At 63.8% G+C, this 57,120-nt stretch carries 50 protein-coding genes and 1 tRNA gene (1 of these 51 only partly in view); 21 read left to right on the forward strand and 30 right to left on the reverse strand.

All coding sequences use genetic code 11. The features are described from left to right. Nucleotides 1-875: 875 nt before the first annotated feature. The 5 genes from VVR12_RS07100 to VVR12_RS07120 all read right to left on the reverse strand — a co-directional run bounded on the left by VVR12_RS07100 (nt 876) and on the right by VVR12_RS07120 (nt 5,332). Nucleotides 876-2,366, reverse strand: a complete 1,491-nt coding sequence (locus tag VVR12_RS07100) for an alanine/glycine:cation symporter family protein (RefSeq protein ID WP_368550494.1) — start codon at nt 2,364-2,366, stop codon at nt 876-878. Nucleotides 2,367-2,511: 145 nt separating this feature from the next. Further along, on the reverse strand, nt 2,512-3,021 hold the full coding sequence (locus tag VVR12_RS07105; protein ID WP_368550495.1) for a MarR family winged helix-turn-helix transcriptional regulator: 510 nt from the start codon (nt 3,019-3,021) through the stop codon (nt 2,512-2,514). A 117-nt stretch (nt 3,022-3,138) separates the two neighbouring features. Further along, a complete protein-coding gene (locus VVR12_RS07110) occupies nt 3,139-3,873 on the reverse strand; it encodes a hypothetical protein (RefSeq protein ID WP_368550496.1) in 735 nt (244 codons plus the stop codon). Next, entirely contained in the window at nt 3,870-4,625 is a 756-nt protein-coding gene (locus VVR12_RS07115) for a DeoR/GlpR family DNA-binding transcription regulator (RefSeq protein ID WP_368550497.1), read from the reverse strand. The genes VVR12_RS07110 and VVR12_RS07115 overlap by 4 nt, the downstream gene beginning before the upstream one ends. 86 nt (nt 4,626-4,711) lie before the next feature. Continuing rightward, on the reverse strand, nt 4,712-5,332 hold the full coding sequence (locus VVR12_RS07120; RefSeq protein WP_368550498.1) for a LysE/ArgO family amino acid transporter: 621 nt from the start codon (nt 5,330-5,332) through the stop codon (nt 4,712-4,714). A gap of 69 nt (nt 5,333-5,401) precedes the next feature. Here VVR12_RS07120 and VVR12_RS07125 point away from each other — a divergent pair, with 69 nt between their 5' ends. Continuing rightward, complete coding sequence (locus VVR12_RS07125; protein WP_368550499.1) at nt 5,402-6,319, forward strand: ArgP/LysG family DNA-binding transcriptional regulator; 918 nt, start codon at nt 5,402-5,404, stop codon at nt 6,317-6,319. A gap of 145 nt (nt 6,320-6,464) precedes the next feature. Beyond that, complete coding sequence (locus tag VVR12_RS07130) at nt 6,465-6,995, forward strand: YceI family protein (protein ID WP_368550500.1); 531 nt, start codon at nt 6,465-6,467, stop codon at nt 6,993-6,995. Nucleotides 6,996-7,097: 102 nt separating this feature from the next. Here VVR12_RS07130 and VVR12_RS07135 read toward each other — a convergent pair whose 3' ends face one another. After that, nucleotides 7,098-7,334: a hypothetical protein gene (locus VVR12_RS07135; protein ID WP_368550501.1), complete on the reverse strand. Its 237-nt coding sequence runs from the start codon at nt 7,332-7,334 to the stop codon at nt 7,098-7,100. A 9-nt stretch (nt 7,335-7,343) separates the two neighbouring features. Continuing rightward, nucleotides 7,344-7,628, reverse strand: a complete 285-nt coding sequence (locus VVR12_RS07140; protein ID WP_368550502.1) for a cell division protein CrgA — start codon at nt 7,626-7,628, stop codon at nt 7,344-7,346. A gap of 118 nt (nt 7,629-7,746) precedes the next feature. Here VVR12_RS07140 and VVR12_RS07145 point away from each other — a divergent pair, with 118 nt between their 5' ends. From VVR12_RS07145 to VVR12_RS07155, 3 genes are read left to right on the forward strand one after another with little or no spacing between them, the layout of a single operon-like run. Further along, the gene (locus tag VVR12_RS07145; RefSeq protein ID WP_368550504.1) at nt 7,747-8,496 is read left to right on the forward strand and encodes a class E sortase; all 750 of its coding nucleotides are present in this window, start codon (nt 7,747-7,749) and stop codon (nt 8,494-8,496) included. Between the two features lie 39 nt (nt 8,497-8,535). Next, nucleotides 8,536-8,697 carry a hypothetical protein gene (locus VVR12_RS07150; RefSeq protein ID WP_368550505.1) on the forward strand — a complete coding sequence of 54 codons (162 nt, stop codon included), beginning with the start codon at nt 8,536-8,538 and terminating at the stop codon, nt 8,695-8,697. Between the two features lie 60 nt (nt 8,698-8,757). After that, on the forward strand, nt 8,758-9,393 hold the full coding sequence (locus VVR12_RS07155) for an aminodeoxychorismate/anthranilate synthase component II (protein WP_368550506.1): 636 nt from the start codon (nt 8,758-8,760) through the stop codon (nt 9,391-9,393). An 83-nt stretch (nt 9,394-9,476) separates the two neighbouring features. Here the strand turns inward: VVR12_RS07155 and pknB are convergent, their stop codons facing one another. From pknB to VVR12_RS07190, 7 genes are read right to left on the reverse strand one after another with little or no spacing between them, the layout of a single operon-like run. Next, nucleotides 9,477-11,564 carry a Stk1 family PASTA domain-containing Ser/Thr kinase gene (gene pknB, locus VVR12_RS07160; RefSeq protein ID WP_368550507.1) on the reverse strand — a complete coding sequence of 696 codons (2,088 nt, stop codon included), beginning with the start codon at nt 11,562-11,564 and terminating at the stop codon, nt 9,477-9,479. 6 nt (nt 11,565-11,570) lie between these two features. Then, a complete protein-coding gene (locus VVR12_RS07165; RefSeq protein ID WP_368550508.1) occupies nt 11,571-13,205 on the reverse strand; it encodes a protein kinase domain-containing protein in 1,635 nt (544 codons plus the stop codon). Then, nucleotides 13,202-14,647: a peptidoglycan D,D-transpeptidase FtsI family protein gene (locus tag VVR12_RS07170; RefSeq protein ID WP_368550509.1), complete on the reverse strand. Its 1,446-nt coding sequence runs from the start codon at nt 14,645-14,647 to the stop codon at nt 13,202-13,204. Before VVR12_RS07170 ends, VVR12_RS07165 begins: the two co-directional genes overlap by 4 nt. After that, nucleotides 14,640-16,088 (reverse strand): FtsW/RodA/SpoVE family cell cycle protein, encoded by a 1,449-nt coding sequence (locus tag VVR12_RS07175; RefSeq protein ID WP_368550510.1) that lies wholly within the window; start codon nt 16,086-16,088, stop codon nt 14,640-14,642. Before VVR12_RS07175 ends, VVR12_RS07170 begins: the two co-directional genes overlap by 8 nt. Continuing rightward, the gene (locus VVR12_RS07180) at nt 16,081-17,736 is read right to left on the reverse strand and encodes a PP2C family serine/threonine-protein phosphatase (RefSeq protein WP_368550511.1); all 1,656 of its coding nucleotides are present in this window, start codon (nt 17,734-17,736) and stop codon (nt 16,081-16,083) included. Before VVR12_RS07180 ends, VVR12_RS07175 begins: the two co-directional genes overlap by 8 nt. A 3-nt stretch (nt 17,737-17,739) precedes the next feature. Then, complete coding sequence (locus tag VVR12_RS07185; RefSeq protein ID WP_368550512.1) at nt 17,740-18,231, reverse strand: FHA domain-containing protein; 492 nt, start codon at nt 18,229-18,231, stop codon at nt 17,740-17,742. After that, on the reverse strand, nt 18,231-19,175 hold the full coding sequence (locus tag VVR12_RS07190; protein WP_368550513.1) for an FhaA domain-containing protein: 945 nt from the start codon (nt 19,173-19,175) through the stop codon (nt 18,231-18,233). Before VVR12_RS07190 ends, VVR12_RS07185 begins: the two co-directional genes overlap by 1 nt. A 386-nt stretch (nt 19,176-19,561) precedes the next feature. Between VVR12_RS07190 and VVR12_RS07195 the strand changes: the two genes are divergently transcribed. Next, a tRNA-Leu gene (locus VVR12_RS07195) sits at nt 19,562-19,648 on the forward strand. Nucleotides 19,649-19,793: 145 nt separating this feature from the next. Here the strand turns inward: VVR12_RS07195 and VVR12_RS07200 are convergent. Next, nucleotides 19,794-20,375 (reverse strand): hypothetical protein, encoded by a 582-nt coding sequence (locus tag VVR12_RS07200; protein ID WP_368550514.1) that lies wholly within the window; start codon nt 20,373-20,375, stop codon nt 19,794-19,796. Nucleotides 20,376-20,836: 461 nt separating this feature from the next. Here VVR12_RS07200 and VVR12_RS07205 point away from each other — a divergent pair, with 461 nt between their 5' ends. Continuing rightward, nucleotides 20,837-21,682, forward strand: a complete 846-nt coding sequence (locus VVR12_RS07205) for a hypothetical protein (RefSeq protein ID WP_368550515.1) — start codon at nt 20,837-20,839, stop codon at nt 21,680-21,682. Between the two features lie 174 nt (nt 21,683-21,856). On the opposite strand, the gene denD is transcribed toward VVR12_RS07205, so the two are convergent. Together denD and VVR12_RS07215 are read right to left on the reverse strand one after the other, a co-directional pair. Further along, complete coding sequence (denD, locus tag VVR12_RS07210) at nt 21,857-22,825, reverse strand: D-erythronate dehydrogenase (protein WP_368550516.1); 969 nt, start codon at nt 22,823-22,825, stop codon at nt 21,857-21,859. Further along, nucleotides 22,822-23,523 (reverse strand): FadR/GntR family transcriptional regulator, encoded by a 702-nt coding sequence (locus VVR12_RS07215; protein WP_368550517.1) that lies wholly within the window; start codon nt 23,521-23,523, stop codon nt 22,822-22,824. Before VVR12_RS07215 ends, denD begins: the two co-directional genes overlap by 4 nt. Nucleotides 23,524-23,665: 142 nt before the next feature. Between VVR12_RS07215 and VVR12_RS07220 the strand changes: the two genes are divergently transcribed. From VVR12_RS07220 to VVR12_RS07230, 3 genes are read left to right on the forward strand one after another with little or no spacing between them, the layout of a single operon-like run. Further along, complete coding sequence (locus VVR12_RS07220; protein ID WP_368550518.1) at nt 23,666-25,072, forward strand: GntP family permease; 1,407 nt, start codon at nt 23,666-23,668, stop codon at nt 25,070-25,072. 53 nt (nt 25,073-25,125) lie between these two features. Next, nucleotides 25,126-26,487 (forward strand): four-carbon acid sugar kinase family protein, encoded by a 1,362-nt coding sequence (locus tag VVR12_RS07225; protein ID WP_368550520.1) that lies wholly within the window; start codon nt 25,126-25,128, stop codon nt 26,485-26,487. 53 nt (nt 26,488-26,540) lie between these two features. Continuing rightward, nucleotides 26,541-27,422, forward strand: a complete 882-nt coding sequence (locus VVR12_RS07230; RefSeq protein ID WP_368550521.1) for an NAD(P)-dependent oxidoreductase — start codon at nt 26,541-26,543, stop codon at nt 27,420-27,422. 163 nt (nt 27,423-27,585) lie between these two features. On the opposite strand, the gene VVR12_RS07235 is transcribed toward VVR12_RS07230, so the two are convergent. Beyond that, entirely contained in the window at nt 27,586-28,845 is a 1,260-nt protein-coding gene (locus VVR12_RS07235) for an amidohydrolase (protein WP_368550522.1), read from the reverse strand. Between the two features lie 269 nt (nt 28,846-29,114). On the opposite strand from VVR12_RS07235, the gene VVR12_RS07240 reads away from it, so the two are divergent. From VVR12_RS07240 to rbsK, 5 genes are all read left to right on the forward strand, one after another. Then, nucleotides 29,115-30,071 (forward strand): sugar-binding transcriptional regulator, encoded by a 957-nt coding sequence (locus tag VVR12_RS07240; RefSeq protein WP_368550523.1) that lies wholly within the window; start codon nt 29,115-29,117, stop codon nt 30,069-30,071. A gap of 198 nt (nt 30,072-30,269) precedes the next feature. Continuing rightward, nucleotides 30,270-30,920, forward strand: coding sequence for a deoxyribose-phosphate aldolase (gene deoC / locus VVR12_RS07245; RefSeq protein WP_368550524.1), 651 nt, complete (start codon nt 30,270-30,272; stop codon nt 30,918-30,920). 3 nt (nt 30,921-30,923) lie between these two features. After that, nucleotides 30,924-32,303, forward strand: coding sequence for an L-fucose:H+ symporter permease (gene fucP / locus VVR12_RS07250; RefSeq protein ID WP_368550525.1), 1,380 nt, complete (start codon nt 30,924-30,926; stop codon nt 32,301-32,303). Further along, on the forward strand, nt 32,300-33,370 hold the full coding sequence (locus VVR12_RS07255; protein ID WP_368550526.1) for an aldose 1-epimerase family protein: 1,071 nt from the start codon (nt 32,300-32,302) through the stop codon (nt 33,368-33,370). Before fucP ends, VVR12_RS07255 begins: the two co-directional genes overlap by 4 nt. A 4-nt stretch (nt 33,371-33,374) precedes the next feature. Next, entirely contained in the window at nt 33,375-34,292 is a 918-nt protein-coding gene (rbsK, locus tag VVR12_RS07260; protein WP_368550527.1) for a ribokinase, read from the forward strand. On the opposite strand, the gene VVR12_RS07265 is transcribed toward rbsK, so the two are convergent. From VVR12_RS07265 to VVR12_RS07280, 4 genes are all read right to left on the reverse strand, one after another. Beyond that, complete coding sequence (locus VVR12_RS07265) at nt 34,289-37,048, reverse strand: FAD/NAD(P)-binding protein (protein WP_368550528.1); 2,760 nt, start codon at nt 37,046-37,048, stop codon at nt 34,289-34,291. The genes rbsK and VVR12_RS07265 overlap by 4 nt on opposite strands. A gap of 16 nt (nt 37,049-37,064) precedes the next feature. Further along, nucleotides 37,065-38,042 carry a pyridoxal-phosphate dependent enzyme gene (locus VVR12_RS07270; protein WP_368550529.1) on the reverse strand — a complete coding sequence of 326 codons (978 nt, stop codon included), beginning with the start codon at nt 38,040-38,042 and terminating at the stop codon, nt 37,065-37,067. Between the two features lie 165 nt (nt 38,043-38,207). Then, nucleotides 38,208-39,404, reverse strand: coding sequence for an FAD-dependent oxidoreductase (locus VVR12_RS07275; RefSeq protein WP_368550530.1), 1,197 nt, complete (start codon nt 39,402-39,404; stop codon nt 38,208-38,210). Between the two features lie 268 nt (nt 39,405-39,672). Further along, nucleotides 39,673-41,055: a rhodanese-like domain-containing protein gene (locus VVR12_RS07280; protein ID WP_368550531.1), complete on the reverse strand. Its 1,383-nt coding sequence runs from the start codon at nt 41,053-41,055 to the stop codon at nt 39,673-39,675. Nucleotides 41,056-41,231: 176 nt separating this feature from the next. Between VVR12_RS07280 and VVR12_RS07285 the strand changes: the two genes are divergently transcribed. Genes VVR12_RS07285 through VVR12_RS07295 form a run of 3 tightly spaced genes read left to right on the forward strand, consistent with a single transcriptional unit; the run spans nt 41,232 to nt 44,049 of the window. After that, complete coding sequence (locus VVR12_RS07285; RefSeq protein ID WP_368550806.1) at nt 41,232-42,260, forward strand: FecCD family ABC transporter permease; 1,029 nt, start codon at nt 41,232-41,234, stop codon at nt 42,258-42,260. Then, nucleotides 42,257-43,060, forward strand: a complete 804-nt coding sequence (locus VVR12_RS07290) for an ABC transporter ATP-binding protein (protein WP_368550532.1) — start codon at nt 42,257-42,259, stop codon at nt 43,058-43,060. The genes VVR12_RS07285 and VVR12_RS07290 overlap by 4 nt, the downstream gene beginning before the upstream one ends. Continuing rightward, the gene (locus VVR12_RS07295) at nt 43,057-44,049 is read left to right on the forward strand and encodes an ABC transporter substrate-binding protein (RefSeq protein ID WP_368550533.1); all 993 of its coding nucleotides are present in this window, start codon (nt 43,057-43,059) and stop codon (nt 44,047-44,049) included. Before VVR12_RS07290 ends, VVR12_RS07295 begins: the two co-directional genes overlap by 4 nt. Before the next feature lie 195 nt (nt 44,050-44,244). Here the strand turns inward: VVR12_RS07295 and VVR12_RS07300 are convergent, their stop codons facing one another. The 7 genes from VVR12_RS07300 to amiA form a co-directional block, all read right to left on the reverse strand. Next, entirely contained in the window at nt 44,245-45,897 is a 1,653-nt protein-coding gene (locus VVR12_RS07300; protein WP_368550534.1) for an amino acid ABC transporter ATP-binding/permease protein, read from the reverse strand. Then, on the reverse strand, nt 45,894-47,732 hold the full coding sequence (locus VVR12_RS07305; protein ID WP_368550535.1) for an ABC transporter ATP-binding protein/permease: 1,839 nt from the start codon (nt 47,730-47,732) through the stop codon (nt 45,894-45,896). Before VVR12_RS07305 ends, VVR12_RS07300 begins: the two co-directional genes overlap by 4 nt. Beyond that, entirely contained in the window at nt 47,729-48,928 is a 1,200-nt protein-coding gene (locus VVR12_RS07310; RefSeq protein ID WP_368550536.1) for a hypothetical protein, read from the reverse strand. The genes VVR12_RS07305 and VVR12_RS07310 overlap by 4 nt, the downstream gene beginning before the upstream one ends. A 2-nt stretch (nt 48,929-48,930) precedes the next feature. Next, nucleotides 48,931-50,328, reverse strand: coding sequence for a YcaO-like family protein (locus VVR12_RS07315; RefSeq protein ID WP_368550538.1), 1,398 nt, complete (start codon nt 50,326-50,328; stop codon nt 48,931-48,933). Beyond that, a complete protein-coding gene (locus VVR12_RS07320; protein WP_368550539.1) occupies nt 50,325-51,365 on the reverse strand; it encodes a CocE/NonD family hydrolase in 1,041 nt (346 codons plus the stop codon). Before VVR12_RS07320 ends, VVR12_RS07315 begins: the two co-directional genes overlap by 4 nt. Next, on the reverse strand, nt 51,362-52,045 hold the full coding sequence (locus VVR12_RS07325) for a hypothetical protein (RefSeq protein ID WP_368550540.1): 684 nt from the start codon (nt 52,043-52,045) through the stop codon (nt 51,362-51,364). The genes VVR12_RS07320 and VVR12_RS07325 overlap by 4 nt, the downstream gene beginning before the upstream one ends. 100 nt (nt 52,046-52,145) lie before the next feature. Continuing rightward, nucleotides 52,146-52,244, reverse strand: coding sequence for a streptamidine family RiPP (gene amiA / locus VVR12_RS07330; RefSeq protein ID WP_368550541.1), 99 nt, complete (start codon nt 52,242-52,244; stop codon nt 52,146-52,148). Between the two features lie 106 nt (nt 52,245-52,350). On the opposite strand from amiA, the gene VVR12_RS07335 reads away from it, so the two are divergent. Next, a complete protein-coding gene (locus VVR12_RS07335; RefSeq protein ID WP_368550542.1) occupies nt 52,351-53,604 on the forward strand; it encodes a hypothetical protein in 1,254 nt (417 codons plus the stop codon). After that, complete coding sequence (locus tag VVR12_RS07340; protein WP_368550543.1) at nt 53,604-55,400, forward strand: prolyl oligopeptidase family serine peptidase; 1,797 nt, start codon at nt 53,604-53,606, stop codon at nt 55,398-55,400. The genes VVR12_RS07335 and VVR12_RS07340 overlap by 1 nt, the downstream gene beginning before the upstream one ends. A gap of 289 nt (nt 55,401-55,689) precedes the next feature. Here VVR12_RS07340 and VVR12_RS07345 read toward each other — a convergent pair whose 3' ends face one another. Further along, the gene (locus VVR12_RS07345) at nt 55,690-56,202 is read right to left on the reverse strand and encodes a ferritin (protein WP_368550544.1); all 513 of its coding nucleotides are present in this window, start codon (nt 56,200-56,202) and stop codon (nt 55,690-55,692) included. 244 nt (nt 56,203-56,446) lie between these two features. Here VVR12_RS07345 and VVR12_RS07350 point away from each other — a divergent pair, with 244 nt between their 5' ends. After that, nucleotides 56,447-57,120 carry the start of an MDR family MFS transporter gene (locus tag VVR12_RS07350; protein WP_368550545.1) on the forward strand. 1,306 nt of this gene lie beyond the right edge of the window, so 674 of the gene's 1,980 nt are visible here — the first part of the coding sequence; its start codon is at nt 56,447-56,449; its stop codon lies beyond the right edge, outside the window.

Genomic DNA, 57,120 nt, shown 5'->3' on the forward strand with positions numbered 1-57,120 from the left:
ACCAACAACCTAAGATCCCTGGCGGGATCTTATGGCATACGATTGAAGACCCCTACCGGGGTCTTTTTTCGTTTAACCCCTGTTTCATCTTGGGCCCTTTTGCCCCTCGCCTTCTTGAAGGGAGGGGAAGGGAAGCCAACTTCACTGAGAGGCCGTATTACTGTCGAGAGGCCGTCCTACTGACTGCCTTTCGACAGGGAGGTGGCCCTTCGATGGAAAGCGCGAGAATTTACCCTCAGAAGCCCTCTTCTGTAGCAAGTAGTTCTCTTCAGCCAAACCCATCATACGATTAAAGGCTCCGCTCTCCTCAGTGAATCTTTCTGTGAGAAGCCGTCTCGGATCCACTCTGTAGAGACGCTCCTTCCCGAACGCCCGCGTGCGTTCCTGGGGCTGGAAGCTTTGTTAGAGACTGAATTTCCCCCAGTGTCCGGTTTGCTCCCCACTACCACAATCCTCTGTGACTACTCTCCTGGGGTTGCTTTTTAGAGCCAGCGCCAGAGCCAGGGCCGGAGGCCGAGTTTTTATCGAGAGGCCGTGTGCCTCCTTGAGGAGGCTGCTCATCACCGAAAGGCCGTCTCCCTGTCGAAAGGCCGTATGTAGGGCGGCCCCTCGGCGGAAGAGAGAGCCCCGTAGCACCAGAGAAGACCTCCGTGTTTCAAGAGAGAACCCAATAGCACCATAGAAGACCTCCATACCTCATAGGAGATTCCCTCCCCTCAACACCAAAGAAAAAGCCCCGCCCCGCGTCATGTGTATGGGATACACGACGCGGGGCGGGGCTTTCGCTATATCAACCCGCAATTCAACGAAGGCGGCTCATGAACTGGCCACTGGCGAAGAGATGCACAGAGAGCATCCCGGGTTGAGAATCGAACCTACTTGACGGCCTTCTTCTTGGCCTCGTGGTCGATCCAGAACTGACGGGTAGTAACCTCGTCGTTGCCGTCCCACGATTCCAGGTTCTTGATCTCGGGGTGATCCGCAGCGTGGAAGAGGGGCTCGTGGCCCTGCTTGCGCTGCTTCTCGTAGTCCTTCAACACCGCGATGGCCTTCGGAGCCAACAGAGTGATGGCAACCAGGTTCAAGAACGCCATGAACGCCATCAATAGGTCCGAAATGGTCCAGACGAAGTCCAGGGCCACAATAGCGCCGCCAAAGACGCTCACGAGCACCAGGAAGCGGTAAACCTGGAGAACCGCAGTCTTCTCGGTCATGAACAGAATGTTCGACTCACCGTAGTAGTAGTTACCGATCACCGAGGAGTAAGCGAACAAGAAGATCGCCACGGTCAAGAAGTGAACAGCCCACTGGCCGAGCTGTGCCGCCAGCGCGGTCTGAGTCAGTGAAGCACCCTGAATGCTGTCACCGTAGGTCGGGTTCGACAACAGCACGATGAACGCGGTGATGGAGCAAACTACGATGGTGTCGAAGAAAACGCCCAGCGCCTGAATGTAGCCCTGCTTGGCCGGGTGAGACACGGCCGCGGTCGCAGCCGCGTTGGGAGCCGAACCCATACCTGCCTCGTTAGAGAACAAACCGCGCTTCATACCCTGCACGATCACACCGATCACGCCACCGGTGATGAACTCGCGAATACCGAAGGCGCCCTCGAAGATCTGCAGGAACACGGAGGGAATAGCGCCGATGTTCAGCACGACCACCAACAGGCCGAGCAGAATGTAAGCAATTGCCATGATCGGCACAATCACCTGGGTGAAGGCGGAGATCGAACGAACTCCGCCGAAGATGATAGCGGCGGTCATAGCTACCAGAATCAGGCCGATGGCGATCTTCAGACCCATGCCGTCGGCGATGTGCGGCGCGAACGCCGAGAGAGACTGGCTGGTGGCGTCCACAATCGAGTTGGACTGCACCGAGTTGAATGCGAAGCCGTAGGTGAAGCAGATGATGACCGCGAAGATCGTGCCCATCCAGCGGGCGTTGAGTCCGCGGGTCATGTAGTACGCGGGGCCACCCACGTAGGAGTCCTTGCCGTGGTGCTTGTAGAGCTGCGCCAGAGCCGATTCAACGAACGCCGAGGCAGAACCCAGCGAGGCGATCGCCCACATCCAGAAGACCGCGCCGGGGCCACCCAGGGAGATCGCGATGGCAACGCCGGCGATGTTGCCGGTTCCCACGCGGGACGCCGCCGAGATGGTGAAGGCGCGGAAGGATGAGATTTGCTTGGCGCCGGCTGCGTCGGTACCGCTCGGTTCACCGATGATGCGCAGCATCTCGGGCATGGAGCGGAACTGGACACCGCGGGTGCGGATGGTGAGGTACAGGCCCACGAGGATCAGAATCGCGAACATGACGTTCCAGATCGCCCCGCTGAGCGTACCTACCGCTTCGGTAAGAGCTTCCATAGTAACTTTCTCGAGAATTAGGGCGCGTCAAAGGAAGGCGCACCGAGTGTGTTATTCATGGCTAGCTTAGTGGTTAACCGAGAGAATGCCGAAGCGATTAGCCCGGGGCGGGGATAAAGTTTATCTGCTCCACCGGGGAGCGCGATTAGAGATCGGAAGAGTCGTTGCGTAATTGTGCGCAACTGACCTTGTTGAGCAGAATGCTGAGGATCTCCTGCTCCTCCGCGGTGAGGTCGGCCAGGATTTCCCGCTGGGCGTCTTCCTGCTTCTCCACGGCCTTCAGCACGAACCGGCGTCCTTCTTCAGTCAGCGTCAGCACGACCGAGCGGCGGTCCTTGGTGGAGGGACGTCGGGTGACTAGACCGCGCGTCACGAAGGAGGCCGAGAGGGTGGAGACCGAGGCGCGGCTCGCGTGGGTGAGTTCGGCGGCGCGGGCCGGTTCTACCTCACCCATGACCCACAGCACGAACAGCAGGCGGTAACCGGCCCAGGAGATGTCGAGGTCGCGGTGGACCTTAGCCTCAAAGGCGGAGATGAGGTTGGCTGAGGTGCGGTTGAGCTGAACCAACACGGTATTTAACCGCGGATCGATGTGCGGCAGCTCCTCGCGGATCCGCTGTTGAGACAGCATGCCGAAGGTCCGGGCATCAATCATTGATCATCTTCATTTCGTGGGCGCTTGGGGACATACTGATGAGGCGCGTGAGCGCGTCATATCAACAGTATTTTATGGCAAACGCCCTCGTGCGGGCACCCACCTCCGCGGGGAGCCTTAGAGAAGCCTCCGCAGCCATGCGGCGGTGCGTTCGGGGGTGGTGGCGTCCGCGGTGGAGTCGACGGGGGCGTCCTGCACGGTGACGCTGCACCAGAGGCGGGAAATCTCGCGGCAGTGCGGGATCGGGGCCATCGTCCAGGTGGCGTGGTAGCTCAGCTGCGGGCCGAACGCGCGCAACAGCGCACCCATCAGTTGCCGATAGGTGGTGGCGAGATCTTCGCGTTCCTCGTCGGTGGTGGCAACCAGCGTGCGCGCCGGGGCCTTGGGAACGATCATGATCTCGCGGTGGTGGGCGCTGGCGTAGGGAGCAAAAGCTATCCAGTGCGCGTTGTTCAGTAGCATGCGGTCGCCCTCGAGCAGTTCGGCGGTCATGACGTCGGTGAGCAGGTCACCGCTGGCGCGCTGTCGCCAGCGACGACCTTGTTCGGCGACCACGCGCGTGTGGTGCGTGGGGCCCGAGTACCCGGTGAATTCGGCGGTGACGAGCCCGGCGTGGCAGGTTTCGGTGATAACCCACTGCGCGACGTCTTCGCGGGGAACGAGCTCGGTGAGGCGTTCCAGGTAATCGTCGATGAGCACGGTGGCGGTGTCGAGGCTCAGGGGGCGGGGGTTCAGTACGCTGACCAGTGTTCCGGTCAATGGGTCTTGGCGTAGGGCGGTCTCGGGGGAGGTGCCGGAGGTGGGGCGCACTAAGGAGCGGACGTCCACCGTGTGGTTCAGGGTCTGAGTCATGAAGCTACCACTACTTTCTGCACGAGATTCTTGAGCTCATCGAGGGCTTCGGCTGGAAAATCGGCGTCTACCACCACAACGTCTACCTGGGGCCAGCGGGCGAAGGTGGCTAGCGCCCGCACTCCCCACTTCGAGTGGTCGATACCGACAATTACGCGTTCGACGGCTCCGAGCATCGCGGTGAGGGTGTCGGCCTCTTCGACGGAGGGGGTGGTGAGCCCTGTGGCGTCTGCGGCGTGGACGCTGGTGATCAGGCTCGATGCGTTGAGGCAAGCCACAGCGGACGTGGCGACGGGGCCGACGAGGGCGTCATTGGGTGCGCGGCGCCCGCCGGTGAGGTAGATGTCTGTGGCCGACTCGGGGGAGAACTCTTGGGCGACGCGTGCCGAGTTGGTGATGACCGTGAGGTTGCGTTTGGTGTTGAGTTCGCGGGCAACGGCGGCGGAGGTGGTGCCCGCCGAGATCATGAGCGATTCACCGTCGCGGACGAGCCCCGCGATCTCTCGTGCGATGGCGGCTTTGGCCGCGTGGTTGGTGTTCGCTTTGACATCGAAGGCGGGGTTGTTGTTCATCTGCGCGGAGCGGGCTCCCCCGTGGACCTTGACGATGCGCCCGCGCTCGGCGAGTTCGTTGAGGTCGCGCCGGATGGTGATGGGGGAGACCCCGAACATTTCAATGAGGTCTGCGGTGGAGATCGTGCCGTGTTGGTCCACGGTTTCGACGATCTGTTGCTGGCGTTCGTCGGCGAGCATGCCCACCCCTTCATGATTATTTATGATTGGAACTGATTAAAAGAGTACATAAATAATCATGAATTGTCATTAAATAATCATCGGCTTCAGCCGAGGAGCACCTGTACCGCTAAAGTCAGCATGATCATCGCGATGATGCCGTCGAGCACGCGCCAGGCCGCAGGGCGCGCAAAGATCGGGCGCAACAGACGAGAGCCATACCCCAGCGCGGTAAACCAGATGGTGGAGCCGAGAATACAGCCCAGGTAAAACCACCAGCGTCCGGGATTGCCGTGGGTATTGGCCAGCGAACCGAGAAAAACCATCGTGTCGATGTAGGTGTGTGGGTTGAGGTAGGTGATGGCGAAGGTGATTGCCATGGCCTTGCCGAGGGAGCGGGGGCCTTCGTCGTCGAGGTTGATCTTGAGGGACGTCGGGCGCAGTGCACGGCGTAGGGCCAAGAGGCCGTACCAGATCAAGAACGCGCCGCCACCCCAGCGCAGGAGCTCCAGGGCCCAGGAGGCGCTATCGGCGATGGTGCCGACCAGGGTGATCCCGAGACCGATTAAAAGGATGTCGGAGAGGATACAAAAAATGACGATCGGGGTGATAAATCGCCCGATAATCCCTTGTTTGAGGATGAAGGCGTTCTGCGCGCCAATGGCCACGATCAGTGAAAGTCCGGTGCCGGCGCCCATCAGGATCAACAGGAGGGAGTCGAAAGTCATGCCATTCAGGCTAGGGGTTTCGACGAAGTTAAACCATCTAAGTTTTCTAAGTCTGCGTAAGATAATCTTATGAGTCGATTTACCGCCGAGCAACTACGCACCTTCGTCCTGCTGATCGAATACGGCACCTTCGAAGCCGCCGCCGACGTCCTGATGATCAGCCCCTCGGCGGTATCCCAGCGCATCAAGGCGATGGAGCAATCCGCCGGGCGTGTGTTGGTCAAGCGCACCAACCCGGTGGCGCCCACGGAGATCGGGCAGATCGTCTTGCGCATGGCGCGGCAGAGCGAATACCTCAACAGCGAGTTGGAGCAACAGCTGGGCACGGGCGCTGGCGATCGAACCATCGCCATCGCCGTCAACGCCGACTCTTTGGCCACGTGGTTGCTGGACGCGGTGGCCGTGTTGGCTCGCGAAGACCGCATTTTCTGCGACCTGCGCCGCGAGGGTGAGCAATATTCCTCGGCCCTGTTGCGCTCCGGGGAGACGATGGCGGCTATTACCTCCCACCCCGAGTCCATTCCGGGATGTGTGGTGCAGAAGTTAGGGGTGGCTCGTTACTGGGTGGTGGGCTCGCTGGATTTTGCGCGGCGCTGCTTCGAGGATTGGCCGCGCGCGATCTCGCTCGAGGAGCTCAACGCCGCCCCGGTGATCGAGTACGACCGCAAGGACGTCGGTCAAGACCTGGCGCGCTCCCTCCTTTTGGAGCACTTCGGCCTGCGGGACGAGGCGGCCGGGCAGGCGCCGAGTATCTACGTGCCGTCGTCCCCGGATTACGCTCGTGCGGTGGAGGCTGGGATCGGCTGGGGTATTGTGCCGGAGCAACAGTGCGCCGAGGGGTTGGCCTCCGGGGAGTTGGTGAAGCTGGCTGACGAGCCGGTGGAGTTTCCCCTCTACTGGCAGCGGTGGAAGATCTCTTCGGAGGTTCTGGACCGCGTCTCCGACGAGGTTTTTAGAGCAGCGCGGCGCGTTTTGGAGACTTCCTAAGGGCGATTGATAAGCCGTTCACCTGGGGTTTCTCCCATGTAAAAGTTTGTTTTGGAAAATAAATTTGCGCAAAGGCTTGCGCGGTTAAAACTTTACGAGTAAAGTTTCTAACGAAAGCAAACGACCAATCGTTAGGAGAATTACCATGGCAGTTATCACCCCCGGTACCTGGAACCTCGACGGCATGCACTCACACGTCAACTTCTCGGTTCGCCACGCAGGCATCTCGAAGGTTCGCGGCGAGTTCACCGACGTCTCCGGCAAGCTGACCTCCACCGAGGGCGCAGACCCCGTCGTCGAAGCAAGCGTCGAGATCGACTCGATCGACACCGGTGTGGCAGACCGTGACGGTCACCTGAAGTCCGCCGACTTCTTTGACTCCGAAAACTTCGGTCAGATGACCTTCAAGTCCACCTCCTTCAAGGTTGACGGCGAAGACCTGACCATGGAAGGCGAACTGACCATCAAGGGTGAGACCCGCCCCGTCACCTTCACCGGCGAGTTCGGCGGCGAGACTAAAGACCAGTACGGCAACAACCGCCTGGGCGCATCGGTCTCCACCAAGATCTCCCGCAAGGACTTCGGCATCACCTGGAGCGCAACCCTCGAAACCGGCAACGTACTGGTGGGCGACGCCGTCACCATCAACCTGGACGCCGAGTTCGTCGCTGCCTAAAGATGCAGCTCAGGTCGTAAGCCGCATTAGGCTTCTATACCTCTAAAAATGCCGAGAGCCCCCTGAGATATCAGGGGGCTCTCGGCATACGCGTCTCACGGATTAACCGTTGACTAACTGCCACACGAAATACACCACCGCGGCCAGGATGAAACCCAACAACGCCCAGCGTCGCAACCGGGTCTCAAAAATCGCGGCCCGAATATCTTCACGCTGTTCGCGAGACTCGGTGGGGTCAACCGGTGCCAGGTTCTTCGGGTTTGTTACCTCGGGCTTAGACTGCTCCTGCCCGGCCACCTGCCGCGATTCAGCATCGCGCGGCGAGAGCTGCTCACTCATCACTGCCGCCTAACGCCAGCGGGTCATCATGATCATGCCGGCCATCATCAAACCCACACCGGTCACAATGTTCCAGCTACCCAGCTGAGGAACGGGGTATTGATTCTGGGTGATGTAGAAGGTCATGATCCACAGAATGCCCAGCGCCACCAAAGCGAACATGATCACCCGGTACCAAAGCGGGGTGGGGGAGGCGAACTCGTCCTTCGTCATGTCCCGAGCGGCGCGACGAAACTCTGCCTCGTCGCGATCGAGGTCATCATCAACACGAACAGATTTGTTCGACTCAGCCACAATTCCTCCAGGAACCTAACAAGATGGGCGATCAGGTACGGTTTAACTTTGTATAACCTTACTAGGTTCACAGCTCCAACATCTATCAATTCGCACCCCCAGGGGTATCAAAAACAGCATGGGAAAATCACACAAAGCTCCCCCATCCCGAGGCTCCCGGTCCATCGGCCAATGGATCATCCAAATCATCGGTGAACTCCTCATGACCATGGGAGTGATCCTCTTACTCTTTGTCGCCTGGCAACTCTGGTGGACGAACATCTCTGCCAACAAAACCCAAGACCAAGCCGTCAGCTCCCTGGCCCAGGAATTCCACACCACGGCCGACCCCGCGCTCGAACAGAAAAACTGGGACGAGAAGAAACCACCCGTGACCGCGGCACCTGCCCCCGGTGACGCATTTGGCATCGTCTATATACCGCGGCTGGGAGAGGGCTACCAGCGCCCTGCCGTCGAAGGCGTGGGTACCGAGGTGCTCGACACCCTCGGCCTCGGCCACTACGAACACACCGCCATGCCCGGTGAGGTCGGCAACTTCGCGCTCGCCGGCCACCGTCAAACCAACGGGGCGGTGCTCGACCGCATCGACGAGTTGCAAGACGGCGACCACATCTACGTGCAGACCAAAGAGGGGTACTACACCTACACCGTCTCCGAGGCCAAGATCGTGCTCCCCACCGAAGTCAACGTGATCGCCCCCAACCCCCAAGACCCGAAAAAACCCGCCACCGAACGGATGCTCACGTTGACCAGCTGCCACCCGCGCTACGGCGACACCGAACGCTACATCGTGCACGCAACTTTCGATAACTGGCGGCCGCTCCACGCCGGAGCTCCCGACGAGATCAAAAACGTCGTCAAAAGCTAACAACCCGACACGAACCCAACAGAACGAGAGGCAACCCTCATGTACGGATGGATATTCCGGCACCTGCCCGGCCCCCTCTGGGTGCGCATCATCATCGCTATCATCGCGATCGCGCTGGCAGTCTGGTGCCTGATGGAGTTCGTCTTCCCCGCGTTCGTGGAGTACAGCCCCTTCACCCGCGACGTCACCATCACCGAATAACCCGCGTATGGTAGATAAAAACGCAACAGAAGCCCCTATTGCCGCAGAAAGCAGACGCCCATGACGAAGATTCTGGTCATCGACAACTATGACAGCTTTGTGTTCACCCTCGTGGGTTACCTCGAAGAACTCGGAGCAACGATGACGGTGATCCGCAACGACGAGCTCTCCCTGGCCGAGACGATTGCGCTCGCCGAAGAGAGCGACGGCGTGCTGGTGTCGCCCGGCCCCGGTGCGCCCGCCGATGCCGGCGTCATTATCGACGTGATCCGCTGGGCGGCCGAGACCAAGAAACCGCTCTTGGGCGTGTGTCTGGGCCACCAAGCCATCGCAGAAGCCTTCGGCGGCACGGTGGGCCACGCCCCCGAGTTGATGCACGGGAAGACCTCGCGGCTCGTGCACGAGGGCCAGTCGGTCTTCCGCGATGTGCCCTCGCCCTTTACCGCCACCCGCTATCACTCGCTGGCCGTTGCTCCCGAGACCATGCCCGAGCAGCTCGAGGTCACCGCGCGCACCGAGAACGGCATCATCATGGGTCTGCGACACCGCAAAGCACCCATGCACGGCGTACAGTTTCACCCGGAGTCGGTGTTGACCGAATCCGGATACCTCATGCTGGGTAACTGGCTCGAAGATCTGGGGCTGACCGGGGCAACAGAAAAAGCCAAGAAACTCTCCCCACTGATCGACAGCTAACCCCTGAAACACACCAAGGGGCCCGCGCCGAATCATCGGCGCGGGCCCCTTGATGCATCACACGGAATATCTCACCTGCGGCGTTAGTCGTTGTTACCTCGAGAGGCCGAAGGCTTCGGAGAGTCCGGTGCCTTCGACGGCTGTGAGGTAGGACGCTGGCTCCGCTCGGGTGCTTGAGTCGGCTGGCTCTCGGCCGAGGCGCTCGGCTCAGGGTTCTGAGTGGGCTGCTGTTGCGGCTGCTGGGTATTCGGCTGAGGCTGGCTATCCTGCTGGTTCGGAGCCTGCGTCGGCTGCGACTGTCCGGGGTTGCGGTCGTTGTTTGAAGCCGTCGACGCCGCCTGAGCGATCTGGATCGTCACGGTGCTACCCTGCTCGATGTTGGTTCCGGCGGCCGCCGACTGGGTGGCAACCGTGCCCTCAGGCACCGAGTTGGTCTCAACCGTCTCGATATTGGTGCTGAGCATGACCTCCGGGGCCTGCAGAGCCGCGATAGCCTGGTCGCGCGTCATACCGCGCAGATCGGGCACGGTGACCTTGCCGTTCGAGAGCACGATGTCCACGGTCTGACCGGCGTCTGCCGACTGACCCGACTCGGGGTTAGTCTTGACGACCATGCCTGCCGGAATCGTTGCCGAATTCACGGTAGAGGTACGACCCGGCTTGAAACCGGCCTCGGTGAGGGTGGAGCGCACGTAAGACTCCGACTGACCCGCCAGATTATCGGGGATCTTCACCTTCGAGGGACCATCGGAGACGGTCACCGTCACCTCTTGGCCTTCCTCCACCATCGTGCCGGTCACCGGCGAGGTCTTGATGACGTTGTTCTTCTCAACGGTGTCGGAGTACTCGCTATCCCACTTGACCGGGATGTTCAGGTTGCGCAGAGTATTCTCGGCATCCTGACGCGAGGTGCCCTGGAGCTGCGGAATAGCGTGCGTGGGCACCTTATTGAGTTCGTTCTGGTAGTACAACACGGTGCCGATCGAGAACAGCGCCAGAGCGGCGATCACCATGCCGGTGAGCACGCGCGTCCACGCCTGGCGGCGACGTTTCTTCTTCGCTAACGCCTCGTTGCGCTCGTAATCGTAGAGCTCTTCGTCGGTATATTCCGCCTGGGCGTTATCGAAGAATCCGCCCAAACCGGTCTCTTCAACCGGGGCGACGCTCTGCTGCGAACCGGTGTACCCGGCAGCGGCGCCTGCGGCCGCACCGGTGGCGGCTGCACCTGCGAGCACAGAGGTCGGCTGCGTGGCATCGTCGTCGTGGGCGGAAGCAGGAGCTATGCCGCGGCCGGCATTGATCAAAGCTGAGCGGAAAGCATCGGGGGACTGAAAACGATCAGCCCGATTCTTGCTCAGCGCCTTCAACAAGACGGTGTCGACGGCGCGGGGAATCTCTTGGCGCGCAAATGAGCTGGGCGGCTGCGGGGTGTCCGAGAGGTGCATGCCCGCCATCTCCACGTTCGACGACGCGTTGAACGGGGAACGACCAGCGAGCATCTCGTAAATCACGCATGCGGCAGAATATATATCGCTACGGGAATCTACGGTTTCTCCGCGGGCCTGCTCGGGCGAAATATAGCGGGCAGTGCCCATCACGGTGTTCGAACGGGTCACAGACTCGCCAGACTCGCGCACCGCACGGGCGATACCGAAGTCCATCACCTTCACCTGACCGGCCTCACCCTTGGCGGCGTCCTCATCGGTCTGCGGCAGAATCATGACGTTGGCGGGCTTGATGTCGCGGTGAACGATCCCGGCGTCACCGGCGTACTGCAGGGCGGCTAGAATCTGCGAACCGTACGAAATGGCCTCGTCCACCGGTAGCTCACCGCGGTCGGTGAGGATCTCCCGTAGCGACTTGCCGCGCACCAGCTCCATCACCAGGTAGGGCACCTGCACCGCACCCTCGGCGTCCTGTGCCGGGAAAGTGCCGGTATCGTACACGCCCACGATGGACGGGTGGTTCAGCGAGGCGACGGCCTCCGCCTCACGCTGAAAACGACCGCGGAACTCCTCATTCGCCGCCTGGTCGGGGCGCAGAACCTTCAGCGCCACCTGACGGCCCAGGCGGGTATCCTCGGCCGAGTAGACGGTTGCCATCGCGCCGGAACCGATCTCTCGGTCAACCCGGTAGCGGGAATCAATCATTGAGGGAATGGAAGTATCCATAGTCTGTTAACTGTTCGCCTTCTTTGCTACGTAAACATTTACGCTACTACCGATCTCAACCTGAGAGCCAGAATTTGGGTTGGTGCGTAACACAGTGTTTTCAGGGGCGGTCTCAGAGGACTCCTGGTGTACCTTGACGTTCACACCCATATCGGTGATCTTCTTGATAGCCTCGTCGGCTTTCATTCCCTCCATGTTCTTCGGCAAAGTAACCGACTGCGGACCGGTGGAGTAGGCCACGGTCACGGTGCTACCGGGGGTCACAGCACCCGAGGGGGAGATAGACAAAACCGTGTCGGTGGGCTGGTCGGAGGCCACGCCGGTGGTCTTCGTGGAAACCCCCATGGTCACCAGCTCATTGACGACGTCTTCCAGCGGGCGACCCGTGAAGGCGGACTGGTTGATCTCCACGGTCTGCTGCGTGCTGGCGGCAGACGTCGGCGCCTGCGGGGTGGGCTCCACGGTTTGCACAGTGCCCTCCGTAGCTGCGGGAACGTTGTCTTGTGCGGGCCCGGGATCGGCGCTGTTGCGGCCCATCGTAAAGAACCACACGACCGCGCCGATGAGCAAGAGGGCCAGCAAGAGGGAGACCCAGCCCCACGGCGACTTTTTCTTCGGCGGTTCGAACATGGTGGCCGTCGAACCCGAAGCCACCGGAATCTCGGCGGTAGTCGGACGCGGGCGGAACTTCTTGCCCGAACCTCCAAAACGCGGGGCGGGTGCTACCGCGGTGGGTGCAGTGATGACGTCCGTGGGCAAGGTGTTGGCGCCGTTGGGAAGGAAACCCTCTAGCGGCGGCACGGCCTTGATCGCACCGGGGATGTCGCGGCGACGAATCGAGTCGATGGCGCTGGCCAGCGCGGTGGCGTTGGCCGGACGCTGCTCTGGGTCTTTCGAGAGCAGGCACATGATCAACCCGGCGGCGGGCGCGGGCACGTTCTTCGGCAACGGCGGCGGCGGGTCGTTCACCTGCGCCAGCGCGATGGCGATCTGGGATTCGCCGGTGAACGGACGCTTGCCGGCCAGGCACTCGTAGCCGATGATTCCCAGCGAGTACATGTCGGAGGACGGCGTAGCCTGCTGGCCGGTGGCCTGCTCGGGGGCAAGGTACTGGGCGGTACCCATCACCTGGCCGGTGGCAGTCAGCGGTACCTGATCGGCGAGGCGGGCGATGCCGAAGTCGGTGACCTTGACGCGGTCGTCCGGGGTGATGATGAGGTTGCCGGGTTTCACATCGCGGTGGACCAGACCCTGGGCGTGGGCGGCGGCTAGCGCGCGGGCGGTCTGCGCAATGATGTTGAGCAGGCGGTCGGGCTCGATGCGGCGGTCGCGCTCGATGATGGCCGAGAGCGGCTCACCGGGCACGAGCTCCATGACGAGGTAGGCGGAACCCTCTTCTTCGCCGTAGTCGAAGACGTTGGCCACACCGGGGTGGTTGAGCAGTGCCGTGTGACGGGCCTCGGCGCGGAAACGCTCGAGGAACCCGGGGTCACCGGTATATTCCTCTTTCAGAATCTTTACGGCGACGATGCGTCCGAGCACCTTGTCGCGAGCTTTCCAGACCTCACCCATGCCGCCGACGGCGATACGCTCGGTCAGGTCGTAGCGACCGCCGAGGGTTGTATCAGTTGAGGGTCTCACTTGTTCAACACCGCCTCAAAAATTTGCTGAGCCGCGGGAGCTGCGAGTGACGCACCCTCGGCTGTATCTACGCCTTCGTATACGACTGCAAGTGCAATCTGGGGGTCGTCCGCGGGTGCGAAACCCGTGAACCATGCATTATTCAAACCGCTGTTACCGATCTCGGCGGTACCGGTCTTACCCGCAACCTTCACTCCGGGAACGGAGGCGGCTGAGGCAATGCCGTTGTCCACATCGTTGACCATCCAGTCTTTGACCTGATGGGCAACCTCGGGGGAAGTGGACGTCCGTAAGTGCTGTGCCGAGAACTCATACAGCGAGTTCAAACTTTGTGATTTCACCGAACGAATCATGTTCGGCTTCATCTGAACACCGTCGTTGGCAATCGCTGCGGAAGTCATAGCGACCTGCAACGGCGTTGTTCGTACGTCGTACTGACCAATAGCGGCCTGGGCTAACTGGCTCTGCGTCATATTTTGCGGGAATACCGACTCAGATACCGATAGCGGAATACTCAACGAGGAGTCTCCATAGCCAAAATTTTGAGCAGTCTTAGACATCGTATCTTGACCGAGCTCAACACCTATCTGAGCAAAGGGGGTGTTGCACGATTGTGCCAGGGCCCATTCGATCGTTGCCTGGTTACGAGTGGAGCACTGCCCGTTCACGTAGTTCGGCAACATGGTGTTGGTGCCCGGGAGCTTGTACTCCTGGGGGTTGGGAATGACCGAGTCGGCCGTGTACTTGCCCGACTCCAGCGCTGCCACCGCGTCGATGATCTTGAAGGTGGAACCGGGGGAGTAGGTGTTGCCACCGATGGCCCGGTTGAACAGCGGGTTGGCGGGGTCGGAGCTGAGCTTCTGGTACTGCGCCAGCACCGACTCGTTGTTATGCGAAGACAGCGTATTCGGGTCGTAGGAGGGGGAGCTTGCCAGCGCCAAAACCTCGCCGGTCTTGGGGTTGATCGCAGCGATGGCACCCTTATGGCCCTGTAGCAAGCTGTAGGAGAGCTCCTGCAACTGCGCGTTGAGGGTGAGCTCCACGGTTGCCCCCTTGGCTGAGCCCGAGGTGAACATCTGCGCCAGGCGATCGTAGAACTGGCTGTCGGCGGTGCCGGTCAGCTCTTCGTTCATCGCGGATTCCAGGCCCGTGGCCCCGTAAATCGACGAGAAGTAACCCGTGACCGGTGCGTAGGCCTCCGGTGAGGCGTAGGAACGCTGATAGTCGTAACCGTCCTGGGAAGGCACCGAAGAGGCGATGACCTTGCCGTCCACGACGATCGCGCCACGTTGTGAACCGTAGTTTTCGTACATCGTGCGCGAGTTCCACTGGTTGGCGCTGAGTGACTTGGCGCTGAAGAACTGGATGTAGGTCAGCGAAGCCAGGAGCAACACGAAGACAGCCGCCGAGACCAGCCACATGTTACGCAGTGCCTTATTCACGGGAACCTCCTGCCTGGCTGGAGCTGATACGGGAGATGACGCTGGTGGCGCCGTTCGCTTCGTCACCGTCGTAGTCGATGCTGTTGAGGGTGTCGTCGTAATTTTCAATGACGTGCGGGGCGCGTGCAGTGTGCGAAATCGACAGCAGGATGGCCACGATCACCCAGTTCGCCAGCAGGGACGAACCACCGGCCGACATGAAGGGGGTGGTGAGGCCGGTCAGCGGGATGAGGCGGGTGACGCCACCGATCACGACAAAGAGCTGCAACACCAACACCATCGTCAGGCCCCCGGCCAGCAACTTGCCGAAGCTATCGCGGGTACCCAGTGCCGCGCGGAAACCGCGGGAGACCAGCAGGAAGAAGAGCATGAGAATCGCGGTCAGGCCGATGAGACCCAGCTCTTCACCCAGAGAGGTGATGATCATGTCGGAGTTAGAGAACGCCACCAGGTCGGGGCGTCCGGCACCCCAGCCCTTGCCGAACAGGCCGCCGGCAGCCAGGCCGAAGAGACCCTGGATGATCTGACCCGAACCGCCGTAGGGCTGGTTATAGATTTCGGGGTCGAAGGCGTGCACCCACGCGAAGATGCGGTAGTGCACGTGGCTGATGAAGGTGTAAGCCAATAAACCGCCGAGACCCGCGAAGATCAGACCCAGGGCCACCCAGGTGCGGCTCGCGGTGGCCAGGTAGACGACGGCCATGAACAGGCCGAAGAGCAGGATCGCGGTGCCTAGGTCTTTCTGCATGACGAGCACCCCGATGCTCACCAACCACGCTACGAACATGGGGGCCATGTCTTTGAATCGGGGCAGGCGTACCGGGCCGATCTTCTTACCCGCCAGCAGGATCAGGTCGCGATGGGTAGAAAGATAACCGGCGAAGAATATAGCCAGGGTGATCTTTGCGATTTCACCGGGCTGGAAGGTGCGACCGGCGATCGAGATCCAGATGCGGGCGCCGTTGAGCTCGAGACCGATGAACGGCAACAGGGGCAACAGCAGGAGCACGATCGAGACGACGAGCGAAATGTAGGTGATCCTGCGGAGCACGCGGTGGTCCTTGAGGAAGAACACCGTGACCGCCGAGGCCACCATCGCCACGCCAGTCCAGACGATTTGGCTGGCGCCTGCGTTTGCGGGGGTGGTCAGGTCGATGCGGTAAATCATCGCCAATCCCAGACCGTTCAAAGCGGTCACGATCGGAAGAATGAATGGGTCGGCATATTTAGCGCGCAGGTGCAACACGATGTGAATCAACAACGCGCCCACACCCTGCACGGCCCCGGCCAGCAACCAGGTGGTTTCACCCTTGGCGACGGTTTCGGGGTCGGTCAGCCACATGCTCACCGGGCCAACCGTGACGGCAATGATCGTGAAGAACAACTCCAACCCACGGCGCGTTTTTGGCATGGGCAGGGAATCAGCGAGGGACTTAACCATTGTCACCTCCCGGCGATTGCGGGGAAGAACTGGACGACGGGGGCACGGTGGTCACCTTCCCCCGAGCTGGTGGGGTGGTCTTGGACTGCGAGGGTTGACGGGTCTGTTTCTCGATCTTCGCCTGGTTCTCGAGGTCGTTGACGATGCGGCGGGCGTCGTCCAGATCGCGGGCGGTGATCGTGCTGCCGACGATCGATTGCGAATACTCGGGAAGGTCTGAGACGTTCACCGAGCTCTCCTCTACCGTTTCGTAGAGGTGGAAGGGGCCGGCGCTCTGCGGGATGCCGTTGTAGATGGTCACCTTGTTGTTCTGTGTACCCACGTAGTACTGCTTATCTGCCCACGAGAAGAAAGTGGCCGCGCCGGCGCTGAGAAGGCCGAGGATGAGCACGGTGATGAAGATGCGCACCGGCCACGGGCTTCTGGCGGTGGCGGGGTGGTCGTCGTTGAGTAGCGCCTGTAATTCTTCGGGCAGCTCGGCGGTGTTCTCGTAATCGGAGTCGTGCTCGGAGGTGCTGACCAGGGTAGCGCGACGCTGCAGGGTGCGGTCGGTCAGCGCCGGGATCGACCCGGTATTCGTGGCGGTGGCGGCGGAACCCACGAGCAAATGCGGACGCTCGTCGAGTTCGTTGCGCAGCACCTTGGCCGAGGATTCCTCGGGATCTTCGGGACGTTCGTCCAGCCCCGAGGTCTCGGTCATCATGTTGAACACGCCGTCGGAGTATGACTCGCCGCGCCACTTGCCATGACGCATCGCGGTACGGCGCTTGTTGTGGTGGGGCAGGTGGCGGCGCCACGGGGAATGATGCGGGGATTCAGAGGTCTCGTCGGAGATTTCCTCACCCTCGTCGTTATATTCCTTAGGCGTAATAATCGGTTGCGGGGCGGTGATTGCCGCCGAGAGGGAGTCCTCCTCGATGACCGCCACGGTCACCACGGTCACGTTATCAGGGGCACCGCGGTCTAGCGTGAGGTCGACGAGCTGATCGGTGATCTCCTGAAGATCCTGACTCGAGCGCATGATCGTCTCGATCTCGTCGACGTCTACCACGGTGTCCAGACCGTCGGAGCTCAGTACCCAGATCTCACCGATCTCGGCGTCCAGGGTGAGGGTCTGCAACTCGGGGGAGGCGTCCACATCGCCCAGCACGCGCATGATCACGTTCTTGTGGGGGTGTTGTTCGGCCTCCGCCGCGGTGATGCGGCCCTCTTCCAACAGGCGCTGCACGAAGGTGTGGTCGGTGGTGATCTGGCGGAAACCACCTTCCTCGGCGTCGTCCGGGCGCAAGCGGTAGGCGCGGGAGTCGCCGATGTGTGCCAGCTCGATCTGCCGGCCGTCGATCAAGAGCGCGGTGCAGGTGGTGCCCATGCCGGCCAACGCCGGGTTGAGGTCCACCAGCTCGTTCATGATCATGTTCGCCGTGGTGATCTCATCGGCGAGGTATACGCCTGCGGAGTTGTCGTACCCGGAGTGGTCGAGGGCTGCGAGGTCCAAGACCGCGGTTGCCGAGGCGACGTCGCCGCCCACGTGTCCGCCCATGCCGTCGGCCACTACGGCCAGGTAGTGGCCGGCGTAACCGGAGTCGTCGTTCTTCGATCGCACCCTGCCCACGTCGGAGCGGGCTGCAAAACGGAAAGCGATACCCATAGGCTATGCCCTCAACTGCATGGAGGTGTGCCCCACGCGAAAATCGGTGCCGGGTTCGATCGGAGTGGTGCGCGTCAGGCGGGTGCCGCCCACGAACGTACCGTTGGTGGATCCCAGGTCTTCCAAGAACCATCGCGAACCCTGCGGGAACAGGCGCGCGTGATGGCCGGAGGCGTAGTCGTCTTGCAGGGAGACCTCAATATCGTTAGAGCGCCCGATGGTAATCGGCTGATCTCCCAGGCGCATCACGGCCCCGGCCTGCTCGCCGTCGGTGATCACCAGCTGCGTGGGACGAGCCGGGGGAGCCGGCTTACCTGCAGGAGCCCCGGAGCCTGCGCGGGACGCCGCGGCGGGAGCACCTGCCGCGCGGGCGGTGCGAAAGTTTCGCCCGATCGCCAGGTCTCGGCGGGTGGCCGCCACAATGAGGTAGACGAACAGCCACAACAGGGCAAGAAAGGCGAAGCGCAGAATGGTCACGGTGATTTCTGAGGCCATTAGCGGTCACTCCTTGGAACCATGAGTCGGAAGACGATGCGTGCGCGCCCCATGGTCAGCACAGCCCCGTTGCGGATTTCTTGGCGGCCACGCAACCGCTGTCCGTTGAGGTAGCTACCATTGGTCGAACCGAGGTCGACGGCCAGATATACGCCGTCTTGCTCGATGATTTCCAGGTGCAGACGGGAGACACCGGTGTCGTCGACGGTGATGTCTGCGTTGGCGCCTCGTCCGAGAACTACCGGCAACGATTGCACCGAGTAGTTGTGCCCGTTGATCTCGAGGACCACCTGCGGCTGGGGGCGACCCATCACCCGGGTGGGGTTGTGCGCCTCTGCTGCCTGCGATCCGGGCTGGCCGGCGTAGGAAGTGGGGCGAGGAACGCGCGGGGCACGTCGTGCCGGCTTGGTGATGCGGTTGGGGAGCTCATCCCGTTGCTGCGGGGCATCGTCGAAAGCGGTCTGCTCGACCCGCCGCGGTGCCGGGTCTGAGGTGGGGATTGTGGACGCCGGGCGCGACCCGTGCGTCGGCTGAGCAACCGATTGCTGGGTGCGGTTTCGGTCGGCCGGGGAGGCAACTTTCTCCTGCACCGAGTGCATCTCGAAGTCGCCGGGGGTGACGTCGTCGTTGACCGAGAAGGTCACGCGCACCGAGCCGCGCAACGAGTAACCCTGGGCGCGCGCGTGGCGGATGGCCACGTCGCAGAGTTCCTCGGCCAGCGGCGCACCCCAGTCTTGTACGCGCGGAAAGTCGGCGTCTGCGAAGCTGAGGGTAAAGACGTTAGGAGCCAGCGTGCGTCCGGACGCGATGGCGTAGGACTTGTTGTCCATTTCGGTACGGATGCGGTTGGCGAGATCCACGGGTTCGAATCCGCTACCGCCCTTGCTAAAGGTGCCGCGCACGGCCTTTTCCAGGCTCTGTTCGATTCTGGTAATGAACCCCATGTGGCCTCCTTCAGCGGTCAGGGCACGCGCTCCGAAGAGATTAGCGTAACCGGCTCTCGTGTGGAAAAGCTGGGTGCAACGTTGCGATCGGCTGGGCGTGCCGACGGTTGCGCCGGGGTATTTTCAGCCGGGTACGTTGGTGCCCACTTTGTCCCTAGTCTAGTGGAAAAGCTAGATCATACGGTAAAAGGCGGGGGGCGGGGCTACGGGTAACGGCGGATGTTACCGGCCCGCTGAGGTGCGGGGGCGATGGGCCGGTGGTCAACCCGGTGGATGAAAAGTGAGCAAGTGCATAATGAAACCTCGGTGATCGATTAGACACCCGGCCTGTGGAGGCGTATAGTTTTCTTTCGTTGCTTATCGAGTCATTCGATAATCGGCCACTTGCGCAAGTGGCGGAATTGGCAGACGCGCTGGCTTCAGGTGCCAGTGATCGCAAGATCGTGGGGGTTCAAGTCCCCCCTTGCGCACCAGACAAAACCCGGAGAGAACGATCGTTCTCCCCGGGTTTTTTATGCCCGCATCTGTGCGGGTTAGCAAACGGCTCGGCAGATGAAGAGAGAATCCTTCTCTGCCGAGCCGTTCGTTGCGTGAGCGCGAGATTTTTTTCCTGCGCGGTTACCAGATGCCGTTCTGCGAGGCGGTGCCGCCGCCGAAGCCGATGCGCAGGTCTGCTTCGTTGTCGCCCAGGCCCGCTCCGGGGAGGGTGCCGGAGAAGTTCCAGTTGATATCTGCGTCCACGGAACCGACGGGAGCTCCCGAGACGTTGTTGTCGGTCACCGTCTCGGTGTCCCACGAGGTATTCACCGAGGTGAGGCTGCGACCGGTCGAGGTGGTGGAGAGTACGTTGTTGTTGCGCACCTGGATGTCTAGTTGCAGAGGATAGAGGTCCGAGAAGTTGATATTGCAACCGGAGAGATTTTTGACGTTCACGTAGACGTCGGTCGCGCAGCTATCCAGTGCGGCTACCGATTGGTAGAAATTGATCTGTAATTTAGCCGGTTCACCGTTGCAGTAATAGTTGGCGCGCGCATATTCGGTGGTGGCGGCGAAAGCCTGGTCGATGCGTGCCCGGTCGAGGCAGGTTGAGGCTGCGTAGGCCGGGGCGGTGGCGGTGGCCAGGACGACGGGGGTGGCCCAGGCTGCACCTTTAGTGAGGTTGCGCCGAGAAATGGTGGGGCTGGGTTCTGGGGGGGGCATGGGTCCAGTCCTCTAGTGATATGGGGCGGGGTGATTGAATGAAGCAATGGGCGGTATCGAGTAAGAGTGTCCATTGTTGGGGTCAAAAATTTATCAAAAGATGAACGTTGCGAGTCGTTAATAACCGACGTTCTGGGCAATGATCGAGGCGGGTTGAGTTCTCGCCGAGGTGAGTCAATGGTCGAGGAACGAATCCGGTGGGGGAGGGCGCATACCCCCTCGAGAGAGCAATGTTGTTTTAACCGCTATTTGTTAACAACCCGTTGGATATGTCGTTAAATTAATTCGTAAATGGTCTTGCTAGATGCTCGGTTCGGCGGGTGCTATCCTTTTAACCGACGTGACGTCACGGTTCATCTTTTCGATAAATATCCGGTGATTTTCATAGAGTGAAAACATAATTCTGATACTTAATACCGAATTAGTAAATGCGCCGACTCCCCCAACCGTAAAGGCTTATTATGACCATCTCTCGCAGAAACCTAGCCAAGGGTGCCGCCTGGGCGGCCCCCGTGGTGATCGCTACCGGCACCGTACCCGCCTATGCCGCCTCCACCTGCACCGCCGCAGCTCGTAGCGCCATCGACGCGGCCTTTGAGCAGGTACGGACCAAGGCTTTTACCGCCTACTGGGCCGAGGTGGGTTCAGGCTTCATCGACGGGAGCGCGCACAACGCTTATTTCAATATCAACAACAACACCCAGTACGACCTGCAGTTCACAAGCACTCAAGCATTGAAGATCACGTTCTTCGCCGTGGCCGCTAATGGCTCTACCACGTTGCCCAATGGTCCGTCTTCGGTATCTGCTGCACGCGGCACGATTTCCCCCATTACCACCAGCACCTATAACGGCAAACAGGCCCGTAGCTGGACATGGAATACTACCGGGTTCGTCCTTCCGCGGAACAAAGCGGGTAATGACAGCGAGTTTGATATGGGAATCGCGACCGGCATTAACGGAACTACTGGCGGCCTGAATGTCTGCGCCCGCCTGGACCAGGCCCCCGTGATTACCCCGTCCTTCGCCAGTATCAAGGCCTCCAATAGCGCGGTCACGGATATGTGCCTGGACTACTACAACGCAAAGGTGGCCACCGCACAACCGGCCATCATTCCCTTTGCCGGCCCGCTGCTCTCGGGTGCGGGCGCTACGTGGAACCGTGACGGCAGCATCAACACCCTCTGTGGTGGTAGCACCGCCTGGACGGTCGGTTCGACCATCTGCTCGGCGACCACCGGTAACTACAACGCCGTTCCGTATCCTCCCGGATGTGGCACCGGCCAGGGTTACAACGGTATTTTCTAAAAATTCATCGCTACGGCAAGGGGCTCCTCAGAATTCTGAGGGGCTCCTTGTTATCTGGTGACCTTTATAATTCGAAGAACGGGTTTAATCCGCGGTTTTCATATTTAATTCGTAAATGCTGCAGACTTGCTGTGATGAAATGCCCACGCTGTAAGAAAACCAAGGGGTGTGTTTTTAAGCGGTGGGAGTGAGGTAATCCTCCTGGTACTGGCGGATGACCTCATCGAAATTCTGATCTTGAGTGAACCCCAGAGCGAGGGTTGATTCGACGTTAAAAGCGCCCGGCCAGGAACACACGATCTCCATGATGGGTTGGGAGAGTTCATCGCGAACCAACGAGCGGGTGTCGGGGCCGGCAACCCTTTCCAGCGCTGCCAACATTTCCCCGACGGTGACCGTGATGCCTGGCAGGTTGAGGCCCCGCCAGTTATCGAGGTGCTCACTACTCAGTTCGAGGGCATGAACCAGGTTGGTTACCACGGTGCGCGGTGAAGAGAGCCACATGGGGGTGGCGTGGGGAACGGGGCAGACGGACTCTACACCGTTGAGGGGCTCTCGAATGATGCCCGAGGCGAAGGACGACGCCGCCGAGTTGGGCGCGCCCGGCCGCACTGAGATCGTAGGGAGCCGACAGATGCGTCCATCGATGAACCCCTTGCGGGAGTATTCGTTGACGAGAATCTCGCCGATGGCCTTGGTGGCGCCGTAGGTGGAATCGGGCTGCGTGGCGAAGTCGGGGGCGACCAACTCGGGCATCTTCCCGCCGAAGACCGCCAGGGAGCTGGTGAAGATGAACCGCGGGGCGCGGCGCAGGCCGCGGGCCGCTTCGAGGAGGTTGCGTGTGCCGTCGATGTTGACCGACATGGCCAGGTCGAAATTCTCCGCCGAGCCGCCGGAGAGCACTGCGGCCAGGTGGTAGATCGCAACCGTTTCTTCGTCCACGATGGCGGCGGTGAAGGCCGGGTCGGAGAGGTCGCCGACCATCGAGGTTACCCGGGGGTCCTCGATGGGGGATTCCACGAGGTCTACCGCTGTAATCGAGTCGAAGGTCAGCGGGGCAACCCCGTGATCGGCGCGGTGTAGCAGCTTGTAGATGAGTTGGGTGCCGAGAAATCCTGCCCCGCCGGTAACGATGATTTTCATGAATCCTCCTCGTGGGTGATGTTGACCGCCTCGACGGTCTGCCGCATGTGGGAACGCATGGCTCCTCGGGCCTTTTCTGGTGAACCTTCGTTGAGGGCTGCAAAGATCTCGGTGTGCCAGTGCTCGGCGTCGGCGCGCACCTGGGCCGAGGACGAGGTAGTGCGGCGAACGGTCTTCAGCACGGCTTCCAGGGGTTCATAAGTGGCCGTGAGGTAATCATTTCCGGCGGCCGCGATGATCAGGCGATGAAATGCGAGATCCGCCTCGACGGAGGCCTCGACGTCGTCGGCCAGGTTCGCCTCACGCATGGCGCTCAGGGCTTGTTGTAAGTCGTGTAGTTGGTCTGCGGTAATGCGAGTAGCTGCCAGTTCGCACGCCCCCACCTCGACGATGTGGCGGGCTTCCATCAGCTGATTGACCCATGCGGTGGAATCTCCGGTGAGCTGCCCTCGGATCTCGGCTAATTGAGGGTCGATGACCGACCACTTCTGCGGGTCTGCCACCCGGTTTCTCTTCCCGTGGCGCACCTCCAATACGCCTCGGGCGGCGAGGTCTTTGACCGATTCGCGAAGGGTGAGCCGGGAGACCTCGAGCTCTTCTGCGAGTTCTCCCTCAGCAGGCATGAGCTGTCCGATGCTGTAGTAACCTGCGGCGATACGCTCGAGCACTATGCCGCTGACTTTGTCGGCGAGTTTCATGGTTCCTTATCTCGGGTGAAGAGTTGGACGGTCCCCATTGACTTGAGGTCATGCTAACCCCTAGATTATCAGATATCTGATAAGTTATGTGAGCTGGATATCTACCGCACACTCATCCACCATGTGAATCAATGAGGATTTCATGACACCCACAACACTGGTACTCCTGGGTATAGCTGCAGTGGCAGTCATCCTGGCCCTGATCATCAAAGCCAAAGCACACCCCTTCTTGGCCCTACTCGTGGTCTCCGTGGCGCTGGCCCTCGTCGCTGGCATCCCTCTCGCCGAAGTCGTTCCCACCCTCACCGCGGGCATGGGCAAGACCCTGGGATCCGTAGCGATCATCGTGACCTTGGGCGCGATGATGGGGCGCATCATCGAGGTCTCCGGTGGCGCGGACGCGCTCGCCAAGACCATGCTTGATAAATTCGGCCCCCGCAAGGCCCCCTGGGCGCTCGGCCTGGCGTCCTTCATCTTCGGCATCCCGGTCTTCGTGGACGTCGCCCTGATCGTGCTGATCCCCATCGTGCTCTCCGTGGGGCGTCGCCTGCAGGGTAATATGCTCACCTACGCGTTGCCCACCGTCATGGCACTGCTGACCATGCACGTCGTCATGCCCCCGCACCCCGGAATCGTCGGTGGTGCCGAACTGATGGGAGCCAACGTCGGCATGGTACTGATGCTGGCTATCATTCCCGCCATCGTCATGTGGCTCGTCGCCCAGGTCACTATCCCGTTCTTCACCCGACGCGTGTTCTCACCCGTGCCGATGATCGACCCGCTGGCGCAGGCAGAGATGAAGGCAACCGGCGTGCAGGAAGACAGCGAAGACCCCGAAACCCAGTCTTTCCCCGCCATCAAAAACCCTCCCAAGACCAGCACCGTCATCACCCTGATCGTGATCCCGCTCCTTCTCATCATGTCTTCTACGGTCTCGGCAATGACCCTGCCCGAAGGTAACGCCGCCCGCACGTTCCTGGGCTTCATCGGAGCGTCCCCCATGGCGCTGCTGATCGGCGTGATCATCTCGATGGTCGTCTTGGGATACCGCCGCGGTTGGGGCTTGGCGCAGACCGAGGACGTCATCAACTCTTCCCTGCCGCCGGTCGCCGCCGTCATCCTCATCACCGGTGCCGGAGGAACCTTCGGTCACGTGCTGGCCACCACCGGCATCGCCGACGCCGTGGCAGATATGCTGGCTGCCTCCGGCCTGCATATTCTCTTCCTCGGTTGGCTCATGGCGGCCCTCATCCGCGCCGCCCAGGGTTCAGCTACCGTGGCCACCCTCACCACCGCGCCCCTGATCGCCCCGCTGGCGGCCAGCCTCGAACTGCCCGCCCTGCAGATCGCCCTCGTCACCGTGGCGATCGGTATCGGCTCGATGGCGCTGTCGCACGTCAACGACTCCCTCTTCTGGGTGTGGTCGCGCTACAACAAGATCGACGTCTCTACTGGTTTGAAGACGTACACGATCATCACCACCTACACCTCCATCGTCGGTTTCTTGGTGGCGCTGGTGCTCTGGCCGGTAGCCGGAATGCTCTCCTAGACAACCGCACGTAACCCCCGACCCCGATCGCATTTCATGAAGGGTAGACACCAATGATTTCTTCACCCCGCCGCCTGCTCGTCTTAGACGATGACCCTACGGGTAGCCAGTGCGTGAGCGGCATTGCCGTGGCGTTCGAAGAGGACGCCGAGCTGTTGCACCAGACCCTGGCGGAGCCATCCACCTCTTGCTTCGTTCTGACGAATACCCGTGCACTGGACGAGACCGATGCGGTCGAGAAGAATCAGCGCATCCTTCGCGGGGTCATCAAACGGTTCAAGAGCGCGGGGGTTTCCACGGCCGAGACCGGTCTGCACTTGGTTTCCCGCTCCGACTCAACGTTGCGCGGGCACGTCATCGCCGAACCCAACGCCTTGGCTGACGTGCTCGCGGAAGAAGGCGTGGCCGTAGACGCCTTCATCTTCGCCCCAGCCATGCTGGAGGCAGGACGCTACACCGAAAACAACGTTCACTACGCCCTGGTCGACGGGGAAGCTCGCAAAGTAGAAGACACCGATTTCGCTCAGGATGCCACCTTCGGGTACTCCCACTCCAACCTCCCAGAGTTCCTCGAAGAGGTCTCGGGCGGCAGTGTTGTGGCCGACTCGGTGCTCTGCCTCTCGCTGGGCGATATTCGTGCCGGGGTCTCGCGGGTCGTGGAACTGTTGCGGGAAACTTCCGAGCGGCAATGGGTGGTGGTCAACGCCACCGAGTACTCCGACATGGAGACGGTCGCCGATGCCATCACCCAGCTCGAGGGCGAGGGAAAGGTGTTTATCACCCGTTGCGGCCCCTCCTTCGTGCGCCCCCTGGCCGGCCAACACAGCGCGCGTGTGCTGGACGCCGAAGACATCAAGGTCAACCCCGAACGCCTACCTCACGGGCTCGTGGTGGTGGGGTCGCACGTGGGTCTCACCACGCAACAGCTTGCCGAGGTGCAACGACGCTCGGGCCTGTCGGAACACGAACTCAACGTGGAAAAGCTCCTCTCCCCGGAACGCTCGCAACACATCGAGGAGGTCGCCGCGGCGGTGCGCAGCGCCCTCAACGATGCGGACGCAGTCGTCTACACCAGCCGGCAACTCGTCTCCACCGACGACCCGGCCGAGTCGCTGGCGATCGCCCGCTCCGTCTCGGACGCCGTGGTGGAGGTGGTGCAGAAAACCAGGACGGCGCGTCCGGCCTGGGTGGTCGCCAAGGGTGGGATCACCTCCCACGAGGTCGCCCATCGCGGGCTGGGCATCCGCCTAGCCGAGGTGGCGGGGCAGTTCTTCACCGGGCAGATTTCGCTGTTTTCACCCTTGGAGGCACCCGAGGAGGTACTCGACGCGCCCTATGTGGTCTTCCCTGGCAATGTGGGCGGCCGGGAAGCGCTCGCGGATGTCATCGAGCGCCTGAAAGAGGCGAGTCGGTAAACCACGCCGAATGTCGTCGTTCGTGTAATTACAAGAAGTGTGAGAGGAAGAAAATGACAACCTCAATGAAAGTCGGTTGGATCGGGCTGGGTGCCATGGGTGCCCCCATGGCTCTGGTGACCGCACAGGCGGGGCACGAGGTCACCGCCTTCGATATGAATCCCGCCGCGCTGGCGGCCGTAGCGCCGACCGTCGCGTCGGCTCCGACCTCGCGCGAAGCGGTGGCAGGGGCAGACGCTGTGGTCATCATGGTAGCCACCGGCGCACAGCTCAACGCGGTACTTTTCGGCGAGGGTGGCATCGCCGATGTGCTCACCCCCGAAACCACTGTTCTGGTGATGTCTACCGTGGGGCCCGCTGCCATGGAGACCGCCGCCGCGATGCTGGCCCAGTACACCACCCACTGCGTTGATGCGCCGGTTTCCGGCGGAGTGGCGCGCGCAGGCGCCGGGGATCTGCTGGTGATGGTGGGCGGTTCGGACGAAGATATCACCCGGGTTGCCCCGCTCTTAGACGCCATGGCCTCGAACTACCCCGTGGTGGGATCCCGGGTGGGTGACGGGCAACGATTCAAGGTCGTGAATCAGCTACTGTGCGGCGTCCATATTGCCGCAGCCGGTGAGGCACTGGCGTTGGCTGACTCCATGGGTCTGGACGTGGCCCAGTGCCACGAGGTGCTCAATGCCGGCGCGGCGCAGTCCTTCATGTTCGAGGATCGCGGGGCGCGCATGGTCGGTGGAGAGTTCGACGAGGTGAAGTCGGCGCTGAACATCTTCGTCAAAGACATGGGCCTGGTGACGGACGCCGCCCGCGCCGTGGCGCAACCGGTCCCGTTAGCTTCGGTCGCCGAACAGCTCTACGTGCGTGGACGCCGGGAAGGGCTGGGGCATCGGGACGATTCCGTGGTCTTCGAGATGCTCAAGAAGCGGGACTAGTAACTGGTCTATTGACCACTTGCGACCGCGAAAGTCCCTGAGTGACCGGAAACAGCTGGTCGTCAGGGGATTTCCGCGGTCGCAAGCGGGTCAGCGCACCCGGCCATGAAACGCGACCGTCACGGGCGCACCCGCAGAGACACCTCCACCCTTTATCTACCGCTTAACCGGAGACGTTCCCCAGCTTGGAGTACAGCGCCGTGAGGGCGGCATAGGTGCCCTGTTCGAGCGTGACCTCGGGATCGGGTGAGAAGTAGGGGGAGTGGTTCGAGTAGATCGTCTCTCCGCTGGTGAACCGGTGTTCGTTGTACCCTCCGAAGAACCAGAACACATACGGCACGCCCAGGGCCGTGGCGAGATCGCTGAAGTCCTCGCTGCCCATGGCCTTCATCGCAGGGTCTGTGGCGACCGCGTCCTGGCCGAACTGCTGGATGAAAGCCTCCTGCAACGAGGCGGTTTCTTGCTCATCGTTGATGGTAGCGGGGAACCCTGAGAGGTGTTCGATCTTGGGCTCGGGGGCGCCGGCCACCACCGCTTCGCCCTCGATGATGCGATGGATAGAGTTCAGAACTTTCTCGCGAACCTCGGGGTTGAAGGTGCGCACGTTGAGCGTGAAAACTGCCGATTCGGGGATGATGTTCTCTTTGAACCCTCCCTGGAACATGCCCACGGTGACCACGGCGGCTTCGAGCGGGGCGACCTCACGAGAGACGATGGTCTGGAGTCGAGTGATCATCGCTGCTCCAAGCACAATCGGGTCGATGGAGTTTTCGGGTTGAGAACCATGCGCGCCGCTACCGAACACTGTGACCTTCATCGAATCTGCGGCTGTCATCATTTCCCCAGCAGAGACAATGAAGTGACCGCTTTTATCGGGCCACACGTGCTGACCGAAGATTATTTCGGGGTGGGGAACTTGCTCCCAAAGACCGGCCTCAACCATGGTCTGGGCGCCGTCGGCGACCTCCTCGGCGGGCTGCATGATGAACAGGGCCGTGCCCTGCCAGTTGCCGGGATCGGCAGCCCAAAGTTGCGCGGCGTAAAGGGCCGAGGTGATGTGGGTATCGTGCCCGCAACCGTGCATCAGGGGAACCTCGTTGCCGTCGAGAGTGCCGGTAGCCTGAGAAGCGTAACTACGGTCGGCCTTTTCTTTCAGCGGTAAACCGTCGATGTCAGCGCGGAAGGCCACCACCGGGCCCTCACCTCGGCTGAGGGAGAGTACCACTCCGGTCTCGCCGATGCGCCAGACTTCCCGCGTGACGCCCTCGCCAAGCTCGAGTTCGTTGAAACGACGCTCGATGAACTTCGCCGTCTGGTACTCCTGATGTGAGAGCTCCGGGTTGCTGTGAAGGTGCTTGTAATCTTCGATCTGTTGTTGCACCTCGTGCGAGGAGAGCTTGAGTGATTCGGGAAGATAAGCCATGAGAAGCTCCTTACGCTGTGAAGTTGTGTTGCCGTGGGCGCAGGGCCCAAGCGCTGATGCAGGCGGTGAGTGAGCGATTGGTGATCTCCGACGAAGTCCCGGATTCCCTCATGTGTTGTGTGTCTCAATACTATTACACCCGGGTGCCGGAGGGCACGGGTACCGGTGGTTTGCGACCGCGAAAGTCCCTGAGTGACCAGAAGCGGCTGGTCGTGAGGGGACTTCGGCGGTCGCAAACGGGTCAGCCTACCCGCGTACACTAGACAGCTATGAAGCGTGACCGGCACGGGCTTACCCGCAGAGATACCTCCGCCCTCGAAGTGGCCAAGCTGTATTACGAGCGCGGCCTGACCCAGCAGGAGGTTGCCGACTCCCTCCACATCGCCCGCCCCACCGTCTCCAAACTGTTGACTCACGCCAAAGACCGCGGGTTCGTGCAGGTCGCGGTCGTCGACCCCCGCGAGAACGACCAGCAGCTGACCGAACAGCTCAAGCAGAAATACCGCCTGGCGGAGGTTCGCCTGGTTACCGTGGCAGGACGCGGCCCGATGGATCTGCGCCACGCCCTCGGCCGTACCGCCGCGCACCTACTGGAGGAGCTCGTCCGTGAAGGCGACACCGTGGGGATCTCGTGGTCCAACACCGTCGCCGAGGTGGCCGCCGCCCTCACCCCGCAACCGGTGGCCGGGGTCAAGATCGTGCAACTGCGCGGGGACGTACCCGGCAACGCCAAGGCGCGGCAGATCGCCACCACCTACCGCCAGTTTGCCGACGCCTTCGATGCGCCCGCCCACATGTTTCACGCCCCCTCCGTCTTCGCCACCTTCGAGGAGAAGCAGACCAAGGTCGCCGAGGTCTCGGTCGGAGAGATCATCCGGTTGGGGATCGACAGCCGCATCGCCGTGTACAGCGTGGGGTCCACCGATAACGGCTCGGTGCTCTTCAGCTCCGACTGTCTTTCCCCGAGCGAGAAAGAGTTCCTGCTGGCCAACTCGGTCGGCGACATTTGCTCCCGCTACCTCAACGAGCGCGGGCAGATCTGCAACCCCGAACTGAACGGGCGCACTCTGGGGATTTCCCTGCCCGACCTGCGGCATAAAGAGCAGAAGGTGCTCGTGGCGGGCGGTCCCGAAAAGCTCGCGGCGATCCACGTGGCGGCATCCTACGGGTACGCGAACCGGTTGGTCACCGACGTCCAAACAGCCCAGCGGTTGTTGACGTTGTAACCGCGCCGCGCCAACGCCACATCCCGGGACGCACCGCCGGGCGCACCGACAGGTGCTCGCACTACCTATCTAAAACGTTACAAATGTTCCATACACTCCAGAATCCCCTTAAAACGGAACATATGTGCCAAAACGCCCCTTTCGCGGTCGACCCACGCGGCTAGTATTCATCGCATAGTCACTGACAAAGGAGTCACCTTGACGAATACAGCACAGCTCATCGACCACACCCTCCTCGCCCCAGACGCCACCGCCGCGCAGGTCGAAAAACTCTGCGCCGAGGCTCGCGAGCACGAGTTCTTCTCCGTATGTGTCAGCCCCAACCGGGTAGCCTTAGCCGCCGAAACCCTGAGCGGTTCGGCCGTGAAGGTCTGCACCGTGGTTGGGTTCCCCTCCGGGGTGCACACCACCACCACCAAAGCCTTCGAAACCGAGAACGCCGTGGCTAACGGTGCCGACGAAATCGACATGGTCATCAACATCGGCGCCGCCAAGGACGCCGACTGGCAGCTCGTCGAGGATGACATCCGCGGCGTCGTGCAGGCCTCCGACGAAGCGCTGGTCAAGGTGATCCTCGAGACTTGCCTGCTCACCGACGATGAGATCGTCGCCGCCTGCCGCGCCGCACAGAACGCCGGCGCCGACTTCGTAAAAACCTCCACCGGGTTCTCCACCGGCGGGGCCACCACCCACGCCGTGCGCCTCATGCGTGAGACCGTCGGCCCCGACATGGGAGTCAAGGCCTCCGGCGGCGTCCGCACCGCCCAGGCCCTGCACGAGATGGTGGACGCCGGTGCCAACCGCATTGGTGCCAGCGCCGGCGCCGCGCTGCTGGGAGAGGAGAACTAAGCCATGAACAACACCTCGATCGCCGTTGACCGCCGCAACGACCCGGGCGTGCCCAACACCAGCTGGGGCCTCATTAAAGACCCCTCCCGTCAGCTACACAATGGCTACCTGACCAAGACACCCATCTTCCAATACGTGTTGCTCTCCATTTGTTTTCCCATGTGGGGCGCGGCCGCCAGCTTGAACGACATTCTCATCACCCAGTTCAAGCACATCTTCACCCTCTCCGACTTCGCCACCGCCTTCGTGCAGTCAGCCTTCTACGGCGGTTACTTTGTGATTGCCATTCCCGCCTCCCGCGTGATTCGCCGCTTCAGCTACAAGGCGGGCCTGCTCATCGGCCTAACCATTTACATCCTTGGGTGCATGCTCTTCTTCCCCGCATCCCAGGCGGCCACCTACTCGGTGTTCCTGGCCTCGTTGTTCGCGGTGGCTATCGGTCTCTCGTTCCTCGAGACCTCGGCGAACACCTACTCCTCGATGATCGGACCGCAGAAGACCGCGACCCTGCGCCTGAACATCTCGCAGACCTTCACCCCGGTCGGCTTCTTCGCCGGCGCGTTGCTGGGCAAGTACCTGATCTTCACCGATGGCGCCTCCCTGGAAGACCAGCTGGCCGGGCTCGACCCCGTGGCCGCCCAGCAGCTCACCGAACAACTGCTGCAGCGCACCCTGGAACCCTACCGCTGGATCATCGTGGTGCTCGTGGTGCTGCTCCTGCTCGTCGCGATCACCCAGTACCCCGCCAGCAAGCCGCTGGATAAAACCGACCACGAGAAACCCGCAGGTCTCGGCGAGACCCTGCGCTACCTGATGGGCAACAAGAGCTTCCGTCAGGGCATCTTCGCCCAGTTCATGTACGTGGGTCTGCAGACCGCACTGTGGTCCTTCACCATCCGCCTGGCCCTGACGCTGGACGGCTCGCTCAATGAACGCACCGCCACTAACTTTCTGCTGTGGGCCTACGTGGCGTTCTTCATCGGCAAGTTCATCGCCAACTACCTCATCACCAAGATGGACGAAGACCTGGTGTTGATCATCTACTCGGCCCTGGGCATCCTGGCGCTGCTCTACGTGGTGTTCGTTCCCAATCTCAGCGCGGTCTGGGCGGCGGTGCTGGCTTCGGGCCTCATGGGTCCCGGCTGGGCGACCATCTACGCCCGCACCCTCGACACGATCGAAGATAAGCGCTTCACCGAGACCGGTGGCGCCGTGATCGTCATGGCGATCATCGGCGGCGCGGTGATTCCCGTGATTCAGGGTCTGATCTCCGATGTAACCGGTTCGATGTCCTTCAGCTTCAGCATCAACATCCTCTGCTACCTGGTGATCGGTCTCTACTTCTGGGGCCTGTACCGCACCTCCCGAAAGGCACGCGCATGAGCACCGTCATCCCGCTGCACCGCAGCCTGTTCACCGCGGCCGAGACCACCGTCCTCATGAGTGGCGACTACACCGTCACCGCCCGCACCTACGACTCGGGCGTGGAGTCGCTGACCGTGCGCAACTCGCGCGGATACGTGGAGGTACTGCCCTTTATGGGGCAGATCATCTGGGACGCCGCCTTCGACGGCATCAGCCTGCGCATGGACAACATGTTCCGCCAGCCCAAGCCCGTCTCGGCGATCCAAGACACCTACGGTTGCTTCGCTTTCCACTCGGGACTGCTCGCCGCCGGGTGCCCCGCCCCCGAGGACGACCACCCGCTACACGGGGAGTTCCCATGCGCCCCGATGGACAGCGCCGAACTGGCGCTCCACGAGGACGGCGCACTCACCGTACGTTCGAGCCACGAGTACGTGATGGGTTTCGGCCACCACTACCTGGCAACACCCTCGGTGACGCTGGCCCCCGGTTCGGGTCTGTTCACCATCGGGTTGCGGGTCAAGAACCTCTCGGCGTACGCCCCCATGCCGCTGCAGTATATGTGCCACATGAACTATGCGTTCGTGCCTGAGGGGCGCATGAGCGACAACCTGGCTCCCGGATCGTTCGCGTTGCGCCGCACCGTGCCCGCCCACGTGCATCCCACCCCGGAGTGGGAGCGGATCAACGAGCGTATTCTCTCCGGGGAATATGACGCCGATTCGCTGGCCGGTGCCGAGGCCTTCGACCCTGAGATCGTCTATTTTGCCGACGACCTGCCGCGGCAGACGTCCCGCGCCGAGTTCGCGCTCACCCGCCCCGACGGGACCACCTTCGTGACCCGTTTCGACACCGCGCAGTTCCCGGTGGCGACCCGCTGGATCCTGCACAACCCCGACCAGAAAGTCGCGGCGTTCGTGTTGCCGGGAACCTCGCGACCCGAGGGATTCCTGGCGGCGGAAAAAGCGGGCACGTTGATCCACCTCAACGCCGGGGAAGAACGTACCTTTGAGGTAGAGACCGGCCTGCTCCGCGCGACCGAAGCCGCATCGTCAACCACCCAGCCTGCCCAGAGCAAGGAGTAACGCCATGGACATCGCCGTCATCGGCTCCAACAACGTCGACCTGATTTCCTACATCACCCGCATGCCCGAGGAAGGGGAGACCATCGAGGCCCCCGACTTTCAGCTGGGTTGTGGCGGTAAGGGCGCGAACCAGGCCGTTGCCGCGTCCCGCCTCGGGTCTGAGGTGCTCATGGTGACCCGCGTGGGCAACGACCTCTTCGCCGATAACACCATCGCCAACTTCAAGGCCAACGGCATCGATGATAAGTACATCCTCAAGACCGAGGCCACCAGCGGCGTGGCCCCGATCTTCGTGGATCAGCAGTCCCGGAACTCGATCATCATCGTCAAGGGTGCCAACGCGCTGTTGACCCCGGAGGATCTGCAGAACGCCCGCGAAGACATCGCCGCCTGCCAGCTGATCGTCTTGCAGCTGGAGATCAACCTCGAGACCGTCTACGCGGCCATCGAGCTCGGCGCCGAACTCGGTATTCCCGTATTGCTCAACCCGGCCCCCGCCGCACCCGAGCTCTCGCTGGAGAAGATCAAGAACGTCGACTTCATCGTGCCTAATGAGACCGAGCTTTCGCTCATCTCGGGCATGCCGGTGGACACCCTCGACGACATCTCCAACGCCGCCGCGGTGCTCATCAACGCCGGCATCAAGAACGTGATCGTCACCCTCGGCGCCCGCGGCGTGCTCTGGGTTTCGGAGGCCGGCGAGCAGGTCATCGAGGCCAACGCGGTGCACGCGGTAGACACCACCGGCGCCGGGGACGCCTTCATCGGCTGCTTCACCCACTTCTGGGTGCGCAACCGCGACATCGCCGAGTCCCTGCGCCTGGCCAACTACTACGCCGGCGACTCGGTCACCCGCCAGGGCACGCAGAAGTCCTACGCCACCGGCGAGGAATTTCGCCAACGCTTCCCCGAGATCTTCTAGCGGTCGATCTGATCGAGGACGAGTTCGCCTCCACTCCACACCAGGTTCTTCGCCAGCGGGATCTGGTGGGAGGCGGACTCGAGGATGTGCATGAAGTACCCGGCGGTGTTGGGGAAGCCGAGGACGTCGCCCACGGCCACACCGCGCGGGAACACGATGGGCCGGCGCATGATGACCTCGTCTTCGATGCAGTAGGCCCCGACGAGGAAGCCCTCGTAGGGCTCACCCGCGGGCCCGCTCAACGGCAGGTGCAATGGATCCACGAGGTAGTCGTCGGAGGTGGTGCGTAGCTGGGTGCGGTTCATCTCCAGTCCGACCAGGGGCACACCGTCGCTGCGTTTCTTCACGAAGGCCACCCGGGCGAGGATCATCCCGCACCCGTCGAGCACGCTACGGCCCGGTTCCAGGTGCAGGCGCAGGCCCAACTCGCGCACGGCGTCCCCGGCCGCCGAAGCCAGGATCTGCTCGAGCCATTCCCCGCGCACCGGTGACTGGTGGAAGGGGTAGAAGTTCTTTAGCGGGTCGGCCTTCCAGGTGAACGGGGCGATCGCCCCGCTGTTCTGCGCCGCCAGGGCCGCCTTGAAGTTCGCCCACTGTTCGGCGTCGTCCAGGTAGCTCATGGGCACGCCGCCGCCGATGTCGATGAACTCGATCCGGTGCCCGGCCGCGCGGAGTTCCCGCACCAGACCGGTGGCCTCGAGCAGGGCGTCGATGCGGTCTTCGGCGCTATAACCGTGCAGGTGCAGGTGCACCCCGGCCACCGCAACCTGCGGATGGGCGACGGCCAGGTGCTCGGCCCAGACCTCGGTCAGCTCGCCGAAACGGGTGGGCATGAAGCGCGCCGGGTCGGGCGCCAAACGCGGCGCCACGCGCACGGTGGTGTTCTGCTCGGTGGCTAGCGCGAGCAGGCGGTCGTACTCGGCGGTGGTGTCTACCGAGACGGTCACCCCGTTCTCGATCGCCAGCCGCAACAGCTGATCGGTCTTGATCGCCGCCGAGAGGATCACGCGCTCGCCGGGCAGGCCGGCATCCAACACCTGGGAGAGTTCGCGGTAGCTGGCGACGTCCACGCCGTGACCGCCGCGCAGGGCCCGGTCGACGAAGGTCAGCGCCTTGTTGGCTTTGCGCGCGAAGAAGACGCGGACGTCCACCCCGGCGCGGTGCCCCACGGCGGTCAGCTCGGCGCAGTTGCGCTCCATCGGGTCTGCGTTGACCACGTTGAGGGGGCTACCGTACTCGGTGAAGGCGGCGTCGATCTGGCTTTCGGCCCGGGTCAGGTCGGTCATCCAGGGTTCGAGTCGGCCGGTCAGCGGCGGCATGCCATAGGCTCCGCCGCGTAGCTGCTCCTCGGCCTCGTTTGCCGGTTGCGATGCCTCGCCAGCGTGCAGTTGCGCGAGGGTTTGTGCCCAGAGCGGGATGACTGGGTGAAGCTTGCGGGAGAGCGAATCGTTGCCGAGTACAAACGGCTCGGTCATCCGTCCGGCGAACGCGAAGCGGGTCTGACCGGCGATCATGCCGTTCGGTTCGGTCTCCAAGGTCTTCGGGCGGTTGGTGGGTGCCTGCTCGGGGGCGATCTCGGCCAGCACCTGCGCGGCGAGCGTGCCGGGATGCACGCCGGGGGAGGCGAGCACGGCGTCCACCCAGGTGTCGATCTCTGCGGCGGGTTCGGCCGTCTCGGAGTGGTCGGACCCTGCACCGAGGCGGGAGAAGTCGACGATCCCGGCGTCGATCAGCGCCAGCACCTTACTGAGCTGCTGGGCGGGGGAGCCGAAAGCGAACGACTCCAGCGTGCGGGTCAGCTCCAGGAACTCCGGATCGCGCGCCAGGTCGGTGAACGAAACCCGCTCGACGATCACCGGGTAGAGCTCGCGCCAGGCCAGGCCGATCGCCTGCGGGTCGCGACGCGGGTCGGCGATCGCATCGCGCAATTCGGCAACCGGGTCGGCGGTCACCTGCAACGCCTCCCAGCTCACCTCGCGGCTGACCAGCGCGCTCGCGGCCTGAAGCAACACGTCCTTGAGCTCGGCGACGGTGCCCACTGCGCGAACCGCCCGGTGGTAACGGCGGAACAGGCGTGCCTCGTCCTCGGTGACCGGGTCGGGCTTGAGCTGAATGAAGCGCCCGCTGCGGGAGGTGGGGAAGATCTTGGCCGGTTCATCACCGCTGGCCACGTAACCGTTCTCGGTGAACCGCCCACCGCGCCCGGCGGTGAGGGTGAGAATCACGTCGATGGCGGTTAGCGCCGCCCCGCGAATACCTACGGTGGAACCGGCGGTGATACCCGAGAGGTTCCCGTAGGCGTCGATCATGCCCTCGGGGTGGGTGGGTGCCTCGTGTCCGGTCACCATCAGCACGTGGTCGAAACCGGTCAGTTCCGCCGGGTCGGTCACGGTGCGGGCTTCGAACGTCAGCGTGCACCCGGCGGGCAGGTGTTCCGCCACGTGTTCCCAGGACGCCGCCAGGAACTTACCTGCCGTGGCCCGCGGCGGGAAGACGTCCAGCGGTTCGGCCTCACCCAGCACCTCGCGGCGATAGTCGTCGAAGCTGCCCATGCGGGTGTGGATCGCGGAGGAGAAGAGGTTCAATACGATGTCATGGCTCTGGCCCGTATCGTAGGCCGCGCCGAAACCGGGCTGGCGGGCGTCGAAGACGGTGATGTCGAACTGCAGTCGATGCAGGTAGGCGACGCGGGAGAGTTCTTCCACGGCCCACAGGCCGCGGGGGCCGGCGCCGACGATAGCGATGGACAGGGGCACGGAAACCTCCGGGGAATTAGCTGGTGGGGCGCAGGTTCTGCTCGACCCACTGGTCATTGTAGATGGTGTTGGTGTAGGCCACTCCGCCGTCGTGGAGCACCACGACCACGGTATCGCCGGGGTTCAGCTGGTCCAGGTCGGCACGTAGCGCGGCCATGACGGCTCCGCCCGAGGCACCGGGGATGATCGCCTCGGTGCGCGCGAGCTGACGGGCGGCGTCCACGGCATCGGTGGCGGCCACGCGGCGGGTGTGGTGAGGGGTGCGCTGCTGGGAGAGGTCGGTGGTCACGCCGGCCCCGTATCCGGGCAGTAGGCGCTCGCCGCGTTGCCCGCCGTAGAGAACCGAACCCTCGGCGTCCACGGCGATGACTTCGGTGTGCGCCCTGCGCTTCTGCACTTCGGTCAGGCAGCCGCCGACGGTGCCCGTCGTGGAGACCGCCACGTAGACGCGGGTGGGGGCTTGGTTGAGGGCGTCGAAGATCTCGGACATCGTGCCCTCGCTGTGGGCGGTGAAGGCTGCCTGGTTGGAGTACTGATCGAGGTTGATCGAACCGGGGTACTCGGTGAGGAGTTCTTGCACCTTGTTGCGGCGGGCGGTGAGCCAGTCGTGGGTGACGGGGTCGGGCTCGGTGATGGGGTGTAGCACGCCCCCGTAGGCCTGGATGAGGGCCAGGGTGGCCTCGTTGGTGCGCGGGTCCACCACGCAGTGGAATTCGAAATCGTGCAGGATCGCCTGGCGGGCCAAGGCGATGCCGAGGTTGCCGGAACTGGATTCGACGACGATGGTGCCCGGCTTCAGACGCTTGGTGGCCTGGGCGTCTGCCACCAGGGCGGCGGCGGTGCGGTCTTTGGCGCTACCACCGGGGTTGAACTGTTCGAGCTTGGCGTAAATCCTGATGTCGCTGAGGTGGTGGGCGGCCTCCCAGCGGGGAAGGCGGACGAGTGGAGTGTCGCCGGCAACGTCTTCGATGTCGGCGTAAGCAGAAGTGGTCATGGCTATGAGTTTACGCCGGGTGCTAAGGGTTCTTAGTAATTGGCGCGAGGGTGCGCTCGGCTCCAGAAACTCTTATGAGCGCCCTCAGGGGGCATCAACAAGCCGATGGCGTTTTAATTAAACTAAATCGCTGGGTCTCACCTGAGGTGAGACCCAGCGAAAATACTATGCAAGGCCCTTGAGGATGGCCTTCCAATACAGCTGGGGTAATCCGTAACGCTTCAGATACCACATATCTTTACGCTCCTTCATCGTATTGATGAAGGGGATACTGGGGGCCGGTCTCATGTCGTAATCAAACTCGGCGAGCAACATGGTGCTACGGGACGTCACCAGGGGGCACGAAGCGTAGCCGTTATAGCGGGCTGTTGGATGTTCTCCTCGTATGACCGACAGCAAATTAGCGACCAATACAGGTGCCTGCTTACGGATGGCGGCGCCCGTTTTTGAATTGGGTGCAGAACAGACATCGCCCAGGGAGAATACATTCTCAAATTCTCGGTGTTGTAGCGTGGCGGGATCCACTGCTACGTAACCCAAGGGATTCTCTGGGTCTGCCAAGGGACTCTTTTTGATCCAGTCTGGTGCTGATTGCGGCGGTACCACATGCAAGAAGTCGTAATGAATATCCTCAGACTCGTCAGTTTTCAACGAAGAAATACGCACGGTCTGATCAGCGGAATTGATGGCAGTAGCTTCAGAGCTCAGCCGAACGTCAATACCGTAACGTTCAACAACCTTCTCGAGCTCACGTGAGAACTCCTCAACACCGAACATAGCGTCGGAGGGTAAGACGAGAACCACCCTCATGTCGTTGAGAACTCCCTGCTCGCGCCAGTAATCGGCGGCGAGGTAAGCAATCTTCTGCGGTGCGCCGCCGCACTTGATGGGGTTGGTGGGCATGGTAAAAACCGCAGTGCCAGAGGTGAGGTTCTTAATGCCTTCCCAAGTCTGAGGTGCTAGGGCATAGGAATAGTTACTCGAAACCTGAGGGGTTTTCAGGGCTTCTTCCAACCCAGGGATTCCATTCCAATCCAGTTGGATGCCGGCAGCGACTACCAGGTATTCATAATGGATGGAGCTACCGTTATCCAATTGCACCAGGTTGTGCTCCGTGTCTACCGAAGTAGCCGTTGCCTTGATCCAGGCTACTCCCTGCGGAATGACGTCAGCTTCTGGTTTGGCGGTTTCCTCAACTCGTGCTTGTCCACCGCCAACCAACGTCCACAGCGGTTGGTAATAGTGAGTAGAACTGGGTTCGATGAGCGCCACATCATGCTCGCCCGCCTTACGCAACCGAGCCGCGACGCTGATGCCGGCATTGCCGCCACCGATGATGACGATTCGATGTGAGATATTCATGCCTATTGACTCCTAACTCCCTGAAGGGAGTAGACCCTATCGCTTGAAGAGATTCGCAAAGATTCCTTGGCGGGGTTCCTGTTCATGGCCGGGGCAACGGTCAGCGGCGGGGACGCTTCTCATGACCTGATCCACGTGCTGGCCACATCCGGCCCAGGTGGTCTTTCCGCATTGTTTGCAAGTTACGGGACGACACATAACGTTCTTCTTTCTCTGAAAAGACGGCGGGCGAGTTCACCGGGAACCCGCCCACCGGGTCTAAAAATGATTACTGCTGAGCAGCCCAGGCAGCGTAGCTACCTTCGAGCTCAATGACATGGAAACCTGCTCGGCGCAGTCCGTTGGACACCACGGTGTTGCGGGCACCGGACTGGCAGAAGGTCACCAAGGTGCCGTTCTCGGGCAACTCGTCTTGACGCCACAGCGCCGATCCACCCGAAAGTTGCTGGGCACCGGGGATGGTGCCGTCGGCATATTCGGACTTGCCGCGCACGTCTACCAGTGCGTCGTAGGAGGTCTGCTCCAGCTCCGCCGGAGAGATCAACTCGGGAGTGTACGCCGGCAGGCCCTCGATGGTGGGGACGAAGTACTTGACCGCGTCGATGCCGGTACGGAAGAGGGTTTTGCGGAAGTCGTCCGCGGCCTGCTCGTCTTCGGCCAGCACGATGAGATCCTCGTGTTGCTTCTCGGGGTCGTAGACCCAGGCGGCAAAGTTCGCGGCCTTCGGGCCCGCGGGCACGTTCAGTGCGCCCTCGACGGTGCCCTGGTGTACCTCGTCCTGGTCGCGGGTGTCGACGAAGATTGCCGAACCGTCCGCCAGCTTCTCGCGGGCCTGGTCGGTCGAGAGCTCCTCGACCAGGGAAAGCTTGCCGATGACGGCCGGACCCTCCTTGTTCTCCTTCTTCATGCGGGCGAAGTAGGCGTGGGCATCGGGCTGGCCATCCAGCAGTTCGTCGATAAAGCCCTGCTCATCGTCATTGGCAAGATACTCCGACCACCAGGCGTTGGCGCGCTCGTACCCGACGGTGGTGGTGGGGACGGCACCGAGGGCCTTGCCGCAGGGGCTGCCTGAGCCGTGGGCCGGGAAAACCTGCACGTAATCGGGTAGGGGCAGGAAGGACTTCTTCAGGCTGGCGAAGAGCTGCTTGGCACCCTCGAAGCGGGTGTCTACACCGCCAGCTGCTTCGTCCAACAGGTCGGGACGACCCAGGTCGCCCACAAAGACGAAGTCGCCGGTGAGCATGTAACCCGGTTCCTGTGACACCGCACCATCGGTGATGAGGAAGGAGAGGTGCTCGGGGGTGTGGCCCGGAGTGTGTTGAGCGGTGAGCGTGATGTTGCCGATCGAGATGGTGGAGTCGTGTATCAGGCGCTCGCCCTCGAAGCCGTACTGCCAGTCTTCGCCGCCCTCGCCGGAGATGTAAATTTTTGCACCGGTTGCCTGGGCCAATTCACGGGTGCCCGAGAGGTAGTCGGCGTGGATGTGGGTCTCGGTGACGGCCACGATGTCCATGCCGTTTTTCGCTGCGAGGTCGAGGTAGACCTGGATGTCTCGGCGGGCATCGACGACGACGGCGGTGCCTTTCTTCTGGCAGCCGATGAAGTAGCTGGCCTGGGAGAGTCCCTCTTCATAAATGCGTTCGAAAAGCACGTTTGCTCCTTAATGTTTTCTTTGACTCTTATACCCCCGGGGGTATCTGTAAACCATCATAAGGGCACGCATTTTCTGAAGTCAAGATACCCCCGGGGGTAATTTTTCCCATTGATTCGCAGAAGCAAATGAGAACCATTATCATGTAGAGGGTCTAGAAAGGCATCTCCGTGACAATGAACTCCCGATTTCGGCTCTACAGCGCGCTCACCCTCGTCGTGATCCTGGGCGTGATCCTGATTTCCGCGGCGCACGGTCCCCTCAACACCACTCCTGCGACCACCGCCAAGATCGTACTGGGCCACCTGCTACCCAACATGCCCTGGATGGCAGACGGCTCCATCACCGCCGCCCAAGACCAAGCCGTCTGGGCCTTCCGTCTGCCGCGCGTCGTCCTGGCCGTCCTCGCCGGGGCGGCCCTCTCGCTGGCCGGCGTCCTGCTGCAGGTGATGGTGCGCAACCCGCTGGCCGAACCCTACATCCTCGGCATCTCCTCCGGCGCGGGCCTCGGTGCGGTGACCGCGATCGTCGCCGGATCCACCGCGCTGGCAGGTATCACCCTCAACCTCGCCGCGTTCATCGGTGCCGCGCTCACCATCGCCCTGGTGTACTTCCTCGCCCTTGACCACGGGCGCATCATGTCTGCCCGGCTCATCCTCGCCGGCGTGGCCATCGGCTCCTTCTTCGCCGCGCTCACCAACTTTCTCATCATGACCACCGATGCGCAGAACATCTACTCCATCCTGCACTTCATGCTCGGCTCGGTCTCCGCGGCGCAATGGTCCAACACTGCCCCGCCCGCCGTGGCACTGCTGCTGGCGCTCATCGTTGTCAGCACCAAAACGCGCGCTCTCAACGCCTTGCTCATGGGCGACGAAACTGCCACCGCCCTCGGCGTGAACGTCTCGACACTGCGCAAAGTGCTCCTGGGTGTCACGGCGCTACTGACCGCCGCGACCGTCTCGGTGGCCGGTGGTATCGGGTTCGTCGGGTTGATCGTGCCGCACCTGTGCCGCATGGCCGTCGGTGCCGACCACCGACGCCTCATCCCGCTCAGCGTGCTCGGCGGCGGCGCCTTCCTCGGCCTCTGTGACCTGCTCGCCCGCACGCTCGCCGAGCCCGTCGAGATCCCGCTGGGCATTATCACCGCTGCGCTCGGCGCCCCGTTCTTCCTCTGGATCATGCGCAGGAAAGGCATCTCATGACCCTGAACATCGTCGGCCTCAGCGTCAACATCGCCGGCCGCGACATCCTCCACAACATCAACCTCACCGTCGAAACCGGCACCACCCTCGGTTTGCTCGGTGCCAACGGTAGCGGCAAGTCGACCCTGCTCAAGACCCTTTACCGGGTGCAGGCCCCCACCGCCGGGCGCGTGTTACTCGACGGCACCGACCTGGCCAGCCTCGGCTCGATCCAGGCCGCGCGCGCCATCGCCGCCATGACCCAGGAGATCACCTCCGACTTCCCGCTCACCGGCCGAGAGGTGGCCCTACTCGGACGCGTACCCCACCAGCGCGGTTTCGGCGCGGACTCCCCGCAGGACCTCGAGATCGTCGCCCAGGCACTCGAGGACGCCGGCGCCACCCACCTGGCGGAGAGATCCTTCGCCACGCTCTCGGGTGGTGAAAAGCAGCGGGTGCTGCTGGCCCGCGCGCTCACTCAACAGACCCCGGTGTTGGTGCTGGACGAGCCCACCAACCACGCCGACCTGTTCTTTCAGCACGAGCTCATGCACACCGTGGCCGCCACCGACAAGACCGTGGTGGTGGCTTTGCACGACATGAACCTGGCCCTGACCTACTGCGACGCGATTGCCGTACTGGATCGGGGTCGGCTCGTGGCTCACGGTAATCCCCATCAGATTCTTGACCCGGCGTTGGTGGAGGAAGTCTTCGGTGTCTCCTCCCGTGCCGTGGCAGATCCGCGCGGCGGGCACGTCCTGTCATTGCGGCGCCGCGACAGCGCCACCCACACCACACACCCCAACCAAGGAGAACTATGAAACGCACCAAGTCTGCCGCTTACCTGAGCCTTTCCACCGCGATGCTGACCGTGCTGGTCGGCTGCGGCCAGTCCGTGAGCGAGGTCAACGAGGCGAAGTCTTCGGAGTCCGGCACGAAGATCACCAACTGCTCGGTGGAGCACACCTACCCGGCTGAGTCAAAGAAGGTCGTGGCGCTCAGCCCCGGCCAGGCCGACATCGTGGCCCGCCTCGGCGCGGGCGACAGGATCGCCGGCATCGCTCAGCTCAACGGCGAGAAGATGCCCGCTTCGCTGACCGATCAGGGACACAACCCGCCCGTACTCAGCCAAGACACTCCGCCCACTCGCGAACAGCTGCTGAAGGCACAGCCCGACCTGGTGCTCTCCCCGACCACCTACGAGTTCAACGCCGAGCAGGGGTACGCGACCCAGGAACAGCTCAAGCAGTCCGGTGCGGAGACCTACGTGGCGGCGTCCGGATGCCTGGACAACCGGTCTAAGGCGAAGGTGCAAGACTTCTTTACCGACCTTGATGCCTACGGCAAGATTCTCGGCCGCGAGGACGACGCGAAGAAGCTCGCCGAACAGGCTCAGCAGCAGCTGGATGATGCCGCCGCCCGCTACGAGGGTAAGAGCAAGAAGTCGGTGGCTCAGCTGTACATCGAGGGCAACAATGTGACCGCTATTGGTGCCGGCATCGAACACAGCATTGCCGAGGCGGCCGGTGCCGATGGCGTGTTCAATCCCGATGACGCGGCCTTCAAGGAGTTCTTCGCCGCCGAGGTTTCTCGCGAGGAGATCCTGAAAAAGAACCCCGAGGCGATCGTTTTCACTACGACCAGCCCCGAGCAGGAGCAGGCTTCGCGCACGTGGATGAAGGAGAACCTGTCTGAGGTGACCGCCGTGAAGGAGGACCGTTTGATTGCGATCCCGGCCTCTGACATGCTGCCCGGTACCTGGGGAAATATCGACGCGGTGACCACCATTAGCCAGAAGCTCTACGGCTAGGGCTTTCCACCCCCGGACGCTTCCGGCTCAGGAGCGTTCCCCCGTATTTGAGCGGTGAAACGCCCGGTCCCAATCCATTTGTACCCCGAAAATCACCCAGTATGTCCTTTTTGACATACACAGTGATTTTCGGGGTACAAACGCGTGGGGCTCCGGCGTGTCCTTTCAGCGGGAGGAACGCCCGTGGGTGGGCCCTCAGCCAGCGGCGTCGAACCGGACGACGCGCGGCAACGTGGCTAGGGTCTGGTCGCGGTGGCTGATCACCAACACCGCACAGGGCAGATCCCGCACGACTTCCATCACGCGAGCCTCGTTGGCGGCGTCCAGGGCGGCGGTCGTCTCGTCGAGAATGAGCAGGTCCGGTTCGCGCAACAGCGCCCGCGCCAGACCCAACCGGGCTTGCTGGCCCCCGGACAACGAGCGTCCGCCCTCGCTGACCGCGGCGGCGAGCGTCAGCGGAAAATCGACGCTCGCGGGCCGCAACCCTACCCGTTCCAGGACGGAGAGTAGCTGTTCGTCGGTGACGTCCGGGGCGCCCAGACGCAGGTTTCCCGCCAGGCTCCCGTGAAAGAGCGGGGTCTCTTGCTCCACCAGCTGGACGCGGCGGGCCAGCTCCTCGGGGGTGTACGACTGCACCGGCGCGCCCGCCACCTGCACGGTCCCACCGGTCGGTGCCCAGAGCCCACTCAGCACGCGCGCCAGGGTCGACTTGCCGCTGCCCGAGGGGCCGGCGACTCCCACGTGTTCACCCGGCAGCAGAGTCAGATCGGGCAAAACCAGGGCGTCCCTGCCCGGGTAAGCGAACCGTGCCCCGCGGGTGCAGGCCACCGCGTCGCCGGCCTCCGCGACCGGGGGAGCACCCGCAGCAGGGGCGACCTCGCCAAGCTGAATGCCTTCGCGCACCTTGGCCGCGCTGCCGCGCAGAGGCTGGATCGTCGCCAGTACTTCTACGGCCTGGGCCAGCGGAGCCATGAGCGTCAGGGTGCCCGCGAGGATGCAGGGCACGACCACCGGGTCGGTGTAGTCGCCGGTGAAGGCCACCACGGCCACCGCGAGCGCGGTCAGCACCACCACGCCGTCGCGCAGGTGTTCACCCGCAACGGTGTTCAGACGCACCGCCGCCGTCGATTCGTCCAGGCGGGATCCGGCGCGGTGTACCTGGCTCACTGCCCGGTCGGTTTGTGCGAAGACCAGGATCTCGCGTAGCCCGGAGAGCACGTCCACGGTTTTCTCGGAGAACTCGGCCAGGGCGCGTTGCCGGGTGCGGCCGAGTTCGGCCCCGCGGCGCATGAGCGGCCACGAGCAGGCGAGGAGCAGGAGGCAGCCGAGCACGAAGACGCCGGCCAGCACCGGGTTCACCCAGATCAGCACGGGGATCGCGCCCATGCCGATCAGGGTCGCGGCCACCAGTTGCGCGACGGTGTGGGCGTAGAAGAATTCGAGTTTTTCGACCTCGGTCATGGTGGTTGAGGCCAGTTCCCCCGAGTGCACCCCGCGCGGGGAGGGGATACCGCGGGAGAACCCGTCGAACAGGGCCATGCGTAGCGCGGCCAGCACGCGGTAGGCGGTGGCGTGGGAGACGTCCATTTCGTGCCAGGTGATGACCGGGCGGACGAGCGCCAGCAACACCCCGGCCACCCACCAGCCCGGGGACGCCGCCCGCTGGAAGATCGCGGCTTCGGCCACGAGGCGGGCGGTGACCACGGAGAGCCCGATGAGGCTCAGATGGGCGATGAGGTCGACCGCGATGGTCCAGATGAGGGCGGTGCGTTCGGTCCGTAGGAAGGGCAGGAGCGCGAGGAAGTCTCCCACAGTGGTGGTGTCGACGCGGGATGTGGTGGCGTTCATCGGTGGTCTCCCTCGGTGGTGGTGCGCGGGGTGATGACGGTGCGTGAGGTGGCGTCGCCGGGGTAGGTGGCGGCGTCATCGGGGCGGGCGGTGTGTGAGTCGGCGGGTGCCGCACGCGGTGTGAGTCGGCGGTCTTCCAGGTGCCAGAGCCGTTCGGCGGCCTGGAGCGCTTCGTGCCGGTGGGCGATCATGATGATCGTGCGGGTACGGGCGTGCCGGGTCAGGGCGCGGCAGATGAGTTCGGCGTTGTGGTTGTCGAGGGCGCTGGTGGGCTCATCCAGTAGCACCACGGCGGCGTCGGTGAGCAGGGCGCGCGCGATGGCCAGCCGTTGCCGTTGCCCGCCGGAGAGGTTTCTGCCGGCCTCGGTCACGCGGGCGTGGAGCCCCTCGGGCCAGGTGCGCACGGTGGTGGCCATGCCGACCTCCTCCAGCGCGGCCCAGAGTTCCGCTTCGGACGCCTCGGGGGCGCCGGTGCGTAGGGTCTCGGCGATGGTGCCGGGGAAGAGGTACGACTCCTGCGCCACGAGTACCGCCCGGCCCGCTACGGTCACCTGCCCGGCGTTTGGGGTCAGGAAACCCAGGATGAGGTCGAAAAGGGTGGATTTTCCCGCGCCGGAGGGCCCGGTGAGGGCGTGGAGCGCACCGGGGGTGAAGGTCGCGGTGACGTTGTCGAGGACGGTCGCGGCGGCGTCGTACCCGAAGCTCACCTCGGTAAGCGCCACGGTTCCGGCGGGGGTGATAGGCCGGGTGGGCTCACCACCGGTGGCGGGTTCACTACCCCCGGCGGGGGCCGCAGGTTCCGTCGGAGCGTTCCGCTCGGCGTCCAGCGCGCGGTCGATGCTACCCAGCCCGGTGATGCCCAGGTATCCGGCGTGCCAGTGCCGGGCCAGGTCGCGGACGGGGCGGAAGGCTTCGGTGGCCATCATCAGCAGCAGGTAGGCCCCGACCACCGCCAGGGAGCCGTCGGTGCGTTCGGCCACGGCCACGCAGGCGGTGAGGAACATACCCAGCTGGATTCCGGCGTCGGTGAGGGCGGTGTCGACCAGGGAAACACGCATGGTGGCCACCGTGTTGCGGTGTAGGCGGCCGGAACGCTCGGCCAGTCGTCGGCGGAAGGGAGCCACCGCGCCGAGGGTGCGCAGGGTGCTCATCGAGCGGAGGGCTTCGAGAAAGTCGGCGCTGAGGGTTTCGTAGCTTTCCCACTGCTCCTCACCGCGGGCCAGCAGACGTTTCTTCCACCAGCGTGGGCCGATCACGGCCAGCCCGATCCCAGCCAGTAGCACGAGCGCGGCGAGCGGGCTGAGCACGGCGAGCGCGAGCACCACGGCGGGGCAGAGAATCCAGACCTGTAGCGCGGCGGGGATGTACTTGGTGACGTAGGCGTCGATACCCTCCACGCCCTCGCTCAGGGCCAGCCGTCGTGCGCCCAGGCGTTCTCCTGCGGAGTAGAGGCGGTCGGGGGTCAGGAAGGCGCGCAGGAGTTGTTCGCGCAGGTCGGTGCGGACTTTCCGTCCCAGGGTGATGGCCTGCCGTTCCTGCAGACGGGCGAGCACCCAGCGCACGATCACACAGGTGATGACACCGGCCAGCGCGGCGGCGGGGAGGTCGCGGCCGGTGCCGCTACGCACCGCCTGCGCGAATCCGCTGAGCACCCAGGCCATGAGCGCGGCCTGCCCCCAGAAGGTCAGCGTGAGCGCCAGCTGGAGCGCTGTGGCGGTGGCGAGGTGTCGCGGGTGGGTACGCGCCAGCTGCCAGAGACGCGGGTCGAGGATCTTCGCAGCGGCGCGGTCGATCAGGCGAACCCGGCCGGGCCGAGCGGTCAGCGGTGTGGTCATGGGTGTTGCTCCTGTGCGCGTGGTGGGGCGGGTGCGGCTTCTGCGGTGAGTCCGTGGCAGATCGGCCCGTGCGGCCCGCCGTGAACCCATCCCGAGATGGGCCGGGCGTTGCGCCCTACGGCGAGCAGTCGCACCAGTTGGCGGGCGGCGGCGCGGTGGATCTCCCACAGAGCGGCCGGGTCGTCGGGGCCGCGGAAGAGGGTGAGGTCGGTGGCGTGCTCGACCCATTCCTGCCCCGAGCACCACCGGCCCAGGCCCGCCTGTTCCGGGTCTGGGGTTTTCTCTCGTGCGGTTCCCTCTTCGGTGGGAAGACCGCGCGCGCCGGGTTCGCCGGTGCCCGCGACGGCGATGAGCGCCTGCACCTCGGGGCTACGGCGGCGGGCCAGCTGCCCGGTGGTCAGCGAGATCCCGGCGTCTGCAGGGGCAGGACGTGGTCGGTCCACACCGAGTTCGCGCACCCCGGGGATGAACTCGGGGGTGGGTGTGGCCGGCCCCAGCGGCCCAGCGCACCCGGCGGGACGTCCGCCCGCGGCATCCGCGGGCACCGATGGTTCGGCCTGCGGGGAGCGCACCTCTAGGCCGATCATGGGGATCTCCACGGCAGACCCCGGCCAGAGATCCTCCCAGCGGTCCGGGGCGGGGAGCAATGCCTGCTCGGCCAGCTCGTCGGCGGTGCCGGTCAGTGCCCGGCCGGCCAGCCCCAACCCGCGGGTGCCGGCCGTGAGCAACTCGAAGGCGTAGGCGGCGTCCCCGATGAGCACCGCCGGGCTGCGGTGGTGGTAGCGGGCGGCGGTCCGGCGAGGCAGCACGGTCAGCACCACCCGGGCGCACGCTGGAGGGAGGCCCGACTCCGACCCACCCCGGCGTATGAACGCTCCGGTCTCCGGGTGGAGGGTGTAGCACCCGGCGGGCAGGTCAAAGCCCGACCCGCACAGCAGGTGCCACTGCACCGGGTAGCAGGCCCCGGCCGAGGGCACCCCGCGGGCACGTATCCCGGTCGGCTCGCCGGTGCGCCGGTCGCGGTGGAAGTCTTCGCCCCAGCCCAGCTGCCGCACGAGGGAGGCCAACCCCGGGCGTCCTTCTGGGGTAGCGGCCGATTCCGGCACGTGTTCCTCCCCGCGCCAGCGGTTCACGCGCGGGCCTGGGTGTGCCATCGGCGGCGGGGTGTGGGGTGAGAAATTGGTGGGTGTCTTCATAACTACATGTGCGGTGCCGGGGTGAGCAGAAAATCCTCGGGGTTTTCGGGTATCGGCCAGCCGCGCTCGCGGGCGGCCTGCTGAAAGCGGGGCATGCCGTAGTAGGTGAAGGCCGCCGGGGCGTTGGGCACCATGTCGGTGACCAGCACACGCGCCACCGCCAGCCCGGTGGGGGTGACGTCGGTGGTGGTGAGGTCTTTGACGATCACCGTGTGCCCGGCCTCGGCTAGGCGGCGGCGCAGCTGCCGCGCCGAGACCCCGGGGATCTCACTGATCGGCACGGTGCCCAGGCTCGGGTCGGTGAACCGGCGGGCCAGGTGGTGGGTGCGCGGGTCTTGCCAGATCTGCACGTGCGCACCCAGGTCGCGCACGCTGCGGAAGTGCCGCCCGGCGTCGTCCAGGTATCTTTGGTCGGCGCGGTGCTCGAGGTGCAGGCCGCGGGCCATGAGCCCGGCTTCGATGGCCTGGAAGACCCAACCGTCGGCCTCGGCGGTGCCGCGCGTGTAGATCCAGGTGTGCACGGCTTCGAGCACGGCCTTGCGGGCGGCCTCGACCGGGTCTGATTTTGCCGAGAACCCTGCCGCATAGACGCCGGTGGCGGGGTCGTAGACCAGGGCGGCGAAGGCGGGGGCGAACTCATGGGGCATGGCGACCACCCAGTAGTCCACGGCGCAGTCGGCCATGGTCTCGTCGAGGCCGTCGATCGTGGAGGTGTCGATGCCGGTAGCCGGGCCGTCCATGTGCCACCAGAGTTCTAGGGCGTCGCGTTCCATGACTTCGAAGAGGGCGCGGTCGATGGCGTCTGAGAAGCCCTGGCCGGTGGCGATACCCGCGTAGTTCAGGTGGTGCACCCGCGGGAGGTCACGGTATTTCCGCAGCCGCCAATTGAGGTACACCAGGCTGGCCGGGGCCCAGATCTCCCCGCCGGTGCCGCGTTCGGTGGCCTCGGCGGTGTCGACCGCGCAGCGCGCCCAGAGCGTGGGCGTGGTGGCGGTGAGTTCCTCATATTCGAAGTCTTCTCTCTCCAGCTGCCAGGGGGCGAAGCGGGGCAGACCGGCCAGGTCTACCACGTTCTTGTCGGCGGCCTGCAGCTGCTCGGCGGTGCCGCGCATCAGGTCGTCCCCGTGGGGCGGTAGGTAGTTGCCGCAGTAGCGTTCGCAGGCTTCGGCGACGGCAGCGATCCAGGCCGATTTTTCATCCCCGAAGGTGGTTCCCAGCGAGACGCGGTCGGCGGGCCACTCGCCGAGCAGGCGGGCGTTGGCGACCTCGGCGGTCATGGAGGTGTAGGCCGCCGGCGCCCCCTCGGGGGTGAGTACCGAGCGGACGCGGCGGATGATGCCGCTGTGTTCGTCGACCAGTGCGGTCAGGGGCCAGGCGGCGGGGGTGGTGCGGTCTGTCATGCGGATTCCTTTCGCGGGGTGAGTCTCGGGTGGCGCGCCGAGGGGCCGGGCGTGGCGTCCCAGCGGGCGAGGGCGGTGTTGAGCTTCCAGTCGATGGGGTGGCACCCGCCGGAGGCCACCGACCGGCACCAGGTGGTCAGCGGGGTGAGCAGCCCGCCGGCGCGGCGCAGGGCCAGTCGCACCGGGTGGTCGCCGGGTAGTTCGGTGCCCAGGCCGTGACCCCAGGGCCCCCAGATCGTGGAGGCCGCTACGGGCCAGTCCGCCACTAGCGCGCGGGTGTCGGCGGCGAAGAAGTCGGTCTCTCCGCCGACCGCCAACAGCGGTGTGCGGTGGTGCGCCCAGCGGGTGCGCGGGTCGGGCCGCGGGGCCTCCCAGAGCCGGCGCCAGCCCTGGGCGAGCTGCGGGTTGTCGGCGAAGAGGGGGTCGTCCAACAGCGCCAGCGGGCCGTGGGCCTCGGCGCGGCGAGTAAGGGCGTTGAGGGTCGCGGCGTCCAACGGGGCGGAGGAGACGGCGCCGGCGCCGTGTTGGGCCCACCAGCCGATGCGGTCAAAGATGCGCGGGGTGCCGTCGGGGTCGTGGGCGGTGTCCCAGAGACCCAGGGCGGGCACCATCGCGATGACCCCTGCCGGGGCGAGTCTCGGGTGGTCGGCGAGCAGGCCGGCGGTTTCTAAGGCGGCGTGCGCGCCGTAGGAGGAGCCCAGCAGAAAGAGTGGGCCACTCAGCAGGTGGTGGTTGGCGAGCAGTTCGAGGGTGCGCACCCCGTCGTGTCCCTCGTGGCGGTAGGGTTCCCACCGGCCTGCGGAGCGATAGCGGCCGCGGACGTCCTGGGTGATGACCGTGAAGCCGTGCCGCGCCAAGGAGGTGGCCATGCCGGCCAGGTGGGTGCAGTCGTAGGGGGTGCGGATCAGCATGGTGCCGCAGGTGGCCACGCCCGGTGGTGGCGTGTACGAGAGGGTGTGCAGGCGCGGGAGGTCCCCGGCGAACAGGTGCGTAAGTTCGCGCACGGCCGGTACGGGGTGCAGGTCGCGGTCGGTCATCGCGCGGGCAGAGGTTCGGCCTCGGGCACGCGGATCACCGGGTGGGTGCTCACGCGCAGCGGGGTCATCTCGATGCGGGTCAGCTGCGCGGGGCCGGTGTGGGGGTTCCCGTGGAGCCAGGCGGCTACGCGGGTGATGAGTTCGCCCACCAGCACGGGGATCACGTGCTCGGGTAGGTCGCGCAGGCTATCTGGGCCGGGGTCGTTCGCCAGGGACTGCATGAGGGCCGGTGCGGGGCAGGCGGCCAGCCTGCGGCCGTGGACGTCGGCGGCGCGGATCGCCTGTTCATCGGCGGGATCGGCGAGCGGGTGCACCCAGAGCACGTCGTCTTCGCGGTGTACGCGTAGCACGGCGGTTCCCTGGGCGAGGAGGTCGTCGGCGGCTTGGGCGGCGGTCGGTGTGTCGAGGGCGACCAGCGCCAGGGTGGGGGGCGGGGTCTGTGCATCGTGTGGGGCGGGTGCGGTGGCTTGCTCGATCGCGGTGCGCACAGGGTCGAAGAGTTCGGGTGTTTCTGCGTGGACGTGGATCGTCGGCAGGGGTGCCTGGCGTGCGGCGCGGCGGTCGGCCAGCTGGGCGGAGATAGCGTCTGCGGTGTGGCCCTCGGGCAGGGTCATGAAGGCGCCGTCGGGTGCGCGCAGGGCGCGGCGGTCGCCGTGGGTGAGGACGGTCGGGGTGGGCATGGGTTCGTCTTTCTCTGCCGGGTGAATGTGGTTTTCTGCGGCGCAAACGGCAAATAGGGCCCACAGCCGTGGTGGCTGTGGGCCCGGTCGCTCGCGCTACTTACGCTTCAAACGGGTTCTCAACCAGAGCGTTCGAGTGCGATGCAGACAGGTGTGCCAGATGCTCGGTGTCCTGGATTTCCTTCATGACGTCCTCCATGGGGGGACCTCCTTCATATCGTTGTGATTAGGGATTCCATCGATCGATGGCTCCACCACTGTATACTTAATTGAGAATCATTCTCAACTAGAAATCAACTAAATTTATGTATTCCACATCACTTTTAGTAGCCGATCAGCGCCACCACGCCCTCTTTGCGCTCAACACTGCCGAGCCGACGCGCGGCGAACCTGCCCCGTACGTCGTGGCCGAAGACAGCGTCCTCGCCGAACACGCCGGGATGCTCCAGTTGCCCGACCACCGCATCGCCTACCTCGACGACGCCGCCGGCGAACTGCGCATCCTCACCCACGACGGTTCCGGTCGCCTGCACCTCAAACACCGGGTCTCGGTAGCGATCCCCGGTGAACACCTGGCCGTCTCACCCGATGGCGCCTGGGTAGGTGTCGGCACCGGATTCGGCGCAGAATTCTCCGCCACCACCGACCAGATCACCCTTGTGCACCTCTACCCCGGCGGCCACGACGCACCCCGCGGCTATCGGGTGCGCACCCGCCCCGGCGAACACGGCATCGCGCTCTCCACCGAGGGCCTCTGGCTGCGGCACCGCGAACCTGGTGCCGTGCAGTACATCCCCTTCACCGAGATCACCCAGGCCGGCCCCCACGTACCCCAGGTGCACGGGGTAACCAGCACGCACGTCGGCAACGCCGCCCACGGCGAAGCCTTCGACCCGCACACCGAAACCTTCTACACCGCCACCGAAAACGGCCTGGAAAGCTTTCGCGTACGCACCGCAGAAGACGGTGCCGTCGAGATCCTCCCGCAACCGAAGATCGACTGGGCCGCAGGAGAGGGCGCCCGCGCCTTCTTCCTCCGCTGCCGTCCGGCCCACCGCCAGCTCGCCACCACCCTGCGCGCCGGTGGCGAAAACCCCCGACAGTGGCACGAGTGGCCCAACTGGGTCTTCACCTACGACCTCGACACCGGTCACGTCACCACCGCCGACGTCGGGCCCGGCCTGGTCTTCCGGTGCGCGCAGACGCCCACGGCGCTCGCGGTGACCCGCGTGCACCCCGACGGGGACGAGCTGGTGGTCTTCAACTCCTCCGACCTCTCCCTGCGCGGCCGGTGGGCGCTGCCCGGCATGGATCGCGCCCCGCGCCCCGGTCATGAACCCTGGGACGACGCCGACCGCCGCGCCATCGCCGCTCACCCCAACCGCGAAGAGGTGGCGGTCTCACGGGGTGGCCACGGGCAGGTGCATCTGGTCGACGTCAGCCGCCCCGGTACCGAACTGAAGACCGTGCAGTTCCCCAGCCCCTTGCGCGACGGCGGCCACCTCGGCTGGTTTGACGACCGGTCGCCCACCCGCGAGTTCGACACCGTGGGGCGCTGATGACCTCGTTCCTGCACGAGATTCAGAGGTTTTCGCGGCTACCCGCCTTCGGCGTGCCGGTGCCCTGCGCGGAGGGTTTTCTGCATATCTTCCGCCCCGAGGGTGCCTCGGCGGCGCAGGTGTGGCAGGCCCGCGAAGAACAGTTGCTGGCCGGCAACCCCGGACGCCGGTTACAGGCCTTCGAGGCCCACGGCACCCCGCAGTCCATCCTGAGCGGGGGAAGCACCACCGTGGTGTTGGTGCGCACCCCCGGCAGCGAGCGGCTCACCGCCGTGGACCACACCGGGGCGGTGCTGCAAGAGGGCATCTCACCGCTGGCGCCGGCGGCTGTTTCTTCGCAGGGGCAGTTGCTCGTACCCGCCGAGGAGGCCGAACAGGCCGGGGTACGGTGGCGCCTGGCCGAAATGGAGTTGCTCGAAGCGGAGTTGCCCGAAGCGGAGCCCTCCGGTGCGGAGTCATCCGGCGAGCAGGCCGTGCCGGGGGAGCCGTCTGCGCGACGGGTAGTGTTGGTGCAGCTGAGCGCCACCGATACCCGTGTGTACCCTGCCCTTCCGGATGTCACACTTCCGGGTGCCACCCTTCAAGACACGACCGTGCAGGTACGCGCCGCGTCCGGCCCCCCGCTGTGTAGCGTCCCGGCACCGGGTCGTATCTTCTTTACCGGCGGCAGGTGCCTCAGCTACGCCGAGGGTGCCCTGACCGACCTGCGGGGTGCGCGCTGGGTGTTGCCCGCCCACGAGGCACTGCTGTCGGTCTCGGCCCTGCCCGTACCGGACCGGCTGGTGGCGGTCGTGCAGGTGCGTGGCCGCACCGAGCTGCATAGCCTCACACCCGCCGGGCCGAGTCTGCTCACCCGCCTGGACTTCGGGCAGGGCCTGGCCCAGATGGGCGTCTGCGGCGAGCGCATCTGGTTGGCGGTGCGGGACGCCCGGGCGGGGCAGACCCTGTGTTGGCTCAGCGCCGAGGCCCCCGGGGAGGCCCCGTTGCAGACCGTGCCCACCGCGGGCCCCGCCGCGCAGATCGCCTATCGCACCCTGTATGCCCGTGCCGACGACGGGGTGCGGGTGCCCTATGTCTGCGCCGAACCGCCGGCGTCCTCGCACGTCGAGGAGCGCGCGCCGCTGCTGTTGACCGTTTACGGAGCCTTCGGTGTGCCTCATCTGCCCAGCGCCGAACCCACCCTGCCGGCGTGGGTGGGCCGCGGGGCGAGCATGGTTTTTGCGCAGGTACGTGGGGGAGGGGAGCTGGGCCCGCAGTGGCACGAGGCCGGCGCGGGGGAGCAGAAGTTCCGCGCGGTAGCAGACGCCCTGGCGGTCATCGAGGATCTTCGCGAGCGCTTCCCGCGGCGGCCGGTGGTGCTGTGCGGGGCGTCCATGGGCGGACTGGTGGCGCTGGTGGCGGCGATCGAGGCCGCCGAGCGGGGCGTGCCCGTGGCGGCGGTGGCCGCGACCGCACCGGTGTTAGACGCGGTGCACCTGGATCGCCACCCCAATGGGCGGTTCTGGCGCGAGGAGTTCCCGGCCGCCGCTACCGACCGCGCCCGGGTGTCCCCGCTGCACCGCGTGGCCGCGCGTTCAGGTCCATTGCCACCGCTGTGGCTGGCCTGGGCCGGACGCGACGAGCGGGTAGCCGACGATGCCCCGGCTTTCGCGGCGGAGTGGGAGCGTCGCGGTTCGGTGCGTACCTGGTGCGATGAAGACCTGGCGCACGTGGGTAATCCGGTGGAGCGCATCGACCGTCGCTCGGCCGATCTGCTGGATTTTGCCTGGGCGCAGGGTTTTAGTGAGGGCGCTTGACATAAATATTTCTTGTTTAAATATGTTAAGTAAGGCGCCCATATAATAAAATTTGAAATATCTTCATTGGAGGCAGGGGTTGCCGCATTCGTGCGGAATTTAGTCGGCAACCCTCGCGCCGCCACAATGTTAGGCAACACAGGCGGCGCAGGGGAGCGGAGTGTTCTATCAAGGGGGGATTCCGCTCCCTGAGCCCTATGAGTAATGAGGAAGGACCTCCATCTACCGGTGCGGCAGATGGAGGTCCTATTGCTTTAAGATTCTCGCGAGTGGGCGTGGTGCCCGGAGGTTACTCCTCGGTGCCCTCGTTGGGACGATCGCCGAGCTGGGCGTCCAGGCGGAGCAGACCTGCGCCGTCCTCACCGGTGAGCTTGATCTGCGCCACGATCTCGGAGACCGTGGCCTCCTCTTCGATCTGCTCGTTGATGAACCAGTTCAGCAGCGGGCGGGAGTCGAGATCCCCGGCCTGCTCCGAGGTGCGGTACAGCTCGCGAATCGACTCGGAGACGCGCTGCTCGTGGGCCAGGGCGGCCTCGAATATCTCTGCCGGTGCCAATCCCTCGCGGACGTCGGGAGCGGGGATCGCGCCGATCTGCGCGTGGTTATCGCGGGACGAGACGTGGTCGATGAACTTGTTGGCGTGCACGATCTCTTCGTCGGCCTGACGGCGCAACCAGGCGCTCATGCCGGGTAGGTCCTGTTCGTCGGCCTCGATCGCGAGCTGACGGTAGACCATCGAGGCCTCAAACTCGAGAGTGATCTGTTCTTGGAACTTCTTTTCTAGTTCTTGATTCATCTTCATAACCCTCAATCTACCGCGAATTTCCGCGCCGGGGAGCCTTTTTCGCACGCGGCGGAGCTTGGGAGGTGGTGCGTAGTGCGGGTTACCGGTCGGTACGATAATCGTCACATTCCCCCAAAATAAACTTGCAGTAGTGCAATTTTGGCGGTCTGGTCATTACTATATTCACATTCGGTAAAGTGACCGAACGAATACCATTTCGCATCTTCGCCCCGGCAGGGCGCCACATCCCTAAGGGTTCCCAGTGTCTTCCACCGCATCTCGACGACCAGACTCCACCACTGAGGCCGCCCCCGCCACCAACGCGGTGATGAGCACACAAGAGATCAAGCTCGTCATCATCGGACTCATGGCGGGAATGTTCCTCTCTTCCCTCGACCAGACCATCGTTTCTACGGCGATCCGCACCATCGGCGACGACCTCAAGGGTCTCGATCAACAGGCCTGGGTCACCACCGCCTACATGATCACCTCCACGATCTCCACGCCCATCTACGGCAAGCTCTCCGACCTTTTCGGACGCCGCCCGCTGTACATCTTCGGCATCTTCGTCTTCGTGCTCGGCTCCTTGCTCTCGACCTTCTCTACCTCGATGGTCATGCTCTCGGCCTTCCGCGCCTTCCAGGGCATCGGCGCCGGTGCGCTCATGTCGCTACCCATGGCCATCATGGGCGACATCCTCGCACCCCGCGAACGCGCAAAGTACCAGGGTTATTTCCTGAGCATCTTCGGCATCTCCTCGGTGATCGGCCCGCTGGTCGGCGGCATGTTCGCCGGCGCAGACACCCTTCTCGGCGTGACCGGTTGGCGCTGGGTTTTCCTCATCAACGTGCCCATCGGCGCGATCGCCCTGGCCATCGTCTGGAAGTTCCTGCACCTGCCCCGCTTCGGCGCTGACCACGTCAAACCGCACGTCGA

Origin of the sequence: Rothia sp. LK2588 (assembly GCF_040946465.1) — a bacterium.
Lineage (GTDB): Bacteria > Actinomycetota > Actinomycetes > Actinomycetales > Micrococcaceae > Rothia.

Excerpts from the sequence above, each read along its gene's own strand:
- VVR12_RS07305 (WP_368550535.1), bottom strand. The coding sequence starts at position 47,732 with ATGACCACACCGCTGACCGCTCGGCCCGGCCGGGTTCGCCTGATCGAC.
- VVR12_RS07225 (WP_368550520.1), top strand. The coding sequence starts at position 25,126 with ATGATTTCTTCACCCCGCCGCCTGCTCGTCTTAGACGATGACCCTACG.
- VVR12_RS07315 (WP_368550538.1), bottom strand. The coding sequence starts at position 50,328 with ATGACAGACCGCACCACCCCCGCCGCCTGGCCCCTGACCGCACTGGTC.
- fucP (WP_368550525.1), top strand. The coding sequence starts at position 30,924 with ATGAACAACACCTCGATCGCCGTTGACCGCCGCAACGACCCGGGCGTG.
- rbsK (WP_368550527.1), top strand. The coding sequence starts at position 33,375 with ATGGACATCGCCGTCATCGGCTCCAACAACGTCGACCTGATTTCCTAC.
- VVR12_RS07100 (WP_368550494.1), bottom strand. The coding sequence starts at position 2,366 with ATGGAAGCTCTTACCGAAGCGGTAGGTACGCTCAGCGGGGCGATCTGG.
- VVR12_RS07290 (WP_368550532.1), top strand. The coding sequence starts at position 42,257 with ATGACCCTGAACATCGTCGGCCTCAGCGTCAACATCGCCGGCCGCGAC.
- VVR12_RS07180 (WP_368550511.1), bottom strand. The coding sequence starts at position 17,736 with ATGGGTATCGCTTTCCGTTTTGCAGCCCGCTCCGACGTGGGCAGGGTG.
- VVR12_RS07150 (WP_368550505.1), top strand. The coding sequence starts at position 8,536 with ATGTACGGATGGATATTCCGGCACCTGCCCGGCCCCCTCTGGGTGCGC.
- VVR12_RS07325 (WP_368550540.1), bottom strand. The coding sequence starts at position 52,045 with ATGCCCACCCCGACCGTCCTCACCCACGGCGACCGCCGCGCCCTGCGC.
- VVR12_RS07230 (WP_368550521.1), top strand. The coding sequence starts at position 26,541 with ATGACAACCTCAATGAAAGTCGGTTGGATCGGGCTGGGTGCCATGGGT.
- VVR12_RS07320 (WP_368550539.1), bottom strand. The coding sequence starts at position 51,365 with ATGACCGACCGCGACCTGCACCCCGTACCGGCCGTGCGCGAACTTACG.
- VVR12_RS07155 (WP_368550506.1), top strand. The coding sequence starts at position 8,758 with ATGACGAAGATTCTGGTCATCGACAACTATGACAGCTTTGTGTTCACC.
- VVR12_RS07120 (WP_368550498.1), bottom strand. The coding sequence starts at position 5,332 with ATGACTTTCGACTCCCTCCTGTTGATCCTGATGGGCGCCGGCACCGGA.
- VVR12_RS07275 (WP_368550530.1), bottom strand. The coding sequence starts at position 39,404 with ATGAATATCTCACATCGAATCGTCATCATCGGTGGCGGCAATGCCGGC.
- VVR12_RS07240 (WP_368550523.1), top strand. The coding sequence starts at position 29,115 with ATGAAGCGTGACCGGCACGGGCTTACCCGCAGAGATACCTCCGCCCTC.
- VVR12_RS07200 (WP_368550514.1), bottom strand. The coding sequence starts at position 20,375 with ATGCCCCCCCCAGAACCCAGCCCCACCATTTCTCGGCGCAACCTCACT.
- VVR12_RS07125 (WP_368550499.1), top strand. The coding sequence starts at position 5,402 with ATGAGTCGATTTACCGCCGAGCAACTACGCACCTTCGTCCTGCTGATC.
- VVR12_RS07255 (WP_368550526.1), top strand. The coding sequence starts at position 32,300 with ATGAGCACCGTCATCCCGCTGCACCGCAGCCTGTTCACCGCGGCCGAG.
- VVR12_RS07175 (WP_368550510.1), bottom strand. The coding sequence starts at position 16,088 with ATGGTTAAGTCCCTCGCTGATTCCCTGCCCATGCCAAAAACGCGCCGT.
- VVR12_RS07190 (WP_368550513.1), bottom strand. The coding sequence starts at position 19,175 with ATGGGGTTCATTACCAGAATCGAACAGAGCCTGGAAAAGGCCGTGCGC.
- VVR12_RS07235 (WP_368550522.1), bottom strand. The coding sequence starts at position 28,845 with ATGGCTTATCTTCCCGAATCACTCAAGCTCTCCTCGCACGAGGTGCAA.
- VVR12_RS07145 (WP_368550504.1), top strand. The coding sequence starts at position 7,747 with ATGGGAAAATCACACAAAGCTCCCCCATCCCGAGGCTCCCGGTCCATC.
- pknB (WP_368550507.1), bottom strand. The coding sequence starts at position 11,564 with ATGGATACTTCCATTCCCTCAATGATTGATTCCCGCTACCGGGTTGAC.
- VVR12_RS07270 (WP_368550529.1), bottom strand. The coding sequence starts at position 38,042 with ATGACCACTTCTGCTTACGCCGACATCGAAGACGTTGCCGGCGACACT.
- VVR12_RS07340 (WP_368550543.1), top strand. The coding sequence starts at position 53,604 with ATGACCTCGTTCCTGCACGAGATTCAGAGGTTTTCGCGGCTACCCGCC.
- VVR12_RS07220 (WP_368550518.1), top strand. The coding sequence starts at position 23,666 with ATGACACCCACAACACTGGTACTCCTGGGTATAGCTGCAGTGGCAGTC.
- VVR12_RS07310 (WP_368550536.1), bottom strand. The coding sequence starts at position 48,928 with ATGAAGACACCCACCAATTTCTCACCCCACACCCCGCCGCCGATGGCA.
- VVR12_RS07130 (WP_368550500.1), top strand. The coding sequence starts at position 6,465 with ATGGCAGTTATCACCCCCGGTACCTGGAACCTCGACGGCATGCACTCA.
- VVR12_RS07295 (WP_368550533.1), top strand. The coding sequence starts at position 43,057 with ATGAAACGCACCAAGTCTGCCGCTTACCTGAGCCTTTCCACCGCGATG.
- denD (WP_368550516.1), bottom strand. The coding sequence starts at position 22,825 with ATGAAAATCATCGTTACCGGCGGGGCAGGATTTCTCGGCACCCAACTC.
- VVR12_RS07185 (WP_368550512.1), bottom strand. The coding sequence starts at position 18,231 with ATGGCCTCAGAAATCACCGTGACCATTCTGCGCTTCGCCTTTCTTGCC.
- VVR12_RS07135 (WP_368550501.1), bottom strand. The coding sequence starts at position 7,334 with ATGAGTGAGCAGCTCTCGCCGCGCGATGCTGAATCGCGGCAGGTGGCC.
- VVR12_RS07205 (WP_368550515.1), top strand. The coding sequence starts at position 20,837 with ATGACCATCTCTCGCAGAAACCTAGCCAAGGGTGCCGCCTGGGCGGCC.
- VVR12_RS07335 (WP_368550542.1), top strand. The coding sequence starts at position 52,351 with ATGTATTCCACATCACTTTTAGTAGCCGATCAGCGCCACCACGCCCTC.
- VVR12_RS07345 (WP_368550544.1), bottom strand. The coding sequence starts at position 56,202 with ATGAAGATGAATCAAGAACTAGAAAAGAAGTTCCAAGAACAGATCACT.
- VVR12_RS07110 (WP_368550496.1), bottom strand. The coding sequence starts at position 3,873 with ATGACTCAGACCCTGAACCACACGGTGGACGTCCGCTCCTTAGTGCGC.
- VVR12_RS07300 (WP_368550534.1), bottom strand. The coding sequence starts at position 45,897 with ATGAACGCCACCACATCCCGCGTCGACACCACCACTGTGGGAGACTTC.
- VVR12_RS07215 (WP_368550517.1), bottom strand. The coding sequence starts at position 23,523 with ATGAAACTCGCCGACAAAGTCAGCGGCATAGTGCTCGAGCGTATCGCC.
- amiA (WP_368550541.1), bottom strand. The coding sequence starts at position 52,244 with ATGGAGGACGTCATGAAGGAAATCCAGGACACCGAGCATCTGGCACAC.
- VVR12_RS07115 (WP_368550497.1), bottom strand. The coding sequence starts at position 4,625 with ATGCTCGCCGACGAACGCCAGCAACAGATCGTCGAAACCGTGGACCAA.
- VVR12_RS07105 (WP_368550495.1), bottom strand. The coding sequence starts at position 3,021 with ATGATTGATGCCCGGACCTTCGGCATGCTGTCTCAACAGCGGATCCGC.
- VVR12_RS07285 (WP_368550806.1), top strand. The coding sequence starts at position 41,232 with ATGAACTCCCGATTTCGGCTCTACAGCGCGCTCACCCTCGTCGTGATC.